42 protein-coding genes, 1 rRNA gene, 1 other RNA gene and 1 pseudogene (1 of these 45 running past the window's edge) are annotated in these 57,671 nt (G+C 71.5%); 20 read left to right on the top strand and 25 right to left on the bottom strand.

All coding sequences use genetic code 11. From position 1 onward, the window contains the following. Both ACIQAC_RS23910 and ACIQAC_RS23905 read right to left on the bottom strand, forming a co-directional pair. Positions 1 to 493: the 5' portion of a hypothetical protein gene (locus ACIQAC_RS23910; RefSeq protein ID WP_402194004.1), read on the bottom strand. Its footprint begins 371 nt before the window's first position; 493 of the gene's 864 nt are visible here — the first part of the coding sequence; it begins with the start codon at positions 491 to 493; its stop codon lies off the left edge, out of view. A gap of 497 nt (positions 494 to 990) precedes the next feature. Then, positions 991 to 1,956 carry a LysR family transcriptional regulator gene (locus ACIQAC_RS23905; RefSeq protein WP_402194003.1) on the bottom strand — a complete coding sequence of 322 codons (966 nt, stop codon included), beginning with the start codon at positions 1,954 to 1,956 and terminating at the stop codon, positions 991 to 993. Positions 1,957 to 2,051: 95 nt separating this feature from the next. On the opposite strand from ACIQAC_RS23905, the gene ACIQAC_RS23900 reads away from it, so the two are divergent. Together ACIQAC_RS23900 and ACIQAC_RS23895 are read left to right on the top strand one after the other, a co-directional pair. Continuing rightward, positions 2,052 to 3,383 carry an MFS transporter gene (locus tag ACIQAC_RS23900; RefSeq protein WP_402194002.1) on the top strand — a complete coding sequence of 444 codons (1,332 nt, stop codon included), beginning with the start codon at positions 2,052 to 2,054 and terminating at the stop codon, positions 3,381 to 3,383. Between the two features lie 86 nt (positions 3,384 to 3,469). Continuing rightward, positions 3,470 to 4,071: pseudogene (locus tag ACIQAC_RS23895) on the top strand (hypothetical protein); the annotation flags it as partial. A gap of 23 nt (positions 4,072 to 4,094) precedes the next feature. On the opposite strand, the gene ssrA reads toward ACIQAC_RS23895, so the two are convergent. The 5 genes from ssrA to ftsE form a co-directional block, all read right to left on the bottom strand. After that, positions 4,095 to 4,463, bottom strand: a transfer-messenger RNA (tmRNA) gene (gene ssrA, locus ACIQAC_RS23890). Positions 4,464 to 4,557: 94 nt separating this feature from the next. Next, positions 4,558 to 5,097, bottom strand: a complete 540-nt coding sequence (smpB, locus tag ACIQAC_RS23885; protein ID WP_402194460.1) for an SsrA-binding protein SmpB — start codon at positions 5,095 to 5,097, stop codon at positions 4,558 to 4,560. Between the two features lie 58 nt (positions 5,098 to 5,155). Further along, positions 5,156 to 6,325: a S41 family peptidase gene (locus ACIQAC_RS23880; RefSeq protein WP_402194001.1), complete on the bottom strand. Its 1,170-nt coding sequence runs from the start codon at positions 6,323 to 6,325 to the stop codon at positions 5,156 to 5,158. Positions 6,326 to 6,392: 67 nt separating this feature from the next. After that, the gene (gene ftsX / locus ACIQAC_RS23875; protein ID WP_402194000.1) at positions 6,393 to 7,310 is read right to left on the bottom strand and encodes a permease-like cell division protein FtsX; all 918 of its coding nucleotides are present in this window, start codon (positions 7,308 to 7,310) and stop codon (positions 6,393 to 6,395) included. A 32-nt stretch (positions 7,311 to 7,342) separates the two neighbouring features. Next, the gene (ftsE, locus tag ACIQAC_RS23870) at positions 7,343 to 8,032 is read right to left on the bottom strand and encodes a cell division ATP-binding protein FtsE (protein WP_402193999.1); all 690 of its coding nucleotides are present in this window, start codon (positions 8,030 to 8,032) and stop codon (positions 7,343 to 7,345) included. 277 nt (positions 8,033 to 8,309) lie between these two features. On the opposite strand from ftsE, the gene ACIQAC_RS23865 reads away from it, so the two are divergent. Further along, positions 8,310 to 8,501, top strand: a complete 192-nt coding sequence (locus tag ACIQAC_RS23865; RefSeq protein ID WP_402193998.1) for a hypothetical protein — start codon at positions 8,310 to 8,312, stop codon at positions 8,499 to 8,501. A gap of 132 nt (positions 8,502 to 8,633) precedes the next feature. On the opposite strand, the gene ACIQAC_RS23860 is transcribed toward ACIQAC_RS23865, so the two are convergent. The 4 genes from ACIQAC_RS23860 to ACIQAC_RS23845 form a co-directional block, all read right to left on the bottom strand. Continuing rightward, positions 8,634 to 9,227: an LPXTG cell wall anchor domain-containing protein gene (locus ACIQAC_RS23860; protein ID WP_402193997.1), complete on the bottom strand. Its 594-nt coding sequence runs from the start codon at positions 9,225 to 9,227 to the stop codon at positions 8,634 to 8,636. 316 nt (positions 9,228 to 9,543) lie between these two features. Next, entirely contained in the window at positions 9,544 to 10,650 is a 1,107-nt protein-coding gene (gene prfB / locus ACIQAC_RS23855; protein WP_402193996.1) for a peptide chain release factor 2, read from the bottom strand. A gap of 252 nt (positions 10,651 to 10,902) precedes the next feature. Beyond that, the gene (locus ACIQAC_RS23850) at positions 10,903 to 12,141 is read right to left on the bottom strand and encodes a serine/threonine-protein kinase (protein WP_402193995.1); all 1,239 of its coding nucleotides are present in this window, start codon (positions 12,139 to 12,141) and stop codon (positions 10,903 to 10,905) included. Between the two features lie 124 nt (positions 12,142 to 12,265). Further along, positions 12,266 to 13,969 carry a protein kinase gene (locus ACIQAC_RS23845; RefSeq protein ID WP_402193994.1) on the bottom strand — a complete coding sequence of 568 codons (1,704 nt, stop codon included), beginning with the start codon at positions 13,967 to 13,969 and terminating at the stop codon, positions 12,266 to 12,268. Between the two features lie 447 nt (positions 13,970 to 14,416). Between ACIQAC_RS23845 and ACIQAC_RS23840 the strand changes: the two genes are divergently transcribed. The 6 genes from ACIQAC_RS23840 (at position 14,417) to ACIQAC_RS23815 (ending at position 26,221) form a co-directional block, all read left to right on the top strand. Further along, complete coding sequence (locus ACIQAC_RS23840) at positions 14,417 to 17,746, top strand: FHA domain-containing protein (protein ID WP_402194459.1); 3,330 nt, start codon at positions 14,417 to 14,419, stop codon at positions 17,744 to 17,746. 530 nt (positions 17,747 to 18,276) lie between these two features. Then, the gene (locus tag ACIQAC_RS23835) at positions 18,277 to 19,683 is read left to right on the top strand and encodes an ABC transporter substrate-binding protein (protein WP_402193993.1); all 1,407 of its coding nucleotides are present in this window, start codon (positions 18,277 to 18,279) and stop codon (positions 19,681 to 19,683) included. Between the two features lie 7 nt (positions 19,684 to 19,690). After that, entirely contained in the window at positions 19,691 to 21,043 is a 1,353-nt protein-coding gene (locus tag ACIQAC_RS23830; RefSeq protein ID WP_402193992.1) for a carbohydrate ABC transporter permease, read from the top strand. Next, positions 21,040 to 21,948, top strand: a complete 909-nt coding sequence (locus ACIQAC_RS23825; RefSeq protein ID WP_402193991.1) for a carbohydrate ABC transporter permease — start codon at positions 21,040 to 21,042, stop codon at positions 21,946 to 21,948. The genes ACIQAC_RS23830 and ACIQAC_RS23825 overlap by 4 nt, the downstream gene beginning before the upstream one ends. 222 nt (positions 21,949 to 22,170) lie before the next feature. Continuing rightward, the gene (locus ACIQAC_RS23820; RefSeq protein ID WP_402193990.1) at positions 22,171 to 24,390 is read left to right on the top strand and encodes a CDP-glycerol glycerophosphotransferase family protein; all 2,220 of its coding nucleotides are present in this window, start codon (positions 22,171 to 22,173) and stop codon (positions 24,388 to 24,390) included. Positions 24,391 to 24,670: 280 nt separating this feature from the next. Beyond that, on the top strand, positions 24,671 to 26,221 hold the full coding sequence (locus tag ACIQAC_RS23815; RefSeq protein WP_402193989.1) for a hypothetical protein: 1,551 nt from the start codon (positions 24,671 to 24,673) through the stop codon (positions 26,219 to 26,221). A gap of 9 nt (positions 26,222 to 26,230) precedes the next feature. On the opposite strand, the gene ACIQAC_RS23810 is transcribed toward ACIQAC_RS23815, so the two are convergent. Then, positions 26,231 to 26,644: an organic hydroperoxide resistance protein gene (locus tag ACIQAC_RS23810; protein ID WP_402194457.1), complete on the bottom strand. Its 414-nt coding sequence runs from the start codon at positions 26,642 to 26,644 to the stop codon at positions 26,231 to 26,233. Positions 26,645 to 26,786: 142 nt separating this feature from the next. Here ACIQAC_RS23810 and ACIQAC_RS23805 point away from each other — a divergent pair, with 142 nt between their 5' ends. Next, a complete protein-coding gene (locus ACIQAC_RS23805; protein WP_402193988.1) occupies positions 26,787 to 27,272 on the top strand; it encodes a MarR family winged helix-turn-helix transcriptional regulator in 486 nt (161 codons plus the stop codon). A 189-nt stretch (positions 27,273 to 27,461) separates the two neighbouring features. Here ACIQAC_RS23805 and ACIQAC_RS23800 read toward each other — a convergent pair whose 3' ends face one another. Further along, positions 27,462 to 28,100 (bottom strand): TetR/AcrR family transcriptional regulator, encoded by a 639-nt coding sequence (locus ACIQAC_RS23800; protein WP_402193987.1) that lies wholly within the window; start codon positions 28,098 to 28,100, stop codon positions 27,462 to 27,464. Between the two features lie 162 nt (positions 28,101 to 28,262). Here ACIQAC_RS23800 and ACIQAC_RS23795 point away from each other — a divergent pair, with 162 nt between their 5' ends. Then, a complete protein-coding gene (locus ACIQAC_RS23795) occupies positions 28,263 to 29,186 on the top strand; it encodes an ABC transporter permease (RefSeq protein ID WP_402193985.1) in 924 nt (307 codons plus the stop codon). After that, the gene (locus tag ACIQAC_RS23790; RefSeq protein WP_402193984.1) at positions 29,179 to 30,081 is read left to right on the top strand and encodes an ABC transporter ATP-binding protein; all 903 of its coding nucleotides are present in this window, start codon (positions 29,179 to 29,181) and stop codon (positions 30,079 to 30,081) included. Before ACIQAC_RS23795 ends, ACIQAC_RS23790 begins: the two co-directional genes overlap by 8 nt. A gap of 103 nt (positions 30,082 to 30,184) precedes the next feature. Here ACIQAC_RS23790 and ACIQAC_RS23785 read toward each other — a convergent pair whose 3' ends face one another. From ACIQAC_RS23785 to ACIQAC_RS23775, 3 genes are all read right to left on the bottom strand, one after another. Continuing rightward, the gene (locus ACIQAC_RS23785) at positions 30,185 to 35,110 is read right to left on the bottom strand and encodes an NAD-glutamate dehydrogenase (RefSeq protein WP_402193983.1); all 4,926 of its coding nucleotides are present in this window, start codon (positions 35,108 to 35,110) and stop codon (positions 30,185 to 30,187) included. Positions 35,111 to 35,702: 592 nt separating this feature from the next. Next, positions 35,703 to 36,371 carry an HAD family hydrolase gene (locus ACIQAC_RS23780; protein ID WP_402193981.1) on the bottom strand — a complete coding sequence of 223 codons (669 nt, stop codon included), beginning with the start codon at positions 36,369 to 36,371 and terminating at the stop codon, positions 35,703 to 35,705. 46 nt (positions 36,372 to 36,417) lie between these two features. Then, positions 36,418 to 36,930: a DUF6912 family protein gene (locus ACIQAC_RS23775; RefSeq protein WP_402193980.1), complete on the bottom strand. Its 513-nt coding sequence runs from the start codon at positions 36,928 to 36,930 to the stop codon at positions 36,418 to 36,420. Between the two features lie 384 nt (positions 36,931 to 37,314). Here ACIQAC_RS23775 and ACIQAC_RS23770 point away from each other — a divergent pair, with 384 nt between their 5' ends. Next, on the top strand, positions 37,315 to 37,899 hold the full coding sequence (locus ACIQAC_RS23770; protein WP_402193978.1) for an Rv3235 family protein: 585 nt from the start codon (positions 37,315 to 37,317) through the stop codon (positions 37,897 to 37,899). Between the two features lie 77 nt (positions 37,900 to 37,976). On the opposite strand, the gene secA is transcribed toward ACIQAC_RS23770, so the two are convergent. Beyond that, entirely contained in the window at positions 37,977 to 40,784 is a 2,808-nt protein-coding gene (gene secA / locus ACIQAC_RS23765; RefSeq protein ID WP_402193976.1) for a preprotein translocase subunit SecA, read from the bottom strand. A 339-nt stretch (positions 40,785 to 41,123) separates the two neighbouring features. Between secA and ACIQAC_RS23760 the strand changes: the two genes are divergently transcribed. Further along, entirely contained in the window at positions 41,124 to 41,762 is a 639-nt protein-coding gene (locus tag ACIQAC_RS23760; protein ID WP_402193975.1) for a GNAT family N-acetyltransferase, read from the top strand. Beyond that, positions 41,759 to 42,931 (top strand): winged helix-turn-helix domain-containing protein, encoded by a 1,173-nt coding sequence (locus ACIQAC_RS23755; RefSeq protein WP_402193974.1) that lies wholly within the window; start codon positions 41,759 to 41,761, stop codon positions 42,929 to 42,931. Before ACIQAC_RS23760 ends, ACIQAC_RS23755 begins: the two co-directional genes overlap by 4 nt. Before the next feature lie 62 nt (positions 42,932 to 42,993). Here the strand turns inward: ACIQAC_RS23755 and ACIQAC_RS23750 are convergent, their stop codons facing one another. From ACIQAC_RS23750 to mtnA, 7 genes are all read right to left on the bottom strand, one after another. Next, positions 42,994 to 43,740 carry a response regulator gene (locus ACIQAC_RS23750; RefSeq protein WP_402193972.1) on the bottom strand — a complete coding sequence of 249 codons (747 nt, stop codon included), beginning with the start codon at positions 43,738 to 43,740 and terminating at the stop codon, positions 42,994 to 42,996. Between the two features lie 216 nt (positions 43,741 to 43,956). After that, positions 43,957 to 44,646 carry a ribosome hibernation-promoting factor, HPF/YfiA family gene (gene hpf / locus ACIQAC_RS23745; protein ID WP_402194455.1) on the bottom strand — a complete coding sequence of 230 codons (690 nt, stop codon included), beginning with the start codon at positions 44,644 to 44,646 and terminating at the stop codon, positions 43,957 to 43,959. Positions 44,647 to 44,961: 315 nt separating this feature from the next. Continuing rightward, positions 44,962 to 45,771, bottom strand: a complete 810-nt coding sequence (locus ACIQAC_RS23740) for a ComF family protein (protein WP_402193971.1) — start codon at positions 45,769 to 45,771, stop codon at positions 44,962 to 44,964. A gap of 147 nt (positions 45,772 to 45,918) precedes the next feature. Beyond that, positions 45,919 to 47,655, bottom strand: coding sequence for an LpqB family beta-propeller domain-containing protein (locus ACIQAC_RS23735; RefSeq protein WP_402194453.1), 1,737 nt, complete (start codon positions 47,653 to 47,655; stop codon positions 45,919 to 45,921). A gap of 175 nt (positions 47,656 to 47,830) precedes the next feature. Beyond that, entirely contained in the window at positions 47,831 to 49,882 is a 2,052-nt protein-coding gene (gene mtrB / locus ACIQAC_RS23730; protein WP_402193969.1) for an MtrAB system histidine kinase MtrB, read from the bottom strand. Between the two features lies 1 nt (position 49,883). Then, complete coding sequence (gene mtrA, locus ACIQAC_RS23725) at positions 49,884 to 50,573, bottom strand: two-component system response regulator MtrA (RefSeq protein ID WP_187281934.1); 690 nt, start codon at positions 50,571 to 50,573, stop codon at positions 49,884 to 49,886. Between the two features lie 4 nt (positions 50,574 to 50,577). Further along, positions 50,578 to 51,720, bottom strand: a complete 1,143-nt coding sequence (gene mtnA, locus ACIQAC_RS23720) for an S-methyl-5-thioribose-1-phosphate isomerase (protein WP_402193968.1) — start codon at positions 51,718 to 51,720, stop codon at positions 50,578 to 50,580. Positions 51,721 to 51,860: 140 nt separating this feature from the next. Here mtnA and ACIQAC_RS23715 point away from each other — a divergent pair, with 140 nt between their 5' ends. The 5 genes from ACIQAC_RS23715 to ACIQAC_RS23695 are packed head-to-tail and all read left to right on the top strand — an operon-like array spanning position 51,861 to position 57,504. After that, positions 51,861 to 53,282 carry a glycerophosphoryl diester phosphodiesterase membrane domain-containing protein gene (locus ACIQAC_RS23715; protein ID WP_402193967.1) on the top strand — a complete coding sequence of 474 codons (1,422 nt, stop codon included), beginning with the start codon at positions 51,861 to 51,863 and terminating at the stop codon, positions 53,280 to 53,282. Between the two features lie 4 nt (positions 53,283 to 53,286). Next, the gene (locus ACIQAC_RS23710) at positions 53,287 to 54,015 is read left to right on the top strand and encodes a DUF4129 domain-containing protein (RefSeq protein WP_402193966.1); all 729 of its coding nucleotides are present in this window, start codon (positions 53,287 to 53,289) and stop codon (positions 54,013 to 54,015) included. After that, a complete protein-coding gene (locus tag ACIQAC_RS23705) occupies positions 54,012 to 55,205 on the top strand; it encodes a DUF4350 domain-containing protein (protein ID WP_402193965.1) in 1,194 nt (397 codons plus the stop codon). Before ACIQAC_RS23710 ends, ACIQAC_RS23705 begins: the two co-directional genes overlap by 4 nt. Further along, on the top strand, positions 55,205 to 56,194 hold the full coding sequence (locus tag ACIQAC_RS23700; RefSeq protein WP_402194451.1) for an AAA family ATPase: 990 nt from the start codon (positions 55,205 to 55,207) through the stop codon (positions 56,192 to 56,194). The genes ACIQAC_RS23705 and ACIQAC_RS23700 overlap by 1 nt, the downstream gene beginning before the upstream one ends. Further along, positions 56,194 to 57,504: a DUF58 domain-containing protein gene (locus ACIQAC_RS23695; RefSeq protein WP_402193964.1), complete on the top strand. Its 1,311-nt coding sequence runs from the start codon at positions 56,194 to 56,196 to the stop codon at positions 57,502 to 57,504. The genes ACIQAC_RS23700 and ACIQAC_RS23695 overlap by 1 nt, the downstream gene beginning before the upstream one ends. 82 nt (positions 57,505 to 57,586) lie before the next feature. Here the strand turns inward: ACIQAC_RS23695 and rrf are convergent. After that, a 5S ribosomal RNA gene (rrf, locus tag ACIQAC_RS23690) occupies positions 57,587 to 57,671 on the bottom strand; the annotation flags it as partial.

Raw genomic sequence — 57,671 nt, 5'->3', positions numbered from 1 at the left:
CGGAGGTGCCCGGCGCGGCGGAGGTGGCGACGTCGTCGGGGGTGGCGAGGCCGGCTCCGGACGACGGAAGGGGGCCGTCGGTCGCCGTTGGTGTGCTGCCCGGTGCGGTGGCGCCGGGGTCGGTGGGCTCGGCCGACCGCTCGGGCACCGGTGAGGTGTCGACCTGTCCGGCCGGCTGTCCCTCCTGCTGCCCGGGTACGGGCAGCCAGGGCGCGTTGGAGTTGCCCGACATCAGGGTGCCGACGATGACGACGGCGTAGACCGCGCAGGCCACCGCCACGGCGATCCCGATCCGCCGGAACCGGCGACTGCGCCGCCCGGTCTCGTCGACGAACACCGGCCCGTCCGAACCCTCGTGCCCACCGCGCGGTACGGCCCGCACCGCCGCGGCGGCGCCGAGCTGGACCGCGTCCAGCTGGACGGTCACCTCGTGCGGATCGTGGGAGTGCTCGGCGTACCCGGTGCCGCCGGGCGGGCCGGGCTGGCGCGGCACCGCGCCGATGAGCGGTCCGCCGCCGCCGATCTCGTCCCGGTCCCGGTCCTGGTCCTGCCAGGGGTCGCGGAGCGAGGTGGTGGGAGAGGCGGAATCGCGGGACGGCTTCTCGGCGACCGGGGGCCGGTCCGAAGCGGATCCAGCGGATCCAGCGGATCCAGCGGTCCCTGAAGTCCCGTAAGTCCCGGAAGAACTCCCCGCCCCCACCCCGCGATTGGCGCGAAATGGATCAAAGGCCTGGACCCTCTTGTCCGCGGACGTTCGCCCCGTGGTAGGTATCTCAGCCGTCGCGGCCGCGGCCTCGGGCCACTCCGGTTGGGCGTCTTCTCGCCAATTGTTCACGTGCGCACTTCCCCCCACGGGACTGTTCAGGAAGCGCTCAGGACGCCGAGCACCAGTCGACCGAACCAGGCCCCCACCCGGTTCGAGCGCCCCCTTACCACACCGTGCTCGGGCCACGAATGTAGCGCACGCGCGGGATTCGTGTTGGCCGTGTGTCATTCGTGGACAGTCATCGCCTCGATGTCGATGGCTGGAATCCACGCATCGACGGGCCGCCGGAGCCATCCCTCCCGACCGCTAATTTCGGCCACAGCCTGTCGGAGCGTAGTCAACGCGGGATGGACCAGTCCCTTTCGCCAGACCAGTGAGACGGGCGACAGAGGTACGGGATCAACGAGCAGCCGGTGCACGGTCCCGGGCATGGCCGGAAACTCCTTTACGGCGAGGATCGGGTTGCCCGTCTTCGCCGTCATCCGCTGGAACTCCTCCTCGCCGATCGCCAGCGGGAAGGGTGAGGCGACCTCGATCCCGCGTCCCGCGAACAGGCGACGGGCGAGGTCGGTCCACTCCGGCGTCCGCGGATTCCCGTCGCCCGCGTAGACCGTCTCGCCCTCCAGGGCGGCGAGGGGCACCTGTTCCAGCGCGGCCAGCCGGTGGTTCTCGGGGAGGATCACGGCCATCGGCTCGTAGCGGACGGGCTGGTGGTCGAGGGCGGACCGCAGCGCCGGTTCGAGTCCGGCGTACCGCCCGAACGACGCGTCCAGCCGCCCGGCGAGCAGCTCCGCCGCCGCGCCGGTCAGCCCGCTCTCGTAGCGGGCCATCAGCTCGTGGTCGGGCGCGAGCTCACGGGCCCGGTGCAGTACGCGGCGGGCGGTGCCGAGTCCGGGTGAGTTGACGTCGACCAGCAGCGGCCGGGCCGGGCCGAACGCCGCGAGCAGTTCGTCGTGCGCCCGCAGCACCCGCCGCGCGTACGGCAGCAGCCGCTCGGCGTCGCCGGTGGGTGTGACGTGCCGGGTGGTCCGTACGAACAACTCGGCGCCGAGTTCCCGCTCCAGCCGCCGTACGTCCCTGCTGAGCGCCTGCTGCGAGACGTACAGCCGGGCCGCGGCGCGGGTGAAGTGGAGCTCCTCGGCCACGGCGACGAAGCCGCGCAGGAGACGGGGGTCCAGGTCGGCGGGCATCCGGCGAAGCTACCGCAGGATTCACAACGGGGGTGCGTGAATGGGCGGGGAGAAGGTGTTGGACCCGGTGATCGGGCGGGGACGACGGTGGGGGCATGCCGCAGCCCCCGTACGACCGCGTCCGCCCTGCCGCGCCGCCACTCCTGACGGTCACCGCCGACACGCTGGTCGCCGCCGACTTCCGCCCGCGCGGACGTCGGCCCGAACGCCCGCCGGGCCCGTACCGGCGTCTGTTCGCCCGTCCCGGCACGCGCGCGTTCAGTGCCGGGAATCTGCTCGCGCGGCTGCCGATGGGGATGTTCAGCGTGAGCGCGGTCGTGATGATCGCCGGGGCGCGTGGGTCGTACGCGCTCGCCGGGGCCGTCACCGCGACCGGGCTCGGCGCGACGGCCGTCGTCGCGCCCTGGATCGCCCGGCTCGTCGACCGCCACGGACAGGCGCGGGTCGCGGTACCGGCCACGCTGTGCGCGGTGCTCGGCAGTCTGTCCCTGGTGTTCTGTGTGCGGTACGGGGCTCCCGCGTGGACGTTGTTCGCGTCGTACGCCGCCACCGCGACGACGCCGAACATCGGCGTTATGGCCCGCGCGCGTTGGGCCCGTCTCCTCAAGGGCGACGCCGAGGCGCTGCACACCGCGAACTCCTTCGAACAGTCCGCGGACGAGCTGAGTTTTATGCTCGGGCCGGTGCTGGCGGCGTTCCTGTGTGGGGCGTTCTTTCCGGAGGCGGGGACGCTGGTGGGGGTGATCCTGCTGGTGAGCGGGGTGCTGCTGTTCGCGGCGCAGCGCTCGACCGAGCCGCCGCCGGGGCGGGTGACGTCGTCGGGGTCGCCGCTGCGCGCGCCGGGTATGCGGCCTCTGCTGGTGGTGTGCCTCGCGATGGGTGCCGTGTTCGGGTCGATGGAGGTCGTCACGGTCGCGTTCGCGGACGCGGTGGGGCATCCCGCGGCGGCGGGGGTGGTGCTGGGGCTCCAGGCGGGCGGGTCGTTCTTGGCGGGGCTGGCCTTTGGCGCGGTGCGGTTGGCGGGGGCGGTGGAGCGGCGGTATCCGTGGTGCGTCGGGGCGATGGCCTTGCTGCTGGTGCTGCCGCTGGTTGCCGCGTCCGCGACGGGGTCGTTGGTGGTGGTGGCGGGGGCGTTGCTGGTGGCGGGGATGGCGATCGCGCCGACGATGATCACGGGGATGACGTTGGTTCAGGCGCGGGCGCCGGAGGGGCGGCTCAATGAGTCGATGACGCTTGCGGTGACCGGTCTGCTGGGGGGTATCGCCTGCGGGGCGGCGGCCGGGGGGTGGGTCTCGGAACACGTGTCTCCGACGGGGGGTTATGTCCTGCCGGTCGGGGCGGCGGGGGTGGCGCTGATGCTGGCGCTGACGCCGGGGGTTCGGGCGCGCCCCGGTGAAGGCTGTTCGCGCAGTTCCCCGCGCCCCTGAAAAACCCGCTACCGCGGGCAGGAGACCGGGTGCGGCCCGGCGGGGGCTGATCGCGCAGTTCCCCGCGCCCCTGAAAACCCGCTACCGCGGTCACGGGCGGCGGTGGCCTGGAGTCCGCCAGGCACCACCGGCTGGCCGCGGTGGCCGCCGCGGAGGAGCTCGGCGACCCCGAACTCACCGCCCGGGTCATCGGCGTCTACGACGTCCCCGCGATCTGGCCCCGCTCCGACGACCCCGTACAGGCCAGGCGGCTGGTCGACGCCGCCGAGCGCACCCTGCGCGCCCTGCCCGCCGACGGACACGCCGTGGCCCGCTGCCGGCTGCTGGCCACCATCGCCGTGGAGTCCCGCGGCACCCTGCCGACCGTGGATCCGGCGGCGGACTGGGGACCGTACGAGACCTGGGTCCGTCCTCTGCTGCTGGTCCACGAGGGGCGTCACCAGGAGGCCCGGGACGCGCTGCGCGGCCTGGCTCCCCGCCGCGCGATCTGCTCTTCGAGGCGCTGTGGTGTCTGGTCGCCCGCGCGGCGACGGCCGTGCACGAGCCCGCCGTCATGGCACGCGCCCGTGTCCAACTGGCCCCGGCCGCGACGGAACTCGCGGGTGCCGGCAGTGGTCTGCTCACGCTCGGGCCGGTCGCGGACCATCTGCGGGCGCTGGAGACAGAGCAAGGGCCCGGTGGTCTGTGACCACCGGGCCCTCAACATGGAGATTGTGGAGATGGCGGGAATCGAACCCGCGTCCAACGGTGCGGAATCAGGGCTTCTCCGTGTGCAGTTCGCTGTGATTTTCTCGGCCCCGGCGATCACGCGAACAAGTCGCCGACGGGCCCAGTCACTGTTAGATTTCCCTCTTCACCCCGTGACCGGGATCAAGGTTTAGTTCCCTAGCTGATGCCAGGATCCGGGTCGGGAACACCCCCGGGCTGACACTTCGCAAGTCGCTACTTAGGCAGCGAGGGCGAAGGAATCGCGCTTGGTATTGGCGATTATTTTTTGCGACATATGGTTTACGAGATCATTGCCGCTTCCTCGACACGCTTCCCCTGCTTCGACAGCCGCTGTCGAAACCGATCATCCCCATGTTGTTTTTTCAATGAGCACACCGGAGGTTCGTCCGGTGTTGGTTCCATCGTACGCGACCAACGTGTGGCGGTGCCACTGTATTCCCGCCCGTCAGGCGCCCCGCTCCCGGCGCTTCGCCGCCGAGATCGCCCGGTCCGACTCCCGGCGGTCCTGCTTCTCCCGCAGGGTCTGGCGCTTGTCGTACTCCTTCTTGCCGCGCGCGAGCGCGATCTCGGCCTTCGCCCGGCCGTCCCTGAAGTACAGCACCAGGGGCACGATCGTGTGACCCGTCTCCTGGGACTTGGCCGCCAGCTTCTCGATCTCCTCGCGGTGCAGGAGCAGCTTGCGCTTGCGGCGCGCGGAGTGGTTGGTCCAACTGCCCTGGTGGTACTCCGGGATGTGGGCGTTGTACAGCCACGCCTCCCCCTGGTCGATCTGGACGAAGCCGTCGGTCAGGGACGTCCGGCCCTCGCGCAGCGACTTGACCTCGGTGCCGAAGAGCACCAGACCGGCCTCATAGGTGTCGATGATGGCGTAGTCGTGCCGGGCCTTCTTGTTCTGGGCGACGATCTTGCGCTTGCCGCCCTTCTCGCCGTCCCTGGACTTCGCGGCGGCGCCCTGCTTGGGCTGGGACTCCTTGGGTACGTACATTCCCTTGCTCATAGTGCATCCATTTTCGCACTGCGGACCGGGTGCGTGGAAAGCCGATTTACGACTGGCCGAGACCGGTGAGAACCGTCTCCGCGCGGTCCAGGGCGTGCTCGTCCGCCTCCAGGTCGGGCGTGATGCCCCGGCCGTCGACACCGCGGCCGGCCGGCGTGCGGTAGTGCCCGACGGTGAGCTCGGCCACGGAGCCGTCGGGCAGCTCGGTCGGCATCTGCACGGACCCCTTGCCGAAGGTGCGCGAGCCCACGACGACCGCGCGGCCGCGGTCCTGGAGGGCCCCGGTGACCAGCTCGGCGGCGCTCATCGTGCCGCCGTCGACGAGCGCGACCAGGGGCCTGGTGGTGTCGCCGCCGCTCTCCGCGTGCAGGGCCTGCTGCTCGCCGTCGACGTCGTAGGTGGCGACCAGGCCGCCGTCCAGGAAGGCGGAGGCGGCGGTGACGGCCTCGGTGACCAGCCCGCCGGAGTTGCCGCGCAGGTCGAGCACGATCCCGGAGTCCGCCGGTACCGCCTCCACGGCCTCGCGCACGGCCTTGCCGGAGCCCTTGGTGAACGCGGCGATCCTGATGACGGTGACCCCGTCGGCCAGCTCGCCGACGGTCACGGAGTCGGTGGTGAGGCGGGCGCGGCGCAGTTCCGTGTCCCACGCGCGCGTGCCGCGTTCCAGACCGAGGCGGACCGTGCTGCCGGCGTCCGCGTCCGTGGCGTCGCCGCGCAGTAAGGAGACCACTTCGGTGACCGGCCGGCCCTCGACCTTCGCGCCGTCGACCCGCACCAGCCGGTCGCCCGCGCGGATCCCGGCCGACGCGGCGGGCGAGCCGGTACGGACCTCGGTCACCTCGATACGGCCGTCGCGTTCGCGCCGCGCGGAGAGGCCCACGCCGGTGTACTCGCCGTCCAGGGACTCCTCGAACTCCTCGAACTCGCCCTCGGTGTAGACGGCGTCCCAGCGGTTGCCACTGCGGCTGACCGCCCGTTCGGCGGCCTCCACCGGGGACTTGCCCTCGGCCATGGCCTTGGCGGCGGCCTCGGCGATCTCGCTGTGCCGGCCGGCCGGGGCGGCGGCGCGGGTGGAGCCGGGCGACGGCTCGCGCTGCTCGCCGCCGGGGAGTGTGCCGGTCGCGGCACCGGCCACGAGCACACTCGCGAAGACCAATGTCAGGGCGGCCCCGCGGCGCATGCGGCGGGGCTGACAGAACAGGTCACGACCTGACATGGCGGTGAGTCTAGGACAACGCGAAGGGCCGTACGGCCGGTTGACCGTACGGCCCTCAGGGCGTGTGTCACACCTTCAGGTACTTGCGCAACGCGAAGAAAGCGGCCAGGGCGGGCATCAGCAGACTGGTCGCGAGGATCAGCGGCAGCTTGGTGAGGACGGCGTCCCAGCCGATGAAGTTGATCAGATCAAGCTTCTCGGACAGGGCCAGCCCATGGTCGATGATGAAGTACCGCGCGGCGAGCAGGAAGCCGCAGGCGACCAGTCCGCCGATGAGTCCGGCCACGGCGGCCTCCATGATGAACGGCGCCTGGATGTAGAACCCGGAGGCGCCGACCAGTCTCATGATGCCGGTCTCGCGCCGGCGGCTGAACGCGGAGACGCGGACCGTGTTGACGATCAGCATCAGCGCCACCACCAGCATCAGCGCCATGATGGCCAGCGCGGCCACGTTCATACCGTTGAGCAGCCCGAAGAGGTTGTCGAGGATGCCCTTCTGGTCCTGCACGGACTGCACACCGTCCCGGCCGTTGAAGGCGGTCGCGATGACCTGGTACTTCTCCGGGTCGGTCAGCTTGATCCGGTACGACTCCTGCATCTGGTCCGGCGTCAGGGAGCTGGCGAGCGGCGAGTCGCCGAACTGCTCCTTGTAGTGCTTGTAGGCCTGGTCCTGCGACTCGTACGTCACCTTGTCGACGACCGCCATGCCGTCGAGGTCGGAGAGGACCTGCTTCTTCTGGTCCTCGGTGACCGCGCCCTTGGCGCAGTTGGGGTCCGACTCGGCGTCGCTCTTGTTGCAGAGGAAGATCGAGACGTTGACCTTGTCGTACCAGTAGCCCTTCATGGTGGTCACCTGGTCGCTCATCAGCAGCGAACCGCCGAACAGGGCCAGGGACAGGGCGACGGAGACGACGACGGCGAAGGTCATCGTCAGATTGCGGCGGAGACCGACACCGATCTCCGACAGAACGAACTGGGCGCGCATGGCGTCTGGTCAAGCCTTTCCGTCGTGGATCGTCAGTGCTGGTAGCCGTAGACGCCGCGAGCCTGGTCGCGGACGAGGAGGCCCTTCTCCAGCTCGATGACGCGCTTGCGCATCTGGTCCACGATGTTCTGGTCGTGTGTGGCCATCACGACGGTCGTACCCGTCCGGTTGATCCGGTCGAGCAGTTTCATGATGCCGACGGAGGTCTGCGGGTCGAGGTTGCCGGTGGGCTCGTCCGCGATCAGCAACTTGGGCCGGTTGACGAAGGCCCGCGCGATGGCCACGCGCTGCTGCTCACCACCGGACAGCTCGCCCGGCATCCGCTCCTCCTTGCCGCCGAGGCCGACGAGTTCCAGCACCTGCGGCACGGACTTGCGGATCTCACCGCGGGACTTGCCGATGACCTCCTGCGCGAAGGCCACGTTCTCGGCGACCGTCTTGTTGGGCAGCAGCCGGAAGTCCTGGAACACCGTGCCCAGCTGGCGCCGCATCTGCGGCACCTTCCAGTTGGACAGGCGGGCGAGGTCCTTGCCGAGGACGTGCACCTGGCCCTGGCTGCACCGCTCCTCGCGGAGCACCAACCTCAGGAAGGTGGACTTTCCGGAGCCGGAGGACCCCACGAGGAACACGAACTCGCCCTTCTCCACTTCCAGGGAGACATCCCTGAGTGCGGGGCGGGTCTGCTTGGGGTAGACCTTGGAGACACTGTCGAATCGGATCACGGATGCACCACGGGTAGCCGGGGGTAGATGTGCGTGACCATACGCGACCCGGGTGCACGCCCGCAGTCACCGGTGGCGGTTGCGCGAGAGTTGTGCCTTTTTGTACTGAGGTGACTTTCGCACCGGCGCGGGGAGGGCGTGTGCGGGGGCGCGGGAACGCGTCCCACTCCTGGCGACAGGGCGCACCCGTCGGAGGAACCTGGCACAGTGGAGGGGGAACGTTCCCCGACCGACAACCGTTGATGCCAGTGGACGACCCGGTTAGGAGGGTGAGCGCATGACGTACGACCGCCTGGTGTGCGCGAACTGTGCCGCGCCCGTGAGCGAGGGCCGCTGCCCCGTCTGCCGGGCCAACCGACAGCGGCTCCAGCAGGAGAACCCCTTCGCGGGCCTGAACCCGATGGCACTGATCGCGCTGGTGGCCGTGCTGATCGCCGCCGTGGCGCTGCTGGCGCACCAGACCGCGTAGCGCACGCGCACGTACGGTCGCGCGGCCCGACAGCGGCGCACAAGGGCATACGAAAGGGCCCGGAGCCTGAGCTCCGGGCCCTTTCACCGTTCCGGGCGCGCACACGGCGCGCTCAGGCGGCTACGGCGGCGGTCAGGCCGCCGCACCGCCACGGCCGCCCGCGAGGCGCGGCAGGATACGGAAGCCGATACCGCCGGCGATCATCGTCGCCGCGCCGATGACCAGGAAGGTGGTCTCGCTGGCACCGGTCTCGGCGAGCTCGTCGCCGCCACCCTGCGGGGTGGTGGAGCCGGCCGGGGTCTCGGTGCCGGTGTCGGTCAGCGACGAGGAGCCCTCGCCCTGGGCCGACTCGCCGGAGCCGCCGTCGGGGTCGGCGTTGTTGCCACCGGTGGCGCTGCCGTTGTCACCCGGGTCCTCGGTGGGGTCGGACGGCTCGCTGGGCTCCTGAGTGGGCTCCTCGGTCGGCTCCGTGGGCTCCTCGGTGGGCTCCGTGGGGAGGTCCGTGGGCTCCCCGGTGGGGGTCGGCTCCCCCGTGGGCACCTGGGTCGGCGGCTCCTCCGTCGGCGTGGGGGTCGGAGTCGGCGACTCGTCACCGCACAGAATGCCGAGGAGGCAGTCGTCGGTCTCGGCTGCGGAAGCGGCACCGGCGGCGGTCAGCGAAGCGCCTACGGCGATCACGGCACCCGCCGCCACCCGCGCGACACGAATCCGCGTCTTCTTGGTCATAAAGCTGCTACCCCCAGTAGCTGATCGTCGGTGAGGCGGCGCTCGGGACCGTGATCGACGGAGGTGGAAGTGGAACCCTCCGGATCACATGCGCCCCAGAGAAAACGCATGCCACGCTGCACCCTTCCCAAGTTTCAAAGCAACGTCAAGGCCGTTGCGTACGCGATGTCCGGGTACGGGGCGAATGCCGGGCGGAGTGGTGTGTGAGTGTGATGTAAAACCCAGACATCGAGGGCAAACGAAAGGCAACTGCGCCCCTGAGGGCCACAGTTGCCTTGTCGACAAAGCGGCGTATGGGTCCGCCGCCTGCCCGCGTTTACTTCTCCTGCTGCTTGCGCCAGCGAATTCCGGCTTCCAGGAACCCGTCGATCTCACCGTTGAACACGGCCTCGGGGTTGCCCACTTCGAACTCCGTACGCAGGTCCTTGACCATCTGGTACGGGTGCAGGACGTACGAACGCATCTGGTTGCCCCAGGAGTTGCCGCCGTCGCCCTTGAGGGCGTCCATCTTGGCCTGCTCCTCCTGGCGGCGCCGGTCCAGCAGCTTGGCCTGGAGGACGTTCATCGCGGACGCCTTGTTCTGGATCTGCGAGCGCTCGTTCTGGCAGGAGACGACGATGCCGGTGGGGAGGTGGGTCAGCCGGACCGCGGAGTCGGTGGTGTTGACGCCCTGTCCGCCGGGCCCGGAGGACCGGTAGACGTCGATCCGCAGCTCGGACTCGTCGATCTCGATGTGATCGGTCTGCTCGACGACGGGCAGGATCTCGACGCCCGCGAAGGAGGTCTGGCGGCGCCCCTGGTTGTCGTAGGGCGAGATGCGCACCAGCCGGTGCGTGCCCTGCTCGACGGAGAGCGTGCCGTAGGCGTACGGCGACTGGACGGCGAAGGTGGTCGACTTGATGCCGGCCTCTTCCGCGTACGACGTCTCGTAGATCTCGGTCTTGTAGCCGTGCTGCTCGGCCCAGCGCAGGTACATGCGCTGGAGCTTCTCCGCGAAGTCGGCGGCGTCGACGCCACCGGCCTCCGCGCGGATGTTGACGAGCGCCTCCCGGGAGTCGTACTCACCGCTGAGAAGCGTCCGCACCTCCATCTCGTCCAGCGCCTTCTTCACCGAGATGAGCTCGGACTCGGCCTCCGCCCGGGTGTCCGGGTCGTCCTCCTCGTCGGCCATCTCGAACAGCACGGAGAGATCGTCGATCCGTCCGCGCAGCGCTTCGGCCTTCCTGACCTCGGCCTGGAGGTGGGAGAGCTTGCTGGTGATCTTCTGCGCCTCGTCCGGGTTGTCCCACAGGGACGGCGCGGCCGCCTGCTCCTCAAGCACGGCGATATCTGCCCTCAGCTTGTCGAGGTCCAGAACGGCCTCGATCGACTCCATGGTCGAGGAGAGGGACTTGAGCTCTTCGGATACATCGACGACTGCCACACCGTCCAGCGTAACGGCTCCGCCGTCCGACCCCACCACCAAGGTGCCGGCCCCTTGAACGCCCCCACCTCGGGGGCTCCGCCCCGAACCCCCATCGGCCTGAACGGCCTCGTCCTCAAACGCCGGCACCATCCAGCCCCTCCGGCGTTTGAGGAGCGGGGGCCAGGGGCGGAGCCCCCTGAGCGGGGGGCTGAGGGGCGGCAGCCCCTCGGGATGGGAACGGGCAAGGGCGGCGGGGGCGAGAAACCCGGCCTACGGACTCGCCGGCGTCGACTGCTCGGTGTCCGGGCTCCCACCCGAACCGTCGTCGGTGGCCACCCACGTACCCACCCCCGCGGCCGCGAGCAACGCCACCACCGCCACCCCGAGGGTGATCCGCCGCCGCCGAGTCGCGGCCCGATGCCGCGCGGACCCCGGCCGGGGCGCCCCCGGCGTACGCGGCGCCCGAGCCGTCCCCCGAGCCCCGCCCGCCAACTCGTCCGGCGCCGGCACCCGCATCGACGTATGTGTGTCCCGGTTCGAGTCCGGCTTGGCCCCCGGCACCAGGGACACCGCCCCGCGCCGCTCCCGCGGAGCGACCGGCCTGTCCTCCCCGTCCCCGGCCTCCGCCGCGCCCTCGTCCCCGTCCGCCTCGGAGTCCGGCTCGTCGACGTCCAGCGGCCCCATCCCCACCAGCGACGGCAGCTGCTCGCGCAACCGCGCCGCCAGCTCCGAGGCCCGCAGCCGCGAGGCCGGCGCCTTCGCGAGGCACTGCACCAGCAGCTGCCACAGCTCCTCGGGGATACCGGGCAGCGGCACGACCGTCTCCGTGACATGCCGCCGCAGCACGGCGCCCGGATGCCCCCCGCCGAACGGCGTGAACCCGGCCAGCAGCTCGTACAGCACGGTCGCCAGCGCGTAGATGTCCACGGCCGCGCGCGGCGGCAGACCCTCGACGATCTCGGGCGCCAGATAGTCCGGCGTACCGATGATCTTCGTCGCGCGGGTCCGTCGCGGGGTGTCGATGAGCTTGGCGACGCCGAAGTCGGTGAGCAGCGCGCGGTGCGAGCCGCCGGGACCGAGCGGGCCCTGCATGTCGAGCAGGACGTTCTCGGGCTTGACGTCGCGGTGGACGACCCCGGCCGCGTGGGCCGCCGCGAGCCCCTCCGCCACGTCCGCGGTGATGGCGACCGCCGCCTCGGGCGAGAGCCGCCGTTCGCGTTCCAGGCGGGTGCGCAGATCCGTGCCGCGGACCAGGTCCATGACGAGCGCGAGGTCGTTGCCGTCGACGACGAGGTCGCGTACGGAGACGACGTGCGGATGTTCCAGGCCGAGCAGGGCCGTGCGCTCCTGGACGAACCGTCCGACGAGTTCCTGGTCGGAGGCGAGATCCTCGCGCAGCAGCTTGATGGCGACGGGCCCCTCGGGTCCCTCGCCCAGCCACACCGTGCCGGCGCTGCCCCGTCCGAGGATCTGGTTCGCGGTGTACCGGCTGCCGATCTTGCGTGCCAAGACTGCTCCTACAGACGCGTGTTGTCGCTAAAACTACGCGTCCAAAGAGCCGACCTTCACCGCGGAGGCGGAAATCACCCACCAGATGTCGACAAAGAGACGGATCAGCGTGTCCGAGGGGGTGTCACTGCCCGCCGGAGTCCGTGCCTCCCAGATCCCCGATCCATCCCGTCACCGTGCTGAACCAGTCGCTGAGCTGGTCCCAGTACCCCTTGCCCGTGCCGATCCAGTCCTGGAGCGGGCTCAGTTCCCAGACCAGCCAGCCGGCCACGAACAGGATGACGAGCGTGACCAGGCAGCCCTTGAGGCAGCCGAGGCCGGGGATCCGCGTCGGGTTGGCGCTGCGCCGGCGCGGCTCACGCGGCTCGCGGGGTTCACGCTGTGAGCGCGTCTGCTGCGGGGCCGGCGGCGGCGCGTACCGCTGGGGCTGCTGCTGGGGCTGCTGCTGCGGCGGCGCGGCGTACTGCTGAGGCTGGTGCTGCGGCTGATGCTGCTGCTGCGGATAGCCGTAACCGGGCGGCGGGGCCTGCTGCTGACGGGGCTGCTGCTGGCGCTGCGGCGGCTGCTGCGGGCGGGACACCTGGCGCTGGGGACGGCGGCGCAGCGGGTCCTGGTTGGGGTCGAGGTACTGGACCTGCGTCTGCTCGTTGCGGTCCCGCGCGGCGCGCAGCTGGTTCTGCCAGGGGTGCTCGCCGTCCGGCGGGGTGCCGGGCTGGTTCGGCGGCACGGGCGGCAGTACGGCGGTCGGGTCGGCCGCACCCCGGTTCGGCAGTACGGCGGTGGGGTCGGCGGCGCCGGCCGGGCCGGCGGTGTGCGGCAGGACGCTGGTCGCGGCGTTGGGGTCGTAGGCGCCCGCGCCGTGCGGCAGGACCTGCGTCGGGTCGGCGGCGCCGGGGGTGCCGGGCACGGTCGCGGGGTCCGGGTCGGGCGCGAGGAAGGCGGCGACGCCCTCTGCGGCGGCGATCTGCGCGGAGTTCGCGTGCACGCCGATGCCGTCGGCGACCACACGCAGCGCGCGGGCGAGGTTCTCGGCGCTGGGCCGCTCCTCGGGCTTCTTGCGCAGGCAGCGCTCGATGACCGTCCACAGCGGTTCGGGGACCGTCGAGGGGCGGCGGGGCTCGGCGCTGAGGTGCTGGTGCAGCACTTCGAGGGCGGAACCGCCGGAGAACGGCGGACGGCCGGTGACCAGCTCGTACAGCAGGATGCCCGCGCCGTAGATGTCGACGGCGGAGGTCTGGGGCTGGCCCTCGGCGGACTCCGGCGCGACGTACGCGGGCGTGCCGACGAACTCGTGGGTGCGGGTCAGGCCGGGCGAGTCCGCGAGGCGCGCGATGCCGAAGTCGGTCAGCATCGGGTGCATCCGGCCGCCGTCCTGCTTGAGCAGGACGTTCGCCGGCTTGAGGTCGCGGTGGACGACGCCGTCGGCGTGGCTGGCGGCGAGCGCGTCGGCGATCTGGGCGGTCAGCAGCGAGGCGGCGACGGGCGTGAGGGGGCCGTTCTCCCGCAGGTAGCGGTGCAGGTCCGGGCCGTCGACGAGGTCCATGACCAGAGCCAGCAGTTCGCCCTCGACGACCAGGTCGCGCACCCGTACCACGTTCGGGTGGGTGAGCCTGAGCAGGACGGAGCGCTCCCGCAGGAACCGCATCACGATGTCGGGGTCGCTCGCCAGCTCCTCCTTGAGGACCTTGATCGCGACGGTCTCACCGGGCTGGCCGGCCACGGCGGCCTCGGCGCCCGCGGTCTCCCGCTGGCGGGCTCGCCAGACGGTGCCCGTGGCGCCGCGTCCGAGCGGCTCCTCAAGCAAGTACTTGCTGCCTACCGGCCGCACGTCATGCGCTCCCTGCTGATTGCTTGCCTGGTCCGATCACCGCCGCGGGCGTGCTACGGGGTGTTCCGACCCACTGTAGTGCCGCCCCGCGCGGTGCCGGGCTGTCGTCTTTCGGTGCTCGGCGCCGGTTCTGTCACAAGCGACTTACGTACCCCTTCCCGTACATGTTCGATGGAAAGACGCTCGGGTCGGGCCGGTTGGTTGCCGGGGGTGGGCGTGACCGATCTCAAGTGGTCTGCGGTCGGGCACTGGTCAGGCACTTTTGCGGGCAGAGCCGACCAATCAAGATCACTCGACGGTGGGCGGCGGGCGTGTTGTCAGTGGCAGATGCGAGGATGCCCTTCAGTACTGGCCGACGTGCTCGTGCGGTGGGGGAAGTCGCGGTGGGGACCGCGGCCCGGTTCCTTTCCGTCCCGGGCGCCCGTGCAGAAGGGACCGCTGGCGGCGATGCAGATCCGGCTGACCGTCGTAGACCCGCTCGGCCCGCCTGTCGAGGCCCGTGGCCGCACCGCGCGCCGCGACGTGCTGGTCACGGCTCCGGCCGGGACTGCCCTGGCGGCGGTGGCGTCGACCCTGGCCTCGGCGGTCGCCGGGGAGGCGGGTGCCGAGCGCGGGCCCGTGATCCTGTTCGCCGGGGCGGAGCGGCTGGACACCCAGCGCTGCACGCTCGGCGAGCCACCCCTGATCGACGGCGCCGTGCTGTCCGTGGGCGCCCCGGCGGACCCCGAGCCGCATCCCGAGGTCGACGACGCACCGGCCCGGCTCGACGTGATCGCGGGGCCGGACGCGGGCGGGGTCCATCTGCTGCACGGCGGCCAGGTGACGGTGGGCCGCTCGGCCGACGCGGACGTCCCGCTGGACGACCCGGACGTGTCCCGGCTGCACTGCTCGGTGACGCTCGCCGGGGACGGCCGGGTGGCGGTCGCCGACCTGGACTCGACGAACGGCACGGTGCTGGACGGCACCCGCGTGGGCACCCGCCCGGTGCGATTCACGCCGGGCGCGTTACTGCGTATAGGTGAGTCGGCCCTGCGGATCGCCCCGCCGGGCGGTCTGAGCACACGGATGCGCACGGAGCCGGACGGCGAGGGGCACGTACGCGTGTCGCCGACGACGGCCGAGGACCCGACCGGCGCCGAGGACCCCTCGGGCCCGCCGCCCGGCGACACACCGGTCACGCACGCGACGGCGGGCTGGGACTCCCCCGGCGCCCAGGAGCACGCGCCGGTCGAACCCCCGATCGTGCCCGGTCAGGCCGGCGCCCCCCGCATCGAGAGCCGGCCCGGCGGGCGCCCGGTCGTCGGCGAGGGCGACACCCACGCCGCGGGCCTGGACGTGGACCCGCGCGAGACGGCCACCGGCGGCCGCAAGGGCACCCCGGTGCGCGGCACCGACGTACCGCAGGGCGTGCGCAGACGCGGCGGCCTCTCGGCGTGGGCCCGCCGCCTGGCCGGCAGCCGCCCGGAGCCGGACCAGGACGGATCCGGGGCCTACGACGAGGAGGTGCCGGACGCGCGCGAGGCGCCCCCGGCCGCCGCCGCCCGGATGCCGGAGACCTGGCCCGACCCGGCCGCGCTGCTGCTGACCGCGCTGGGCCCCGGCCCACGGCTGTGGGAGCGCTCGCCCGGCCACCCGGAGGCGCTCACGGTCCGGCTGGGCACGGCCGACCGCACCACACCCGACGGCTCGGGGCTGCTGGCGGCGGTGCCGGTCACCGCCGATCTACGCGAGGGCGGGGCCCTGGGTCTGGCCGGGCCGCGGCCGCGGCTCGCGGGGCTCGCCCGCGCGGTGCTGGCCCAGCTCGCCGCACTGCACTCGCCCGACAGCCTGGACATCGTCCTGATCAGCACGGACCGCGCGCGCCCGGTGCGGGAGCGCACCGCCGAGTGGTCCTGGCTCGGCTGGCTGCCCCACGTCCGCCCGGGCCACGGCCAGGACTGCCGCCTCCTTCTCGCCTACGACCGTGAGCAGGCGGCGGCGCGCACGGACGAGCTGCTGCGCCGGCTGGAGGACCACCTCGCGGACGCGGCGTCGGCCGGCGCCGACGTGCCCGCGTCGGTCGCGGAGACCGGCCGGGGCGCGACACACCGCCCGTCGTGGGCCCGCGCGGACGCGGCCCACCCCGGGCCGTACACCGTGGTGGTGGTCGACGGCGACCCCGGCGGCCCCGGGCTGCACGAGGCCGTGGCGCGGCTCGCCCTGGAGGGCCCCCGGGCCGGGATCCATGTCGTGTGTCTGGCCGAGACGGCCGCCGCCTCGCCCGCGTCGCCGGTGACGGAGACGTTCGAGGCGGCCTACGCGGCGGTGCCGGTGTTCCGGGAGTGCGGGACGGTCGCCCTGCTCAGCGGGGACGTGGCCACGGCGCTGCGGCTGCTGCGCGTCGCGGCCGACGGCGCCGGACGCGCGCCCGTCGGACATGGCACGGTGGGTGCCGTGGACGCGGTCTCCCCCGCGTGGGCCGAGCGGTTCGCGCGGGCGCTGGCACCATTGCGCCCCGAGGGCTCCGGTGGCGGGCACGCGCGCGTGTCGGCACCACTGCCCCAAGTGGCGCGACTGCTGGACGAGTTGGGGCTGGCGCGGGCCACGCCCGCCTCGCTGATGGCCCGCTGGGCCGACGCGGCGGACGACGCGCAGGCGGTCGGCGGACGGGCCTGTGCGGTGCTCGGCGCCGGTCCGCGCGGCCCTGTCGGTGTGGACCTGGTGGCCGAGGGGCCGCATCTGCTGATCGAAGGACCGGCGGGCAGCGGTCGTACGGAGCTGCTGCGGGCGGTCGTCGCCTCGCTCGCCGCGGCCGAGCGACCCGACCGGCTCGGGCTGGTCCTGATAGACGGACGGGACGGCGTCGGGACGGGCGGGGGGCACGGCGACGGGCTGCGCGTCTGCACGGACCTGCCGCACGTCACGACCCATCTCACCGCCAACGACCCGGTCCGGATGCGGGAGTTCGCCCAGTCCCTCGCCGCCGAGCTGAAACGGCGCGCGGAGCTGGTGGGGCGGACGGACTTCGCGGGGTGGCACGCGGGGCAGACCGGGGCGGCGGGTGCCCCGGAGATGTCGGGGCGGATCGGCGCGCAGCGGACGGGTAGTGCGGCGGAGACCGGCACCGGTGGCGGTGGCGGTTGCCGTGCCGGAGGCGGTGCCGGAGGCGGAGGCGGTGGCGGTGGCGGTGGCGACTCGGTGTCGGGTGACCTGGACGCCGCCCCGACCACCTCGACGCTGCGGCTGCGGCCCGCTGCCGCGCGGCGGCCGACGGACGCGGCGCCGCCGTTGCCACGGCTGGTCGTGGTGGTCGACGACCTCGACGCGCTGGTCTCGCCCGCGCTGGGCTCGCCCGGCCGGCCGGCGGCGGGGTCGGTGATGCGGGCGCTGGAGGCGGTGGCGCGGGAGGGCGACCGGCTCGGGGTCCATCTGGTGGCCGCCGCGCACCCGGGTGGGCGTACGGCGGAGACGGAGCCGGTGCGGAGGGCCGCACTGCGGGTCGCGCTGGACGCGGTGGTGGAGGGGCCGGAGGAGCCTTCGCCCGGGCGGGGGCGGCTGGTGGTCGGAGAGGGGCGGGTCACGGCGTTTCAGGGTGGGCGGGTGACGGGGCGGATTCCGCGGACGGCGACGTTACGGCCCACCGTGGTGCCGGTGGAGTGGGAACGGGTGGGTGATCCGCCGGCCCGCCGGCCCGTCCGCGAACTCGGCAACGGCCCCACCGACCTGGCCCTCCTCGCCAGCGCCCTGGAACGAGCGGCCCGCGAGGTCGCGGCCTCCGAGGTCCCGTCCCTCCTGTAGCACCGGCGCACGGGTGCCGGCGGGGGCGTCGCGCAGCCCGGCGCGACGGGCTGCCGCCGCGCTACGCGGGTACGGGCGGCCCGCGGCCGCGGCACGTAGCCGGGCACCGCACGGCGGCACGCTTCCAACGAGCACAAGCCGCAAGGCTCTCAGGGGCGCGGGGAACTGCGCGACAAGCCCCCACCAACCCGCACCCGAACAACCACCCCTCCAGGGGCGCGAGGAACCGCGCGACAAGCCCCCACCAACCCGCACCCGAACAACCACCCCTCCAGGGGCGCGAGGAACCGCGCGACAAGCCCCCACCAGCCCGCACCCGAACAACCACCCCTTCAGGGGCGCGGGGAACTGCGCGAACACCCCCACCGGCCCGCGCCCGAACCGCGTAACCGACCCCCGCCAGTCACGACGCGGTCACGATCACCCCCTTGACACTGTGCGCGCTCTTGCCGACCCCCCGCACCCGGCGTAGACCAGACCGCACGGAGCAGCGCTCGAACGTTCATCGAGGTACGAAGAACGGGGCCGTGATGCACAGCAGGACGTACAGCAGCACGTACACCAGGACGCGCAGCAAAAAGACGACAAGGACCGCCCGCCTCTCCGCAGCCGCCCTCGCGGCAACCCTCGCGTTCTCCCTGAGCGCCTGCGGCGGCGACAGCGACGACAACACCGGCGACGAAGGCACCGACGGCGCCACCGAGACCGCCTCAACGGTCACCCTGCCCAAGCTGGACGGCGAGAACCTGGAGGTGGCCGCTGTCTGGACCGGCCCCGAGCAGGCCAACTTCAAGAAAGTGCTGGAGGAGTTCGAGAAGCGCACCGGAGCCACGGTGACCTTCGTCCCCGCACAGGACCCGATCATCAACTTCCTCGGCTCCAAGATCGCCGGCGGCGCCCCGCCGGACATCGCGATGCTGCCGCAGGTCGGCGCCATCAAGCAGGCCGTGGAGCGCGGCTGGGCCAAGCCCGTCGGCGCCGAGGCGCAGGCGCAGATCGACAAGAACTACGCGAAGGGCTGGCAGGACCTCGGCAAGGTCGACGGCAAGCAGTACGGCGTCTACTACAAGGCCGCCAACAAGTCCCTGATCTGGTACAACAACCAGGTCTTCGAGAACGCCGGCGCGACCGAGCCGAAGACCTGGGACGAGCTGCTGACCGCGGCTCAGACGATCTACGACTCCGGTGTCACACCGTTCTCCGTGGGCGGCGCCGACGGCTGGACGCTGACCGACTGGTTCGAGAACGTCTATCTCTCGCAGGCGGGCCCGGAGAAGTACGACCAGCTCGCGCAGCACGAGATCAAGTGGACGGACCCGTCCGTGAAGGACGCGCTCACCACCCTCGCGCAGATCTGGGGCAAGAAGGACTACATCGCGGGCGGCGCGGACGGCGCGCTCCAGACGGAGTTCCCGGCCTCGGTGACCCAGACCTTCACCGGCGGCGACCAGCCGAAGGCGGGCATGGTCTTCGAGGGCGACTTCGTGCAGGTGAACATCGCCGAGACCGACGCGAAGGTCGGCACGGACGCCAAGGTGTTCCCGTTCCCGGCGGTCGGCGACACCGCGCCCGTCGTCTCCGGCGGCGACGCGGCGGTCATCCTGGAGGACTCGAAGGCCTCGCAGGCGCTGGCCACCTTCCTGGCCTCCCCGGACGCGGCGGCCGTACAGGCGCAGCTGGGCGGCTATCTCTCGCCGAACAAGAACGTCGACCCGTCGGCGTATCCGAACGAGGTGCAGCAGAAGATGGCGGAGGCGCTGGTCGCGGCCGGTGACGACTTCCGCTTCGACATGTCCGACCAGGCCCCGCAGGCCTTCGGCGGTACGCCCGGCAAGGGCGAGTGGAAGACACTCCAGGACTTCCTGAAGAACCCGACGGACGTCGCGGGCGCTCAGGCGGCTCTGGAGTCCGAAGCGGCCAAGGCGTACGGGAACTGATCCGGCGATGAAGTCGGCAGCGGCGGCAGGGGGCACCACGTCCCCTGCCGCTCCCCATGGTCGTAAGAGTGTGACGGGCACCCGCAAGTCGGTGGCGGCGCTGTTCCTGCTGCCCGCGGTGCTGCTGCTCGGCGCGCTCGTGGTCTACCCGATCGGGTACTCGGTCTTCCGCAGTTTCTACGACCAGTCCGGCGACGGATTCGCCGGATTCGACAACTACCAGGCCCTGTTCAGCGACGACGGCATCCGCACGGCGCTGAAGAACAACATCATCTGGGTGGTGTTCGCGCCGACGATCGCGACCGCGCTCGGACTGGTCTTCGCGGTGCTGACCGAACGGGTGCGCTGGGGCACGGCGTTCAAGCTGGTCGTCTTCATGCCGATGGTGATCTCGATGCTCGCGGCGGGCATCATCTTCCGGCTGGTGTACGACCAGGACCCCGGCAAGGGCGTGGCGAACGCGGTGTGGGTGGGGGTGCACGACACCTTCGCCGAGTCGTCCGCGTTCCCGAAGGCGCATCCGGGCCGGGAGTCACCGCTCGCCGCGGACCCGGAGTCGAAGGGGTCGTTCATCACCAGGGAGCCGGTCAGCGCCGGTACCCCGGTGAGCCTGCCCCTCGTCGGTGTCGCCCCCGACCAGATGCCGGACGACGCCGCCACCGCCGTCGCGGCGAAGGCCGAGCCGGACAGGGTCACCGGCACCGCCTGGCAGGACTTCACCCGCGGCAAGGGCGTGGGCACGCTGGGCGCCCCGGACGCCGGCGAGTTCGGCTATCCCGGCATGCGGATCGAGGCCGTCAAGGACGGCGAGGTCGTCGCCTCCACCAAGGCGGCCGACGACGGCACCTTCACCCTGCCGGCGGCCGCCGACGGGGCCCAACTCCGCCTGCCCGCCGACAACTTCAAGGAGGCGTACAACGGGCTGGACTGGCTGGGCCCATCCCTGGTCACCCCGGCCATCATCGGCTCGTACATCTGGATGTGGGCGGGTTTCGCGATGGTGCTGATCGCGGCGGGGCTCGCGAGTGTGCCACGGGAGCTGATGGAGGCGGCACGGGTCGACGGGGCCAACGAGTGGCAGGTGTTCCGGCGGGTCACGGTGCCGCTGCTCGCGCCGGTGCTCGCGGTGGTCACCGTCACCCTGATGATCAATGTGCTGAAGGTGTTCGACCTGGTCTTCATCATCGCGCCGGGCTCCTCGCAGGACGACGCGAACGTGCTTGCGCTGGAGCTGTACCGCAAGGGCTTCTCCGAGGACCAGCCGGGTGTCGCGAGCGCCATCGCGGTGTTCCTGCTGCTGCTGGTGATCCCGGTGATGTGGTTCAACATCCGGCGACTGCGGCGGGAGGCACGGCGATGACCGCTCAAGCGGAGGACGCGACGAAGGTGCCGCCCCCCACGTCGGCCGTACCGAAGCCCTCGCTCGGCGCGCGGATCGTCGCGCGGCTCAGCGGCGGTGTGGTCCGGGTGTTCCTGATCGTGGTCGGGGTGTTCTGGCTGGTGCCGACGCTCGGTCTGCTGCTGTCGTCGCTGCGCTCACCGGAGGACATGGCGGCGAACGGCTGGTGGAACGTCTTCACCGAGCCGTCGCAGCTCACCTTCCAGGCGTACGAGACGCTGCTGGAGAACGACGACATCACCGGCTCGCTGCTCAACACCATCTACATCACGGTCCCGGCGACCCTGCTGGTCGTGGTGATCGGCTCGCTTGCGGGCTACGCGTTCGCGTGGATGGAGTTCCCGGGCCGCGACTGGTGGTTCCTCGGGGTGGTCGGGCTGCTGGTGGTGCCGGTGCAGGTGGCGCTGATCCCGATCGCCGAACTGTTCGGCAAAATCGGCCTGTTCGGCAACATCCTGGGCGTGATCCTGTTCCACGTCGGGTTCGGTCTGCCGTTCGCGGTGTTCCTGCTGCGGAACTTCTTCGCGGAGATCCCGCGGGAGCTGCTGGAGGCGGCCCGTCTCGACGGCGCCGGTGAACTGCGGCTGTTCGCGACCGTCGTGATGCCGCTCGGCGGGCCCGCCATCGCGAGCCTGGGCATCTTCCAGTTCCTGTGGGTGTGGAACGACATGCTGGTCGCGCTGGTGTTCACGGACGCCGGCAGCCAGCCGATCACGGTCGCGCTACAGACGCAGGTCCGGCAGTTCGGCAACAACATCGACGTGCTGGCGCCGGGCGCCTTCATCTCGATGGTGATCCCGCTGATCGTGTTCTTCGCGTTCCAGCGGCAGTTCGTGTCCGGGGTGATGGCGGGCGCGGTGAAGTAGCCGAGGAGACACGGCACCTGGCATCCGCCGGGTCAAGTGAGCCGTTGTCCAACGGCGTTGGGGCGGGCCGGCAGCGGCCCGCCCCCTCTCTTTCCCCCGTATGCCGTACACGCCGTAACCGGCCGGTTCCGCGGACCGTTGCCGGGCAGAACGCCCGCGCCGACTCGACCGTTGCCGGGCCGGACCGCCCCGCGCCGACCCAGCCGACCCATGGATGTCCCCTTGCCCAGGTTCAGTGTCATCGTCCCCGCGTACCAGGTTCAGGCGTACCTGCACGAGTGCCTCCGGTCGGTGCTCTCGCAGTCGTACGCCGATCTCGAACTGATCGTGGTCGACGACAGATCGCCGGACGCGTGCGGGGAGATCGCCGACGAGTTCGCGGCCGCCGACCCGCGCGTCCTCCCCGTCCGGCTGCCCGAGCACACCGGCCCCGGCGGTGCCCGCGCCGCCGGTCTGGAGCGGGCGACCGGCGACTACCTGCTCTTCCTCGACGGCGACGACACCCTCGCCCCGGACGCGCTGCGCACGATCGCCGACCGTCTGAAGGAGACCGGCGAACCGGACGTCCTGGCCTTCGGCCACGCCCGCGTCGACTGGACCGGCGAGCCGGTACGCGCGCGGGACGGGGGCCGGCTCGGTGAGCGCGGCCCGGTGCCCTTCGCCCTCACCGACCGCCCGGAACTGCTCGAACTGCCGCTGGACGCAGGGGACAAGGCGTACCGCCGCGAGGCCGTCGAACACGCGGCCCTCGCCGCACCCACGGACCTGGCCTGGGCGTACGAGGCCCTCCTCACCGCCGAGACCCTGGCGACCCTGGACCGTGTCTGCGTCCACCGCAGGGAGCACCGCCACGCGCGTAAGCACGCGCCGCAGGGGCTTTTCGATCAGTACGACAGGGTCTTCGCGTTTCTCGCCGCGCACCCCGGACTGGCCGCATGGCAGCCGGTGTTGTACCGGCGCATGCTCGACCGGCTCGGCGCGGAGGCGGCCCGGCTGCCGCGCCGCGCGCACGCCGAGTTCCTGCGCCGGGCCCGCGACTGCTGCCGCCGCCATCGCGGTCCCGGCGCCCTGTCGCCGCGCCGCGCCCTGGTCCGCTTCGGCGTGCACCGCACCCTGCGCGCACTGCGCACGACCGTGGCCGCGTGCCGTCGTACGGCAAGACTCGCGGGCCGTATGGCAAGCGCCCTGCGCACCACCACCCTTCGGCTGCACTACGGCGTCCAGCGGCGGCTGCCGCTGCGGGACCGGGCGGTGTTCACCGCGGTGAACGGCCACGGCTGCAACCCGGCCGCCCTGGAGGCCGCCTTCCGCACCCACGCCCCGCACCTCCGCACCGCGTGGATCGCCCGCCCCGAGCACCAGCACACCGTCCCGCCGGGCCCGCGCCGCCTCGTACCGGACTCGGCCGGATACTGGACCGCGCTGGCCCGCTCCAAGTACCTCGTCGTCAACGGCGATCTGGACCCCCGCCTGGTCAAACGCCCCGGCCAGACCGTCGTACAGACCCACCGCGGCACCCCGCTGCGCCACACCGGCCTGGACCTGCTGGAGCGCCCGGCGGCGGCCCGCGGCATCGACTTCGGCCGGCAACTGCGCGCCGTCGACCAGTGGGACTACGTCGTCTCCGGCAACCGTCACTCCACCCTCACCTGGGAGCGCGTCCACCCGGGCAGCTACACCACGCTGGAGTACGGCCGCCCGCGCAACGACGTCTTCCAGCAGGCGACCTCGGCGGACGTGGCCCGGCTGCGCGAGTCGCTCGGCGTACCGCGCGGCGCGATCGCGATCCTGTACGCGCCGACCCACCGCGACTACCGCCGCACCCAGCGCCCCGCCCTGGACCTGGAGCGGCTGGTGCGCCGGCTCGGCCCGCGCTTCGTGGTGCTGGCCCGCGCCCACCACCGCCACGGCGGCCCGCTCGCGAGGACCGTCCCGGGCCGGATCATCGACGTCACCGACCATCCCAACGTCCAGTCGCTCTGCCTGGCCTCGGACGCCCTGGTCACCGACTACGGGTCACTGATGTTCGACTACGCGGGCCTGGACCGGCCGATCGTGATCCACGCCGACGACCGGGCGGCGTACGAGGCGGCCCGCGGCACCTACTTCGACCTGCGGGCCTTCCCGCCGGGCGCGGTCTCGCGCAACGAGGACGAGCTGATCGACATCTTCGGCACCGGCCACTGGCGCGGCTCCCGCTCGGCCCAGTTGCGCGCGGCGTTCCGCGAACGCTTCTGCCCGTACGACGACGGACGCGCCGCCGAGCGGGTCGTACGCCATGTGGTGCTCGGTCAGACGGACAATGCGTCGGGGCTGCCGCCGGTCGTCCCGGTGGAGGGCCGGCATCCGGTCCCGTCGGCGGCGGAGTCCTCGGACCGGACGCCGCACGCCTCGGTGCCGCGCCCCGCCGCACCGCTGACCCCCGCCGACAGCCGTCACTGACCCCTCGCTCTCGGGAGCCCGCATGATCCGCAGCACCTCGCGGCCCACGCCGACCCGGCCGTCCACCTGGCGCCCGACGGGCCGACCGGGCTGACCGGGCCGACTGGGCCGGGCGGGCGGGGCGGGACCCGGGGCGAACGGGCTCACTCGATGTGGTGATCCGACGTCAGTCCGTTGACCCGGCCGGGAACATACGGCGAATGCGTCGGCCTCCCCCGTCTCCCCCGTGTCCCCCGTCTCCCCCGTCTCTCCCGCTTCCCCCACTCCTCCCGTCCGCCCGGTGAACGCTCCGGTCCTCGCCGGGCGTTCCGTCCGCGGCGCGACCGCCCTGCGCGGCGGCCGGATGTGGCGCCCCACCCCGTACCAGGCCTGTGGCCTGCTGTTCTGGCTGGTGATGTCGCTCGCGTACTGGCGGGTGCCGCTGTGCTGCGACGCCGGGCTGGACGCGGCGGTCGTCGAACGCCTCGCCACCGACCTGGCGCACCCGCGCCATCCGACGGCCGACCTGCCGGGCGCGGGCAGCCCGTACTACTCGCCGTACGCCCTCGCGCAGGCGCTCTTCGCGCGGCTGACCGGGCTGGGTGGCTGGGAGGTGGTCCGGCTCGCCGGTCCGCTGAACCTGCTGGTCCTGCTGGCGGGCGTCGGCCGCTTCGCCCGCATGCTGAGCCCCCGCCCGTGGGCGCCGGTGCTCGCGCTGGGCGCGACGACCCTGCTGTGGGGGACCCGGCCGGTCCGTGGAGACGGCTCGCTCGGGCTGCTTCCGCTGACGACCGGCATGGGCGGGCCGTGGCTGTTCGCGGTGGGGCTCACGCTGTGGGTGTGGGGAGTCACCGGGGAGCGGGTCCGCCCGGGAGCGGGGCGGGTGCGGTTCGTGGGACCGAGCGGACTGCCGGGTCCCGCCGGGTACGTGGCGCTGGGCGCGGTGTACGGGGTGATCCTGCTCGTCGATCCGTTCGTCGCGGTGGGCGCGTTCGCCGGGGCGGCGGCACTGGTCGCCGGCTGCCGACCGGCCGTACTCCTCCGCTGGGGCCTGGCCGCCGTGACGGCGGCCGTCGTGGCGTGGAGCTGGCCGTACTACGAGGTGTTCGCGGCCTTCGGTACGGAACGGCGGCCCGCGCCCGGACCGACACTCGGTCAGTACTGGCTGGCGCTGCTGACGGGGTTGCCGGCGTTGTGGCTGCGGGCGCGGCGCAGCGCCTGGCGGGATCCGCTGGTGGTGATGGCGGTGCCGGGGTGCGCGCTGCTGGCGTACGGCGGTTGGGGCGGCGGCTCGTACGGCGATGTGGTCGGGCTCGCGCTGGTGCCGCTGTGGTTCGCGCTCGCCGTGGAGCTGGCGGCGCCGCGGCCCTGGCCGTCCTGGCGGCGGGCGCTGGGTGCGGTGGCCGTGGCCGGGGCGTGCGCGGGGTTCCTCACCGTGCAGGCCGGGGCGGTGGTGCCGCGCTCACTGGATCCGGTCGGTTTTCCGCAGGCGCCGCGCGGACCGTCGTACGCGTGGGCGGCGCAGCACATCGGGCGGGGGGACGTGGTGCTCGCCGAGGGCGGGGACACCGTGCACGGTCTGGCCGGACACGGGATCGACGTGGTGGCGCCCGCCGTACCGGACCCGGCGCTGGAGGAGGCCGAGCGGCTGCGGCGGGTCGCGGACGTCCGCGCGTACCTCTCCCCCGGCTCGACCCGCGCGGACCGCGCCGCCGTCGTCCACCGGTACCGGGTGCGCTGGCTGGTGCTGACGGGCCGGCGCACGGTACCGGAGGAGGCGGTGGTCGTGGCGTGGAGCGGGCGGACGGGGGAGGTACTGGCGCGGGTCACCGGCCGAGCCGGCGGGGCGTGAGTGGTGGGACTACTCGACGACGAGCTCGACGGGGATGTTGCCGCGGGTGGCGTTGGAGTAGGGGCAGACCTGGTGGGCGGCCTCGACGAGCTTCTGGCCGGTGGCCTGGTCCACGTGGTCGGGGAGCTCGACGCGGAGGGTGACCTTGAGGGCGAAGCCCTCGCCCTGCTTGCCGATGCCGACCTCGGCGGTGACGGCAGCGTCGCTGACGTCGACCTTGGACTGGCGGCCGACGACGCCGAGGGCGCTGCCGAAGCAGGCGGCGTAACCGGCGGCGAAGAGCTGCTCGGGGTTGGTGCCCTCGCCGTTGCCACCCAGCTCCACCGGCGGGGCCAGCTTCACGTCGACCTTGCCGTCGGAGGAGACTGCGCGGCCGTCGCGGCCGTGCGTGGCGGTGGCGACTGCGGTGTAGATCGCGTCCATGGGGTCCATCCCTCTCGAAGTCATGCTCGGAGTCGTACTCGAAGTCCTGTCGCGGTGGCCTGTCCGGCCGCCGACAGAGACAATTAGAGCACGCAATTCAATTGTGCGCAACTAAATGGCGAGCAGGGGTTACCCTGGACCCATGACCCCGACTCCCACGCCGCCGCAGCCGGCCGCCGGCGCCCCCGAGGAGAACTGGCTCCTGCTGAACGGCCAGATCTGCTTCTCGCTGCACTCGGCCGCGCGCGCCTTCAACAGCCTCTACCGCGTGATCCTCAAGGACCTCGGCATCACCTACCCGCAGTACCTGGTGATGCTGGTGCTCTGGGAGCGCGACGAACTTCCCGTGAAGCAGCTCGGCGAGCAGCTCCGCCTGGACTCCGGCACGCTCTCGCCGCTGCTCAAGCGGCTGGAGGCCGCGGGTCTGGTACGCCGGGAGCGCAGCGCCCGTGACGAGCGGTCCGTGGAGGTACGGCTGACGGAACAGGGCCGCGCCCTGCGCGAACAGGCCCTCCAGGTGCCGCCCCGCATCGCCACCGCGACAGGCTTCGACATCGCCGAAATCAACGACCTACGCACCCGCCTGGACACCCTGACAGCCCAACTGGACGCGGCGGTGGACAACTAACACGCGCTGGGGGCACAACAAAACACGGCCCCAGGAAACGCTCTCAGGGGCCCGGGGAACTGCGCGACAAACCACACGACACCCGCACCCGACAACCGGGGCACGCCCCCAAAGGGGCGCGGGGAACTGCGCGACAAGCCACAACGCACCCGCCCTCGCACTCGCACTCGCACCCAACAACGCCCCGCGTCACAACGCCTTGAGCGCCGCCGCCGTAGCCCGCGACAACGCCCCCAGATACCCCTTCGGCAGCTTCGGCCCACGAACCACCACCACCCGCCAGTACAACGGCCCGGAGATCAGGTCGAGCGCCAACTCGTCATCAACCCCCGCCCGCACCTCCCCCCTCCGCTCGGCCGCCGCGACGATCACACTCGCCACCCCCTCCTGCCCGTCCCGCAGAGCCTTCTGCATGGCCTCCGCGATCTCGGGATTCCGCGCGGCCTCGGCCTGAAGGTCAGGAATGATCTGCGAGGCGATGGGATGCCGCAGGGCACGTGACGTGACCTCGTAGAGCAGCCGCAGATCCCCCTCCAGGGACCCCGTGTCCGGCGCCGGCAACCCCTGCACGGCGATCGCCGACACCACGTCGAGCACCAGATGCAGCTTCGACCGCCACCGCCGGTACACCGCCGTCTTGCCGACCCCCGCCCGCCGCGCGATGCCCTCGATGGACATCCGCGCGTACCCCACGGCGGCGAGCTCCTCGAACACGGCGGCCCTGATCGCCTCGGTCACGTCCTCACGCAGTACGGCCGCCCCCGCCGGGGCCCGGCGGCGCGGTCGCGTCTGTGGTCCGTCGGTGTTGGTCGTCATGCCGTCCAGCATAGGGGCGTTACGACGATACGGTTGCGTTCCGACGACGATTGGGCCTACGCTCGCGTTACGACGATACGGTCCCGTCCCGACGTAAGAGTACGTAAAGAGACGCGTAAGGAAACGTCGCGGGCCGGACGCCGCGCCCCCACCCTCCGAGCGAAAGCAGCGGATGTGAGCCAGGTCCTCGACACACCGCCCTTGACCAAGGCCGCGCCCCCCGCCGAAGAAGACCTCTCGGCACTCGCCGCGCGCCACGGCCTCACCGTCAGCGGCGCCCGCCCGACGCTGCCCGAGTACGTCCGCGGGCTGTGGGCGCGCCGCCACTTCATCGGCGCCTTCTCCACCGCCAAGCTCACCGCCCAGTACAGCCAGGCGAAGCTCGGACAGGTCTGGCAGGTCATGACACCGCTGCTGAACGCGGCCGTGTACTACTTCATCTTCGGCGTGCTGCTCCAGACCAAGCGGGGTGTCCCGGACTACATCCCGTTCCTGGTCACCGGCGTCTTCATCTGGACCTTCACACAGAGCTCGATCCTCGCGGGCACCCGCGCGATCTCCGGCAACCTCGGCCTGGTCCGCGCCCTGCACTTCCCGCGTGCCGCGCTGCCGATCTCGTTCTGCCTCCAGCAGCTCCAGCAGCTGCTGTTCTCCATGGCCGCGCTGGTCGTCATCCTGCTCGCGTTCGGCGTGCCGCCGGCCGTCTCCTGGCTGCTGGCGATCCCGGCGCTGGTCCTTCAGTTCACCTTCAACGCGGGCGTCTCCATGATCATGGCGCGGGTGGGCGCCAAGACCCCGGACATCGCCCAGCTGATGCCGTTCGTGCTGCGCACCTGGATGTACATGTCCGGCGTGATGTGGAGCCTCGACCACCTGCTCAGCTCGCACAACAGTCTGCCGTCCTGGGTGGGCACCGCCCTTCAGGCGAACCCCGCCGCCATCTACATCGACCTGATGCGCTTCGCCCTCATCGACAGCTTCCACGCGAGCCAGCTGCCCCCGCACGTCTGGGCACTGGCGACGGGCTGGGCGCTGCTCGCCGGAGTCGGCGGCTTCATCTACTTCTGGAAGGCTGAGGAGACGTACGGCCGTGGCTGATCACCCGAACGAGACCATCCCCACCGTCGTCGCCGACCGCGTCGACATCGTCTACCGCGTCAACGGCACCGGTTCCGGCCGGGGTTCCGCCACCGCCGCGCTCAACCGCATCCTGCGCCGCAAGCAGACCGAGAAGGCGGCCGGGGTCCGGACCGTGCACGCCGTGCGTGACGTCTCCTTCGTCGCGTACAAGGGCGAGGCCATCGGCCTGATCGGCACCAACGGTTCCGGCAAGTCGACCCTGCTCAAGGCGGTCGCCGGTCTGCTCCCCGTGGAGAACGGCAGGATCTACACGGGCGGCCAGCCCTCCCTGCTCGGCGTCAACGCGGCCCTGATGAACGACCTCACCGGCGAGCGCAACGTCCACCTCGGCGGCCTCGCCATGGGCATGTCCCGCGAACAGGTCCGCGAACGCTACGACGAGATCGTCGAGTTCTCCGGCATCAACGAGAAGGGCGACTTCATCACCCTCCCGATGCGGACGTACTCCTCCGGCATGGCGGCCCGGCTGCGGTTCTCCATCGCCGCCGCCAAGGACCACGACGTCCTGCTCATCGACGAGGCCCTCGCCACGGGTGACCGCTCCTTCCAGAAGCGCTCCGAGGCCCGCATCCGCGAACTGCGCAAGCACGCGGGCACGGTGTTCCTCGTCAGCCACAACAACAAGTCCATCCGCGACACCTGCGACCGAGTGCTGTGGCTGGAGCGCGGCGAACTGCGCATGGACGGGCCGACGGACGACGTACTGAAGGAGTACGAGGCGTTCACCGGCGACAAGACCACCACCAAGCCGAAGCCGAAGCCCAAGGCGGCCACCACCACAGCCGCCCAGCCTCCAGTGCCGCAGCCCGCGGACGCCGAGCCCGCGGACGCCAAGGTGCCGCAGCCCTCCTGAACGCCGCCTCCTCCCCGGCGGCAGACAAAGGCGCCCCGAGCCACACGGCCCGGGGCGCCTCCGTCTTCGTACTGCCCGGCGGTACTGCCCGCCGGTACTACCGCTAGCCGTGCGACCGCAGGAGCGTCCGCATCGTGCGCATCGCCACCGAAAGGTTGGCCAGATCGAACGTCTCGGAGCTCTGGATCTCCTCAAGTGTCGTGCGCGCCCGGCCCAGCAGCGCCATGTTCTTCTGCTCCCACAGCTTGAACCGCTGCTCGGGTGTCGAGGAGCCGTTGCCCACCGCGAGGACGTCCGCGGTCACCGCGGCGTGCGCCGCGTACAGGTCCTCGCGGATCGCGGCACGGGCCATGGACTGCCAGCGGTCCGCGCGCGGCAGCTCGCTGATCCGGTCCATGAGCTGGGTGATCCGCAGCCGGTCGGCGAGGTCGTAGTACACCTCGGCGACGTGCAGCGGCTCCTTGCCCATCCGGTCGGCCACCGACACGATGTCCATCGTCGGGAACGCGGACGAGAACCCGGCCACCCGCGTGGCAGGACCCTCCGGCACGCCGGCGGCGGTCAGCTCGTCGAAGATCCGCTGGTACCAGTCCAGGTCCGCGCCGCGCACCAGCGTCGGCAACTGCGCCCAGACCTGCTCCACCCGGTCGGCGAAGAACTCGACGGTCTCGGCGAGCTCCAGCGGCTGCGGCCGGTTGTTGAGCAGCCAGCGCGTGCCGCGCTCGACGAGCCGGCGCGAGTGCAGCCGGATCCGGGTCTGCACACCCGCGTCGACCGTGTTGTCGAGGCTCTCCACCGCGTCCCACACCGGCGCCGAGCGGAAGATCGCGCGCGCCGCGGTCTGCGCCCGCACGATCTCCTCCAGCGAGGCGCCGGTCTCCTCGCGCAGCCGGTGCAGATACGTCGTACCGCCCGTGTTGACCGTGTCGTTGACCAGCACGGTCGTGGTGATCTCGCGGCGCAGCGGGTGGTTGTCGATGTGCTCGGCGAACTTCTCGCGCAGCGCGGCCGGGAAGTACGCGTAGAGCAGCCCGCGCAGATACGGGTCGTCGGGCAGCGAGGTGTGCAGCAGGTCCTCGGCGACTGTGATCTTCGTGTACGCCAGCAGCACGGCCGTCTCCGGGCCGGTCAGGCCGTCGCCGGAGCCGAGGCGTTCACGGATCTGGCGGTCGGTCGGCAGGAACTCCAGCGCCCGGTCGAGGCGCTTCTCACGGACCAGGTGGCGCATGTAGCGCTGCTGGGCGTTGAGCATGTCCTTGGACTGCGCGAGGGCGTTGCCGATGGCCGTGTTCTGCGCGTAGTTGTTGCGCAGCACCAGGTGGCCGACCTCGTCGGTCATCTCGGCGAGCAGCTTGTTGCGCTGCTTGACCGTCATGTCGCCCTCAGCGACGACGGCGTTGAGCAGGATCTTGATGTTCACCTCGTGGTCGGAGGTGTCCACACCCGCGCTGTTGTCGATCGCGTCGGTGTTGATCTTGCCGCCGGCCCGTGCGAACTCGATCCGGCCCAACTGGGTCAGGCCCAGGTTGCCGCCCTCACCGACCACCTTGACCCGCAGGTCGGCGCCGTCGACGCGGATCGCGTCGTTGGCCTTGTCGCCGACGTCGGCGTGCGACTCGGTGGCCGCCTTGACGTACGTACCGATGCCGCCGTTCCACAGCAGGTCGACCGGCGACTTGAAGATGGCCCGCATGAGGTCCGCGGGGGTCATCTTGGCGACCTTCTCCTCGATGCCGAGGGCCTCGCGGATGTGGGCGTTGACCGGAATGGCCTTGGCCGAACGCGGGAAGACGCCGCCGCCGGCCGAGAGCAGCTCGGTGTTGTAGTCGGCCCAGCTGGAGCGCGGCAGCTCGAACAGCCGGCGGCGCTCCGCGTACGAGGTCGCCGCGTCCGGGTTGGGGTCGATGAAGATGTGCCGGTGGTCGAAGGCCGCGACCAGCCGGATGTGCTCGCTGAGCAGCATGCCGTTGCCGAACACGTCACCGGACATGTCGCCGATGCCGACGACCGTGAAGTCCTCGCTCTGCGTGTCCACACCCAGCTCGCGGAAGTGCCGCTTGACGGACTCCCAGGCGCCGCGCGCGGTGATGCCCATGCCCTTGTGGTCGTAGCCCGCGCTGCCGCCGGAGGCGAAGGCGTCGCCGAGCCAGAAGTTGTAGCTGTTCGCGACGTCGTTGGCGATGTCGGAGAAGGTCGCCGTGCCCTTGTCGGCGGCGACCACGAGGTAGGTGTCGTCCTCGTCGTGCCGGACGACGTCGGCGGGCGGGACGACCTCGCCGGCCACCATGTTGTCGGTGATGTCGAGCAGCGCCGAGATGAAGGTCTTGTAGCTCGCGACACCCTCCGCCAGCCATGCGTCGCGGTCCGCACTCGGGTCGGGCAGCTGCTTGGCGACGAAGCCGCCCTTGGCGCCGACCGGCACGATCACCGTGTTCTTCACCATCTGCGCCTTGACCAGGCCGAGGATCTCCGTACGGAAGTCCTCGCGCCGGTCCGACCAGCGCAGACCACCGCGCGCGACCTTGCCGAAGCGCAGGTGCACACCCTCCACGCGCGGCGAGTACACCCAGATCTCGAACGCCGGGCGGGGCGCGGGGAGGTCCGGGATGGCCTGCGGGTCGAACTTCATGGAGACGTAGTCGTGCGCCTTGCCGCCGACCGCCTCCTGGAAGAAGTTGGTGCGCAGGGTCGCCTTGATGACGGTGAGGAAGGACCGCAGGATCCGGTCCTCGTCGAGGCTGGCGACCTGGTCGAGGGCCGCGTCGACCTCTTCGAGCAGGGCGTCCACGATCTCGTGCCCGGCGCGCTGCCGGTCCGGCGACATCCGCGCCTCGAACAGCGAGACGAGCAGCCGTGTGGTGTGGACGTTGTTGCGGAGGGTGTCCTCCATGTAGTCCTGGCTGAACGTGGAGCCCGCCTGGCGCAGGTACTTGGCGTACGCCCGCAGCACCATCGCCTGGCGCCAGTTGAGCCCGGCGCTCAGCACCAGCGCGTTGAAGCCGTCGTTCTCCGCCTTGCCGGTCCAGGTCGCGGCGAACGCCTCCTGGACCCGCTCGCGGGCGTCGTCGCCGAGGAAGTCGCCGTTCTTGAACTTCGGCATACGCAGGCCGAAGTCGTAGATCCAGGCGATGCTGCGGTCGGAGCAGCGCAGCTCGTAGGGCCGCTCGTCGACGACCTCGACGCCGAGCCGGTTGAGCACCGGCAGCACCGCGGACAGGGAGATCGCGTCGCCCTTGCGGTAGATCTTGAAGCGGCGCTCCTCGGGGGCGGCGCCCACCGGCTCGTAGAGGCTGAGCGCGAAGTTGTTCTCCTCGGTCAGCCGCTCCACGTTCACCAGGTCGGCGACGGCCGCGCGCGGGGTGTGGTCGGCCTTGAAGCCCTCGGGGAACGAGTTGCCGTACTTGCGCAGCATCTCGGCCGCGCGCTCCTCGCCGCACTCGGCGTTGAGCGCCTCCGCGAAGCCGTCCGCCCAGGAGCGCGCGGCCTCCACCAGGCGGGCCTCGATGCGCTCCTTGTCGGCGTCGGACAGCTCGGGCAGCTCGGTGCCCTGCGGGACGCGGACCACGAAGTGCAGCCGGGACAGGATCGACTCGGTGTTCCACGCGGTGAAGTCGACGCTGATGCCGTCGAGTTCCTCCTTGAGGATGTCGATGATCCGCAGCCGGACGCCGGTGGTGTAGCGGTCGCGCGGGAGGTAGACCAGCGCCGAGTAGTAGCGCCCGTACTCGTCCTGGCGCAGGTACAGCCGCAGCCGGCGCCGCTCCTGGAGGTACAGCACCGAGGTGACGATGGACTGGAGCTCGTCGATGGGCGTCTGGAACAGCTCGTCGCGCGGGTACGTCTCCATGATCTGGAGCAGGTCGCGGCCGTCGTGGCTGTTGGGCGAGAACCCGGCCCGGCGCAGCACCTCCTGCACCTTGCGCCGGATGACCGGCACCCGCCGCACCGACTCGGTGTACGCGGCGGACGAGAACAGCCCGAGGAAGCGCCGCTCCCCCACCACGTTGCCGTCCGCGTCGAACTTCTTGACGCCGATGTAGTCGAGATACGACGGCCGGTGCACGGTGGCGCGGCTGTTGGCCTTGGTCAGCACCAGCAGCTTGTGCTCGCGCGCCTTCGCGCGTGCGTCGGCCGGCAGCCGCTCGAAGGACGGGCTGACCGGATGGGCCTCGTCCGTGGCGTGCTGCGGGTCGGCGCGCAGGATGCCGAGGCCGGTGCCGGGGACGGCGGCGAGGGAGTCGTCGTCGCGCAGCTCGTACTCGCGGAAGCCGAGGAACGTGAAGTGGTCGGCGGCCAGCCAGCGCAGCAGCTCGCGGGCCTCCTCGATGTCCTGCTCGTTCAGATCGCCGGGCGCGGGTTCCTTGGGCAGCTCGTCGGCGAGCCGGTCGGCCGCGTCGCGCATCTTGCCCCAGTCCTCGACGGCCTCGCGGACGTCGGACAGGACCCGGAGCAGATCGGCGGTGATCTGCTTGAGATCGGCGCGGTCGGTCTCGCGGTCCGTCTCCACATGGATCCAGGACTCGATGTGCGCGTCGTGCGGAAGGTCGTCGCCGGGCGAGGCGGGCAGCACCTCGATGAGCCGGCCCGTGACATCGCGGCGGACCACGATCTGCGGGTGGATCACCACATGGATGCCGCGTCCCTGCCGGGTCAGCTCGTTGGTGACGGAGTCGACCAGGAAGGGCATGTCGTCGGTCACCACCTCGACGACGGAGTGGCTGCACGTCCAGCCGTTCTCCTCGACCGTCGGGGTGTGCACCCGTACGTTGGCCGTGCCCTGTGGTCGGGTTTCGGCCAGCCGGTAGTGGGAGTAGGCGGCTCCGAAGACGTCGACCGGGTCTCGGTCGCCCAGGTCCTCCGGGGCGGTGTGCAGGTAGTAACGCCGGAGGAACGCGAGCACGGCGTCCCGGTCGGGAATGCCGTCGTCCGTCGCCCCAGTCGGTAGGTGCCCCCCGACCGGGCTGTTCTCAGCTACCCGGGCGGCCCGATCGAGCAGCTCGGCCTTTGCTTCGTCCAGCTTGGTCTGCATTGTCCTCTGGCTCCTGTCGCGCGCCATTGCGCGACGTAGAAGGAAGTACGGTCTCTGCCCTTGTGGCGTCACGCCCAGACGCGGGGTATCCGGTCTGCTCCGACGCTATGCCGCGAGGTGAGATGGGCGGGGGGATATCAGCCATTCCCGACGCGCCCGAGGGATGTGACGCTGCTCTCGGCGGCGCCACGATCACAGATGTGCGAGGCGCTTCCACGCGCCCGCGAGGACCAGCGACCGCCGCCCGGACACGGATGTCTGCCGTGCGCACCGGGCGCGGGGCAGGGGTACGAGTACCCCCGCGAACTATCGCGCTGATCACGGCACCAAGGCTATCGCCCCGAACGGGCCCCTCGTCATGAGCCGTATGTGTACAAAACCCGGCCCAGAAGTTTGACGTTCTGCACAGAAAGAGCGACATAGCCGCGGGCAGTCGTGCCGCAGGGCGGTTGCCCACCCTCCCACCGCAGCTGCGGGCAGTCGTGCCGCAGGGCGGCACGGGTGGGCGCAGCGGCACCCCGTATGCGCCGGGCTGCGCAACCCCCCGCCCCGAGCCCCAACCCGGGGCATCGGCACAGGCACCCGGCAAACCCTACGCAGCCATCCCCTCCGCCAGAGCCACAGCCTCCCCCAGCGAATCCACCACCGGCACCCCCACCGCCTCAAGACTGGCCCGCCCGTGCGACCCCCCGGTGTACAACACGGCCCGCGCCCCCACATACCGCGCAGCCACCGCATCATCCGCAGCGTCCCCGATCACCACGGTCCGCTCAGCCTCCACCCCACTCAGCGCAGCAAGATGCCGCACCATGTGCTCGGCCTTGCTCCCCCCGGACGGCCCGGTCCGCCCGTCGACCCGTATGAAGTGGCTCTCGATCCCGAACCCCCGCACCAGCGGCAGCAGTTCGTCATGCCCGTACATGCTCAGGATCGACTGGCTGCGCCCCGCCGACGACCGCCACCCGGCGAGCAGCTCGGCCGCACCCTCGGTGAGCCCGCACCCCACCCGGTGCTCGGTGTAGTACCGGTGGAAGGTCTCGTCCATGACCTCCCACTCGGCGTCCGTCGGCAGCCGCCCCAGCAGCCGCTCGTAGAACTTCGGCACCGGCACGCAGTACAGCGCCCGGTACTGCTCCATCGTGATCGGTGCCATGCCCAGCTCGGCGAACGCCGCGTTCGTCGCCCCGATGATCGCCTCGTTGTCGTGGAAAAGCGTGCCGTTCCAGTCCCAGACGATGTGCGTCCCTGTCTGCATCCCCATGTCAGAAAACGTACCCGGCCCCACTGACAATCAAGAGACCGCCCGCTCAGACGGGGTTCACCAGGTTCGGAATCTCCTGCGTCGCGAACCACAGCAGCTCATGGTCCTCGGCCCCGTCCACCACGAACTGCGCGTCGTCGTCCCCGCCGGCCGCCGCCTCCACCGCCCCCGCCGCCGCGGTCACGTCCGCCTCCGCGTCGTCGGCGTCGACATGCACGGCCGCCGCCCTGGCCAGCGCCACGGCACCGGCGATCCGCACCTCGCCCAGCGCGTCCGGGTCCAGTCCCCGGTCGGGGTCGTCGGTCGCCGTACCGTCCGGCACGTCCACGGCGACCACGACCCGGCGCCGGGCGGCGTCCGGATCGGCGGCGAGCAGCCGCAGGGAGGCCAGCGCGGCCCGGCTGAGGGCGGCGTACTCCAGCTCCTCGATGTCGTCGGAGACGTACCACTCGCGCAGTCCGGGTGTGACGGCGTAGGCGGTGAGCGGCCCGGCACCGACTTCGCCCGCCTTGTACGCCTCGGCGAGACCGGGGAGGGTCAGGGGGACGTAGACGCGCATGGCTGGCCGCTTTCTCGTGGTCGGACTTCTCGTGGTCGGACTTCGTGTGGTCGGACTTGGTGTGGTCGAAGGCTCACAGCGCCCCTCGCCGGACCTTCCCGCAGGACCTCGCGGAACGCCGTGGGACGGCCCCAGGATACGTCTGGGGTCCCCTTTCGAGTCCCCACCCACCCCCTCCAGGGCGTCCACCCCACGCCGAAAACTCACCCGGGGCACCCCCGTGATCATGGGCTTGAGGGGTCGTTTTCCACCCTGATAGGTGAAGATTCCGGCGCCGCCGCGCGAGCTCGCGTCCGCTTGCCGCCCGGGACCCCGTCCCCGTACAAGATCCCCAACAGCAAGTTACTGCCCGGTATCAGCCGGGCCGGTCGAACGGGGACCACCATGAACAAGGTCATGACCAGGGCACAGCGCCACCCGGGCACCCGCCCGCCGGGCCGCCGCGACCCCCGCCGCCCCGGCAGTACCTCGCCCCGCCTCCCGGGCGACGGCACCACCCGCAGGACGGCCACCGACACCCGCCCGGCGCCCCCGACGGGCACCCCGCAGGCCGCACCAGGGGCGACCACGGCCCACCCCCGCGTCCCCGAGCAGTCCCCCCGCAGGCCCGTGGGTGTGCCCGCCGTCGCCCTGCCCACCGACAGCTTCGCCGAACGGCTGCTGGCCGTGCTGAGCGGCCTGCGTCCCGTGCACTTCATGCTCGGTCACACCGCGGGCCGCGCGTACGACGAGCTGACCTGGCTCGCCGAGCGCAGCCCGCTGCGGACGACCCGCGGCGTCCGCCCGGTCGTCCGCGACATCGGCTGGTGCGAGCCCCGTCCCGGCGCCATCGAGGCCTTCGCCCGGATCAGCGCCGGCGACCGGCTGCGCGCGATGGCGTTCCGCCTGGAACTCGGCCGTGACCGCCGCTGGCGCTGCACCGCCGTCGAACTGGGCGGCCCCCGTATGCCCCAGGACACCACCGACTGAGCCCGCCCACGGCGAAGGGCCGGTCACCCCGAGGATGACCGGCCCTTCCCTTCCCTACGACGCCTCAGGCGCCGCCGTCACTTCTTGCGGCGGCGGCCACGGGTCTGCTTGCGGCGCTCCGCGCGGGTGAGACCGTCGGCCTCCGAGCGCACCGGCTCGTCCTCGCTGCTGAAGTCGCCCTCGATGGTGCCGCCTTCGCCGTCCACGGTGGGCGCGGAGAAGTGCAGGTTCCGCCGCTGCGGGGCGTCCAGGCCCTTGGCGCGGATCTCGGGACGCCCGCCCGCCTGCGCCGGCACGGCGTCCGACTTCTCCAGGCTCGGCGCGTCGTCCTCGACGGGGACCTCCTCGACCTGCTGCTCGACCTGGACCTCCAGGTTGAACAGGTAGCCGACGGACTCCTCCTTGATGCCCTCCATCATGGCGGTGAACATGTCGAAGCCCTCGCGCTGGTACTCGACCAGCGGGTCCTTCTGGGCCATCGCGCGCAGGCCGATGCCCTCCTGGAGGTAGTCCATCTCGTAGAGGTGCTCGCGCCACTTGCGGTCCAGGACGCTGAGCACGACCCGGCGCTCCAGCTCACGCATGATCTCCGCGCCGAGCTGCTCCTCACGCGACTCGTACTGCTGCGTGATGTCGTCCTTGATGGTGTCGGCGATGAACTCGGCGGTCAGGCCCGCGCGGTCACCGGCCTCCTCCTCCAGCTCGTCGACGGTGATCTTCACCGGGTAGAGCTGCTTGAAGGCGCCCCACAGCCGGTCCAGGTCCCAGTCCTCGGCGAAGCCCTCGGCGGTCTCGGCGCCGATGTAGGCGTCGATGGTGTCGTCCATGAAGTGCTTGACCTGGTCCTGGAGGTCCTCGCCCTCCAGGACGCGGCGGCGCTCGCCGTAGATGACCTCGCGCTGCCGGTTGAGGACCTCGTCGTACTTCAGGACGTTCTTACGCGTCTCGAAGTTCTGCTGCTCGACCTGCGACTGGGCGGACGCGATCGCGCGCGTGACCATCTTGTTCTCGATCGGCACGTCGTCCGGCACGTTCGCCATGGACATCACGCGCTCGACCATCTGCGCCTTGAACAGCCGCATCAGGTCGTCGCCGAGGGACAGGTAGAAGCGGGACTCGCCGGGGTCGCCCTGACGGCCGGAACGACCGCGCAGCTGGTTGTCGATGCGGCGCGACTCGTGCCGCTCGGTGCCCAGCACGTAGAGCCCGCCGAGCTCCTTGACCTCTTCGAACTCGGCCCGCACGGCCTTCTCGGCCCGCTCCAGCGCGGCCGGAAGGGCGGCGGCCCACTCCTCGATGTGCTCCTCGGGGTCCAGGCCGCGCTGACGCAGCTCGGCCTCGGCGAGGTCGTCGGGGTTGCCGCCGAGCTTGATGTCCGTACCACGGCCGGCCATGTTGGTGGCCACGGTGACGGCGCCCTTGCGGCCGGCCTGCGCGACGATCTGCGCCTCCCGGTCGTGCTGCTTGGCGTTGAGCACCTCGTGCTGGATGCCGCGCTTGCTGAGCTGCTGCGAGAGGTACTCGGACTTCTCGACCGAGGTGGTGCCGACCAGGATCGGCTGGCCCTTCTCGTGCTTCTCGGCGATGTCGTCGACGACCGAGTCGAACTTCGCGACCTCGGTGCGGTAGATCAGGTCCGACTGGTCCGCGCGGACCATCGGGCGGTTGGTCGGGATGGGGACCACACCGAGCTTGTAGATCTGGTGGAACTCGGCGGCCTCGGTCATCGCCGTACCGGTCATGCCGGAGAGCTTGTCGTAGAGGCGGAAGAAGTTCTGGAGGGTGATCGTGGCGAGCGTCTGGTTCTCGTCCTTGATCGGCACCCCTTCCTTCGCCTCGATCGCCTGGTGCATGCCCTCGTTGTAGCGGCGGCCTGCGAGGATACGGCCGGTGTGCTCGTCGACGATCATGACCTCGCCGTCGATGACGACGTAGTCCTTGTCCTTCTTGAAGAGTTCCTTCGCCTTGATGGCGTTGTTCAGGTAGCCCACGAGCGGGGTGTTCACCGACTCGTAGAGGTTGTCGATGCCCAGCCAGTCCTCGACCTTGCTGACGCCGGACTCGTGGATGGCTACCGTGCGCTTCTTCTCGTCGACGTCGTAGTCACCGGTCTCCTCAAGGCCCTTGAGGGGCTGGCCGGCCTCGCCGCGCTTCAGACGGGTGACCAGCTTGGCGAAGTCGCCGTACCACTTGGTGGCCTGGTCGGCCGGGCCGGAGATGATCAGCGGTGTACGGGCCTCGTCGATGAGGATGGAGTCGACCTCGTCGACCACGGCGAAGTTGTGGCCGCGCTGGACGAGTTCGTCCTTCGACCAGGCCATGTTGTCGCGCAGGTAGTCGAACCCGAACTCGTTGTTCGTGCCGTACGTGATGTCGCAGTTGTACTGCTCGCGACGCTGGGCCGGCGTCATGTTGGCGAGGATGCAGCCGACGCTCAGACCCAGGAACTTGTGGATCCGGCCCATCATCTCGGAGTCGCGCTCGGCCAGGTAGTCGTTGACCGTGATCAGGTGCACGCCCTTGTCGGACAGGGCGTTGAGATACGTGGGCAGGGTGCCGACGAGGGTCTTGCCCTCACCGGTCTTCATCTCGGCGACATAGCCGAGGTGCAGGGCGGCACCGCCCATGATCTGCACGTCGTAGTGACGCTGGCCGAGGACGCGCTTGGACGCCTCACGCACAGTGGCGAAGGCTTCGGGCAGCAAGTCGTCCAGGCTCTCACCGTCTGCGTAACGCTGCTTGTACTCATCGGTGAGGGCCCGCAGCTCGGCGTCGGAGAGGTCAGCGAAGTCCTCTTCGATGGAGTTGACCTGGTCCGCGATGCGGCGCAGCTTGCGCAGGATCTTGCCTTCGCCTGCACGCATGATCTTCGAGAGGACGGACACGGGGGTTGGTCTCCTTGCCGATCGGGCCTGGGACTGTCGGTACCACTGGACGTGACTGAGCAACGGCTATCGTATGCGAGGACCCGGGCGTGCCGGGAGGCCTGCACGGACGACGGCCGTCACCGCCTTCACATCCGCAGCGGGAGCTGCCGCGGATCCCGTGACGAACACCGGTCGGCACCGCGCGGGATCCGTCACCGATCCGCCCTTTCACCTGTGACAACGGCCGGGATTCCCGGATGGTGCCGGATCCCGGCGGGGAATTGCGCGAATCGTGATCACCCGATCACACACGGCAAACCGATGGCGCCCGTTCCGCCTCGCGCGCAGAATCGGCCAATGGAACCCGTCACGCTGTACACCGACCGGCTCCGGCTGCGCGCGGTCGGCCCGCAGGACACGGACGCGGTGTACGCCGCGTGCCAGGACGCCGACATCCAGCGCTGGACCACGATCCCGTCGCCATACCTGCCCGAGCACGCCGAGAGCTTCACCGAGCAGATGTCGCCCGAAGGCTGGACCACGGGCGCGATGTTCACGTTCGGCGTCTTCCTCCCCGAGGGCGACCTGGCCGGCATGCTCGGCATCACGATGCGCTCCCTGGGCGTCGGCGAGATCGGTTTCTGGGCCGTCAAGGCGTACCGCGGCCACGGCTACATCACGGAGGCCACCGTCGCCGCCTCCCGCTGGGCCTTCGTGCACGCGCGCATGGACCGCGTCGAGTGGCGCGCGGAGGTCGGCAACCTCGCCTCCCGCGCGGTCGCGGAGAAGGCCGGCTTCACCGTCGAGGGCGTACTGCGCGCCGCGATGAACAACCACGGCGTGCTGCGGGACGTCTGGGTCGGCTCCCTGCTCCCGTCGGACCTCGGTCTGCCGTCGACCGCGCCCTACCTGCCCGCGCCGACGGCCGGAGCTGCGCCTTCGAACCCCCAGGTCAGCCCCATTGTCAGTGCCACCCCCTATCGTGCGGAGACATGACGACCCCGCGCCCCACCGCAGAGCTCACCGCAGCCGAGGCCCGTCGCCTCGTCCTGCGTGCCCAGGGCTTCCTGGGCAGTCCCGACCGCAGAGCCGGAGTCCGCGGCGTCCTGCGGCATCTCGGCGCGGTCCAGCTCGACACGATCTCCGTCCTCGCCCGCTCCCACGAACTCGTGCCGTACGCGCGCCTGGGCGCCGTCGGCCGCAAGACGGTGGAGGCGGCGTACTGGAGCGACACCCACGCGTTCGAGTACTGGTCGCACGCGGCGTGCATCCTCCCCATCGAGGAGTGGCCCCACTTCGCGTTCCGCCGCCGCGCCTACCGCGCCCGCCCGCACTGGAACCACGACCTGCCGGACGGCGCCTACGACCAGGTGATCAAGCAGCTCCGCGCGGAGGGCCCGCTCACGGCCACGGAGTTGGGCGGCGCCAAGCGGACCAGCGAGTGGTGGGACTGGTCGGGCGCGAAGGTCGCCGTGGAGCGCGCGCTGATGTACGGCGAGGTGGTGTGCGTCGAGCGCCGCGGCTGGAAGCGTCTGTACGACCTGGCGGAGCGCGCCGTCCCCAAGGCGCTGCTGCACGACGACCTGGACGACGCCGAGTGCCTGCGCCGGCTGGTCCGGCTGGCCGGCGAGTCGCTGGGTGTCGGCACCCGCGCGGACATCGCCGACTACCACCGCCTCAAGGGCGAGCAGGTCGACGCGGTGATCGCCGACTCCGGTCTGGTGCCGGTCACGGTCGAGGGGTGGGGCAAGCCGGCCTGGGCGGATCCGGCGGCGCTGGAGACCCCGCCGCGCGGACGGCACCGCACCACCCTGCTGTCCCCGTTCGACTCCCTGGTCTGGGAACGCGCGCGCACGGAGCGGATCTTCGGCTTCACCCACCGCTTGGAGGCCTACGTCCCCAAGCCGAAGCGGATCCACGGCTACTTCGCGATGCCGGTGCTGGCCGGCGGCCAACTCGTCGGCCGGGTGGACCCGGCGCGCGAGGGCCGCACCCTGGTCGCCCGGCAGATCACGCTGGACGGCCCCAAGGCGGTCCCCGCGGTGGCTCAGGCGCTCGTCGAGGCGGCGAGCTGGGTGGACTGCACGGACGTACGCGTGGAGCGGGTGGACGCGCCGGAACTGCGCGAGGCCCTCACGAGCGAACTCGCGGCGCTTCTCGGATAAGGCCCGTCCCCGGGCGGGGTGCGGTCGGGCAGGCCGCGACCGGGCGTCCCGGGATTCCGGCCTCACCGAATCTCGAGGATCTTCTCCCGCATCGCGTAGACGACCGCTTCCATCCTGGAGTGCAGCTGGAGCTTCTCCAGGATGTTGCGGACGTGGTTCTTCACGGTGTTCTCGGAGATGAACAACTCCTTGGCGATATCCCGGTTGTTCATCCCCGTCGCGACCAGTTTGAGGACTTCGAGTTCCCGGTCGGTCAGCCGCGGCGCGGGAACCAGTCGCCGCTCGTCCGTGCGCTGGATCATCGACTTGAACTCGGTGAGCAGTTTGGACGCCATGGACGGGCTGATCTGCGACTGTCCGTCGGCCACCGCGCGAATCGCCGTGGCGACCTCGTCCGTCGAGATCTCCTTCAGCAGATAACCGGTCGCGCCCGCCTTGATCGCGTCGTAGAGATCCGCTTCCTCGTCGCTGATCGTCAGCATGATGATCTTCGCGCTGGGCGCCACCTCCTTGATGGAGGTGCACGCCTCGATCCCGCCGCGCTTGGGCATCCGTACGTCCATCAGCACGATGTCGGGCAGCAGGTCGGCCGCCTTGTCGACCGCCTCGGCGCCGTCCCCGGCCTCGCCTACGACCTGGATGTCCTCCTCGGCCGCGAGCACGATCTCCAGGCCGCGCCGGAAGAGGGCGTGGTCGTCCACGACCAGGACACGGATCGGCTCCTTGCGTGATGCGCCCGCGTCAGGGCTCACGGCGGCGACACCGTCGTCTGCGTCGCCGTCCTGCATCGGTCCGAAGCTGTCCGCCATCGTTCCTCCCCCTGAAGGCTGTGGCCTGTGGTTCTGTGCCATCGCCAACCCAAGGCAACGGCCCACCGGTTGAGCCGTTGCCGCCATGATTCCATGCCTGGCCGACACCGCGGTGACAGAGCGGGAAGCGAACTGGTCGCACACCGGTGCCCCTGGGGGCGCACACGCGCTCCAGGGGCACCGCTTCACTGTCGCCCGGGTGGGCGCCCGGGTGGGTCAGCCACCAAGCGAGCCGCCCGCGTCGGGCGACGGCGCCTGGGTCACCATCGTGTCCGTACTCAGGTGAATGACGCCGTAGTCGTAGGCGTGCCGCCGGTAGACGACACTGGGCTCCTTGGTCTCGGAGTCGACGAACAGATAGAAGTCGTGCCCGACCAGTTCCATCTCGTAGAGGGCCTGGTCAAGGGTCATGGGAGCGGCGACGTGGGTCTTCTCACGGACGACGAGGGGGCCTTCGCCCTGCACCTCGAGCGAGCCGATCTTCTTGGTGGGCACAACCGGCTCGTCGGCCTCGAAGGTGTGGCCGTTGCCGTTGAGCGTCGCCGCGTCCGGGACGTGGTCCGGGACCTCTGCCGCCGTGAGCCGGCGGACACCTCGGCGCGTGTGACGCTTGTCGTGCTCCTTGCGCAGCCGGGCGTCCAGCTTCTCCGCCGCGAGGTCGAGAGCGGCGTAGGGGTCGCTGGCCGCGGCCTCCGCCCGGATCACCGGACCGCGGGAGCGGAGCGTGATCTCCACTCGGTCGCAGCGGTCGGCCTGTCGGGGGTTGGGCTCCTTGGACACCTCGACGTCGAGGCTGATCACCTTGCCGTCGAGCTTCTGGATCTTCTCCAGCTTCAGCTTCTCGGCCACGTGCTTGCGGAACCGCTCGGGCACCTCGGTCTTGCGGCCCTTGACGACGATGTCCACGCAGAACTCCGTTCCCGGATTGCTCCGCATCGACGGCGGAGCATCTCCCTTGTGCACCTGGTCCCGGTAACTTCCGGAACCTCGGACTCGGTGACTTCCACCTCCTCCTCCCCCGGAGCAAGATCTCCACCCCGGCCGGCCCGGGTGATTGCAGAAAACCCGCAGCACGGCATTCGGATATGCGGGGGATGGCCTGCGCCTTTCTCCCACAACCGAACATATCTCGCCCGGACGGATGTCGTCACCCTCTACTGGCGCGTACCTCCGTTCCAGTGAATTAACCCCTTCACTACCTGCAACGATGCAACTTTGCAGTCAGTTCCAGTTTATTTCGAAAGAATCTGGCGAGGCCGCGACCACGGCCGCGCAGACCACTTCGTGCGGCTGTTTCACTACCGGCGTTCCCTGCCCAATCCGGTTCCGCTCCACACTTATCGCCTCCCGTACGGTCCGGGCCGCCTCCGTGAGCGACGCCCCGGTTGTCATCAGGTCGTCCACCAGCACGATCCGGCCACCGCGCAGCAGCCCGTCCGCGCCCTGTGCCACACCGAGCGCCCCGGTGAGGTTCGCCAGCCGCCGCGACGAGTTCAGCCCCGTCTGGTCGGCCACCGGCCGCCGTTGCCGCAGCACGGCGAGCACCCGGGCCGGCGTCCCGGCCCGCCGCAGCTCACTCGCTGCCGCGAGCGCGATCCGGCGTGCGGGATCGTGCCCCCGCGCCCGGACGGCCCCGCGCGCCGACGGCACGGGAACAAGCAGCACGGGCTGCGACCCCGTACCACCGGCTCCGCCACCGACACTGCCGCCGGCACCAACACCGGTATTGCCGCCGGCACCGTCAAGTCCCGCCCGTACCGCCCCCGCGAGGGCCGTGCCGAGCGGCGCGGCGAGCGCCAGCGCGCCCCGTTCCTTGTGCGCGAGCAGCGTGGCCCGCACCTCGTCCTCGTACCTGCCCGCGGCGTACACCGCCGGCAGTCCACGTGGCTCCGGCACCGGTCGCACCCGGCGCGGTGCGGCCCCGCTCAGGGCGGCACGGCACTGCGCGCACAGCACCGTACGAGGCGTCCCACAGCCTCCGCACTCGGCCGGCAGCACCAGGTCCGTGAGGTCCTGCCACCACCCCCGCATGTCCACCACTGTGCCAACACCGGGGCACACGGGCCACCCCTGTGGAAAACCCCTGTGGACAACTCAACTCCTGCCCGCACCGGGGCAGATCACACACCCGGGGGACCAGATCACCGGGCCCGGAGGACCAGATCCCCGGCCCCGCCCTCACCCCGGATAGACCGGCGAGGTCCCTTCCTTGACGACCTTCTGCCACTGCCCGCCCGTGGCCATCCGCACGATCCCGTCCTCCGAGTACGCCACCAGCGGCAGCCGTTCGTCCTCGGAGGCGGCGATCTCCTTCACGCCGGTGAGCGCGTCCGGGGCCGGTACCTCGGGGACGGAGCCGTCGACCTGGACGTAGGACATCTGCTGGACGCCCTCCTGCTCGCGCCCGACCACCACGAGGCGGCTGTCGCCGGCCCAGGACATGGTCGTGATCTGCGACAGCTTCGGGGTCGCCGAGCGCATCTCCCTGACCGTCACCACCGGCTGCTCGCCGGCCTTGTCGTCGCGCTCGATCCGTCCGACCAACAGGGACTGCCGGTTGCCCTTCTCGACGACGAGCGCGATCCGCACACCGTCGGCTGCCACCTTCAGGGAGTCGATACGGCCGTCGAGGCCGGGTGTCCCGACCTCGATCGGCTCGCCCTCGCCGTTCTGGAACAGCAGCAGCCGCGGGTGACCGGGGTCGCGGTCGGCCACCCACAGGTCGCCGTGCGTGTCCCAGCTGGGTGTGGTGAGCCGGTCGTCCTCGGTCTTGCCCTGGCTGACGACGACGGGCTCGCCCAGCGGGTCGTCGGAGACCATGGAGCCGATGTAGAGCCCCTTGCCGTCGATGCCGACCCCGGCCGCCGTGCTCTCGTCGCGCGACACGGCCACCGACCGCAGCGCGCGGCCGCCCGTGCCGAGCGGACCGGGCACGGGGTCGGCCGAGGTCTCCTTGCTGCCGCCCGCGATCCGCACGAGCCGGTGCTCGCCGTCGAGGAAGTACAGGTAGTCGGGCCGCTCGGCGGAGCCCCGCGCGGCGACCGTTTCGGCGCTCTCCTCGTTGAGGACGCACAACTGGCGGTTGCTCGCCTGGAGTTCGACCCGGTCCACGGCCGGTGTGAGCGTGCGCAGCGTGAACAGCAGCTGGGCGGCCATCTCGTTGCACTTGGTGAGGCCGACCTGGGCCGCCTTGGCGTTGAGCGGCACGGTGAGCTTGTTCTGGTCGTCGGTGGTGAGCGAGGTGACGCCCTTCGCCAGCTCCGTACCGCTGGGGAAGCTCGACCTGACCACCGGGTCGAGCCAGGTCGTGGGTCCCGCGAGCAGGGAGTTCACCATCTGCGTCATGGGGTCCACCCGCCGGCGCACGTACACGGGGTCGGCGACGGCGGCGGGCTGTGTGCCGCTCTCGGCGGCGGCGTTGGACGCGAAGTAGTACTTGTTGACGGAGGTGTAGTTGCGCTGGAAGTCCGACTGGCCCATGACGACGCCCGGCGGCAGTCCGTCGATGCGCCACTGGCCGGTCTTCTGGTCCTTGGTGAGATGCACCTGGCGCGCGTAGTCACCCACCGCGGGCGCGTACGACTGCTGCGAGTCGACCAGGGCGATACGGTCGCCGGTCAGCGTGAACGAGTAGTCGGTGCCGTCCTCGCGCCCGCCCGCCGGGTCGGCGGTGGTGGCCGGTCCGTCGGCGAGCACGGTGGTGGACGCCTCCGGGTCCCACTCGCTCGCGGCCGCCTTCGTCAGATACAGCTTCGCGGTCTCGTAGTGCGGATCGTCGCTGGTCAGGGCCTCCAGGAAGCCCTGCACGATGTCCGGGGGCGCCGCGTCCTCGCGGGGCGGCACGGCGAACACCCGTACCTGGGTGTCCTGTCGTGGTGTGGACTCGACGCCGCGCAGATCGCCGTTGTCGGGCATCGAGGCGCAGCCGGCCAGCAGGACGACGCCGCCGGCGGCGTAGACCACCGCGCGCCGCGACCCACGCCGGGCGCCCCGCTTACGGTCGGCCACCCGCTCGCGGTCGACCCCCAGCTCACGGTCGACCCCCTGCTCGCGGTCGGCCCCTCGCCCGCGGTCGGCGCCCCCTTCGCGGTCAGCGCCCACGAGATGCCTCCCCTTGTCTGTCCGGCTCCTCCGCCCGGGCTTCCGGGCGGTGCGGTGCCGTGCCGCGCGGCCCGTCCGGGGCGGCGGTGTCGTCCTGTGGTCGTACGGCGCCGCCGGTCGGCCTGGGCACCACACGCGCGCCGTTGCCGGGCAGTGCCGTCGGGTCGGCGGTGGGGGCGGTGACCGGCCGGGTCAGCGGGGTCTCGCCGTTGGGCTGCACGGGCACGGTGGCGGATTTCTCGCCCCCGCGCGGTACACCGGCCTCATGAAGACCGCGGTTGCGCCGCGAGTCCTTGGGCTCCAGCGGTATCGGGGAGCCGCGCAGCGGCTCGTCCGCGGTCCTGGGCAGCGTCAGCCGGAACTGCGAACCGCCGCCGGGCTCGCCCCAGGCCTGGAGCCAGCCGCCGTGCAGCCGCGCGTCCTCCAGGGCGATGGACAGGCCGAGGCCCGTTCCCCCGGTGGTACGCGCGCGTGCCGGGTCGGCGCGCCAGAAGCGGTTGAAGACGCGGGTCGCCTCGCCGGGCTTGAGGCCCACACCGTAGTCGCGTACGGCGACGGCGACGGCGCCGCCCGCGGTGGCGAGCTTGACGACGACGTCCCGTCCCTCGCCGTGCTCGACGGCGTTGACGACCAGGTTGCGCAGCACCCGCTCGACACGCCGCGCGTCGGCCTCGGCGACGACGGGCTGGAGGTCGCCGACGACACGTATGCGGGTGCCCTTGCGCTCGGCGAGCGGCTCGGCCCCGCTGACGACCCGCCGGACGACCTCGCGCAGGTCTATCGGCTCGGCCTCCAGCGCGGCGGCGCCGGCGTCGAAGCGGCTGATCTCCAGCAGGTCCGAGAGCAGCGACTCGAACCGGTCGAGCTGGTCGGCGAGGAGTTCCGCCGACCGCCCGGTGATCGGGTCGAAGTCGACACGCGCCTCGTGGATGACGTCGGCGGCCATCCGCACGGTCGTCAGCGGTGTGCGCAGCTCGTGCGAGACGTCGGAGACGAACCGCCGCTGCATCCGCGACAACTCCTCCAGCTGCTGGATCTTCAGCTGGAGGTTCTGCGCCATCTTGTTGAAGGCCTCGCCCAGGCGCGCGATGTCGTCCTCGCCGGTGACCTTCATACGTTCCTGGAGGCGGCCCGCGGAGAGCCGCTCGGCGATCCCGGCCGCCATCCGTACCGGCGTCACGACCTGGCGCACCACGAGCCAGGCGATGGCCCCCAGGAGGACGACCACAAAGAGCCCGGCGGTCGCCAGCGTGCCCTTGACCAGGCTCAGCGACTTCTCCTCCTGCGTGAGCGGGAAGAGGTAGTACAGCTGGTACGGGTCGCCGTTGGGGTCGGTGACCTCCTTGCCGATGACCAGGGCCGGCTGGGCCGCCTTGTCGGTGCCGCTGTAGATGATGCGGGTGTAGCTCTGCGCGGCGGCGGTGCTGGTGTTGATCCGCGTCCGCAGGTCCTCGGGGACGCTCTTGTTGGGGTCGACGCCACCGGAGGCGCGCGGCCCGCGCCCGTTGCCGCTGTCGTCGCCCGCGGGCAGCGTCACGACGTCGAAGGCGCCCTGGCCGCCGCTGGACAGCGACGACACCAGGTCGCTCATCCACTGGATGACGTTCTGCGCGGGCCGGCCGTCGACGGTGGCGGTGTCGTCGCCGGTCCCGCCGAACGCCTCGTCGGCCTGCTGCCGGGCCGCGGCGAAGCCGCCGGTGGCCTGGCTCTGCGAGGCCTTCACCTTGGCGTCCAGCAGGCCGTTGCGCACCTGCCCGATGACGACGAAGCCGAGCAGCAGCACAACGCCCAGGGACATCAGCAGGGTCGTGACGACGACCTTGAGCTGGATGTTGCGCCGCCACAGCCGCATGACGGGCAGCAGCGGCCGACGCACCCAGCGCATGAACAGCCGCAGCACGGGGCTGCCCTGGACGCCGCCCTGAAGCAGGCCGCCCTCCAGAAAGCGTCCCCAGCGGGAGCCGGCCGCCTTCCGGCCGACAGGCCGCTCCGCGCGGGCCCCGGTCCTGCCGGGCGCCGAAGCGGCACTGTCCCCGGACATGTCAGCTCGGCCCCGCCTTGTAACCGACACCACGGACGGTCACCACGATCTCCGGCCGCTCCGGGTCCTTCTCAACCTTGGAGCGCAGCCGCTGGACGTGCACGTTGACCAGCCGGGTGTCGGCCGCGTGCCGGTAGCCCCAGACCTGCTCCAGGAGCACCTCACGCGTGAACACCTGCCACGGCTTGCGGGCCAGCGCGACCAGCAGGTCGAACTCCAGCGGCGTCAGCGCGATCGACTGCCCCTCGCGCTTCACCGAGTGCCCGGCCACGTCGATGACCAGATCGCCGATGGCGAGCTGCTCCGGCGCCGGCTCCTCGGACCTCCTGAGCCGGGCCCGGATCCTGGCGACCAGCTCCTTCGGCTTGAACGGCTTCACGATGTAGTCGTCGGCCCCGGACTCCAGGCCCACCACGACATCGACGGTGTCGCTCTTGGCCGTGAGCATCACGATCGGCACCCCGGACTCCGCCCTGATCAGGCGGCACACCTCGATACCGTCGCGGCCCGGCAGCATCAGGTCCAACAGGACCAGATCGGGCTTGGCCTCACGGAAAGCGGCCAGCGCCTTGTCGCCGTCGGCTACGAAAGACGGCTCAAAACCTTCACCACGCAGCACGATGCCGAGCATCTCGGCCAGTGCGGTGTCGTCGTCGACGACAAGGACTCGTCCCTTCATAAACGACATCATCCCATTAGCTAATCGTTACCTGGCGTGACCTGGCACACAGCTCGGCAAGAGCCTCAGCCGTCACGGGTGAAACAGCGCCTTCCTCTGTGACGATCGCCGTCACCAGCTCGGGGGGTGTCACGTCGAACGCCGGGTTGTACGCCTGGGTCCCCAGGGGTGCCACCGGAATCCCGCCTCCCGCTCCTGTCACCGGCACCTGCGGTGCTGTGACCTCGGTCACCTCGTATCCGGGGCGCTGTTCGACCTCGATGGACGCCCCGTCCGGGGTGTCCGCGTCGACCGTCGTCACCGGCGCCACCACGATGAACGGCACATGGTGATAGCGGGCGAGCACCGCGAGCGGATAGCTTCCCACCTTGTTCGCCACCGATCCGTCGGCCGCGATGCGGTCGGCACCGATCAGCACCGCGTCCACCTCCCCGGCCGAGAACAGCGAACCCGCCGCGTTGTCGGTGAGCAAGGTGTACGCCATCCCGCTGCGCGCCGCCTCATAAGCCGTCAGGCGAGCACCTTGCAGCAACGGACGCGTTTCGTCCACCCAGAGCCTGCGCAGCCGCCCCACGCGGTGCGCCGCGAGTGCCACCGCGAAGGCCGTGCCCTCACCGCCCGACACCAGTGCTCCGGTGTTGCAGTGCGTCAGGATGCGGTGCCCGCCGCCGGGCAGCAGCTCGTCGAGCAGCGCCAGTCCGTGCTCCGCCATCCGCGCGCTGGCCTCGGCGTCCTCGCGGTGCAGCTGCCGGGCCGCGGCCAGCGCCGCCGTCGCGGCCTGCCGGGTGTCGCCGGTGCGCGCGAGGGCCGCCTGGTGGGCCGCGCGGGCCCGCTGCACACCGAGGGACAGGTTCACCGCGGTGGGCCGGGCGCCCGCGAGCGCGTTCGCCGCCTCCTCCACGTCGAACCCGCGTGCGGCGGCGAGCGCGACCCCGTACGCCCCGGCGATGCCGAGCAGCGGCGCCCCGCGCACGGCGAGCGAACGGATCGCCTCCACCAGCGCGGGCGCGTCCGTGCAGACCAGCTCGACCTCCTCGGCCGGCAGCCTCGTCTGGTCCAGAAGAACCAGCACGGGCCCCTCCGGTGGCTCGTCCCAGCGCAGCGCCGGGGTGTCGGTGGGCCGGTTGTCCTCGCCGGATTGCGCGTACTGATCAGCCATGCGGTCAGTCTGCCCCGAGTACGGCGGACAATTGAAGGCAGGAAGCCCATACCGCGGCCGGTCACCCGGCATCGGCCCCATGGCACGATGTGGGCCAACCTGCTGACGCGACCGCGCACGGGCACTGTGAAGGAGCGACGATGAACGACACTCCGGGCTGGGCCTCGCCCGGATCCGCCCCGTCCGACGGGCGGGAACCCGGCGCGTCCGGTCCCGCCGAGCCGTCCGACCGGCCCGGCCCCACCGAGCCGTCCGACCAGCCGGGCACGGACCCGCAGAGCCCCGGTCCGAAGTGGTCCAAGGAACAGCCGCCGCCGGCCCAGTGGTCCGCGCCCACCGGCACCCAGAACCCGGGCCGGACCCCACCGCCCCCGCCGCCCGGCCCGGGGTGGGGAACCCCGCCCCCCGGCGCTCCCGGAGGCGGCTGGGGCGGACCTGGCGGACCTGGCGGCCCAGGAGCCCCCGGAGGCGGTCAGGGCGGCTGGGGAGGCCCCGGCGGTCCCGCCGGACCGGGCGGACCCGGCGGCGGCCCACGTGGCCCGTACGGCGGCTGGGGCAGCCCCTGGGGCGGACCCCCGCCGGCCGCCAAGCCCGGTGTGATCCCGCTGCGCCCCCTCGGCGTCGGCGAGATCCTCGACGGCGCGGTCTCCACCATGCGCACCTACTGGCGCACGGTCCTCGGCATCTCCCTGACCGTCGCGGTCCTCACGGAGATCGTCGTCGTCCTGCTCCAGGGCTTCGTCCTGGACGACCTCGCCGACACCTCGGTCCTCGACGACCCGAACGCGTCCGTCGGCGAACTCGGCCGCGCCATGGGCGAGGCCATGCTGGGCAACCTCGTCATCTTCGTGATCTCGCTCATCGGCACGGTCGCCGCGACCGCCCTGCTGACGACGGTCACCAGCCGCGCGGTACTCGGCAAGCCCGTCACGACCGCGGAGGCCTGGCGCGACGCCCGGCCTCAGATCCTGAAGCTCTTCGGCCTGATCTTCCTGCTGCTGCTCATCACGTTCGGCATCATCGCGGTGGGCACCGTGCCCAGCATCCTGGTGGCCGTCGCGGGCGGTGGCGGCGCCGGCGTCGCCCTGTCCGTCCTGGTGATCCTCGCGGCCGCCGTGGTCGCGGTGTGGGTCATGGTCCGCTTCTCGCTCGCCTCGCCCGCGCTGATGCTGGAGAAGCAGGGCATCACCAAGGCGATGAGCCGGTCCGTGAAGCTGGTCAACGGCTCCTGGTGGCGGGTCTTCGGCATCCAGCTGCTCGCCGTGATCATCGCCAACATCATCGCGATGATCATCGTGGTGCCGTTCGCCCTCATCGGCACCGTGGCCGGCGGCGACGGCCTCAGCGGCCTCGTCGACGCCAACTCCGACCTCGGCTGGACGTTCCTCGTGATCAGCGGCATCGGGTCGGTGATCGGCTCCATGATCACGTTCCCGATCACGGCCGGCGTGACCGTGCTGCTCTACATCGACCAGCGCATCCGCCGCGAGGCACTCGACCTCGACCTGGCCCGCGCCGCCGGCGTCCAGGGCTACGGCGCCGGCGCCACCCCCGGGAGCTGATGCGGTGAGCCCGGCGGGGGGAATTGCCACTGCGCTGTCGGCACTCGCGGCACTGCCGCGCGGCGCCGAGGAACCGCCGCTCACCGTCCCGCGCGACCCCGCGCGGGAGGCGGCCGAGCGGGAACTGGCCAAGCGGCTGTACCACGAGGACGACCCCGGACTCTTCCAACGCGCCTTCGACAAGTTCTGGGAGTGGGTCGAGAAGTTCTTCAACAGCACCTCGTCGGCGACCCCCGGCGGCGTGCTCGGCCTCGTCGTCATCGTGCTGGTCGTCGTGGCGGTGCTGGCCGCCCTGTGGTGGCGCCTCGGCACCCCCCGCCGCCAACCCGTCTCCTCCACCGCCCTGTTCGACGACCTCCCCCGCAGCGCCGCCGACCACCGCTCCGCCGCCGAGGCCCACGCCGCCCGCGGCCACTGGAACCAGGCCGTCCAGGAACGCATGCGCGCCATCGTCCGCTCCCTGGAGGAACGCGCCCTCCTGGACATCCGCCCCGGCCGCACCGCCGACGAGGCCGCCGCCGAAGCCGGCCGCGCCCTGCCCGGCCACGCCGACCGACTGCGCGCCGCGGCCCGGGACTTCGACGACGTGACATACGGCGGCCGTACGGCGACCGAGACGTCGTACGGACGCATCGCCGAACTCGACCGCGACCTCCGGCGCAGCAAACCCCGACTCGCGAGCACCGGTGCCGACAGCGCGGACCACAACACCCGCCAGGGAGCCGCCGGATGACGACCGAGGCCACGCTCCCGTCCACCTCGGCCTCGCCCACCCCGCGTCAGGTGTGGACCCGCGCGCGAGGCATCGCACTCGCCGCCGTCGTCCTCGTCGCGGCCGCCGTCGCGATCACCCTGTTCCAGTCCGACGCCCGCCGGGGCCACCTCGACCCGCGCTCCGCCGACGAACAGGGCAGCCGCGCCGTCGCCGAACTCCTCGCCGACCGCGGGGTGTCCACCCGCGTGGTCACCACCCTCGACGAGGCCCGCGCCGCCGCCGGCTCCGACACCACAATCCTGGTCGCCGAACCCGACCTGCTGACCCCCCGTCAGCAGTCCCGCCTCTACGAGGGCACCGCCTCCACCGGCGGCCGCACGATCCTCGTCGCCGCAGGCAGCTCCTCCGTCGACCGGCTCGCCCCCGGCGTCTACGTCGACCCCGCGACCACCTTCGACTCCACACTCGACCCCGAGTGCGCCCTGCCCGCCGCCCGGCGCGCGGGCGCCGCCGACACCGGCGGCCTGCGCTACTCCACCACCCACGCCGACGCCGACGAGTGCTACCCCAGCCAGCGGCTCGCCACCCTCGTACGCATCCCGCACCCCGAGGGAAACGGCGACACCGTCATCCTCGGCGCGCCCGACATCCTCCTCAACGACCGCCTCGACAAGCAGGGCAACGCCTCGCTCGCCCTCCAACTCCTCGGCTCCCGCCCCCATCTGGTCTGGTACCTCCCCTCGCTCTCCGACACCAGCGCCACGGACGACGACGAACGCGGCTTCCTCGAACTGATCCCCTCCGGCTGGATCGCGGGCACCGCGCAACTCCTCGTCGCCGCCGTCCTGGCCGCCCTGTGGCGGGCACGCCGGCTCGGCCCCCTCGTGCCGGAAAACCTCCCCGTCGCGATCCGCGCCTCCGAAACCGTCGAAGGCCGCGCCCGCCTCTACCGCAAGGCGAACGCCCGCGACCGCGCCGCGACCGCTCTTCGCTCCACCACCCGCACGCGCCTCGCCCCCCTCGTAGGCCTCGCCGCCACCCGGGCACACACGCCCGAAGCCCTGCTCCCCGCGCTCTCCGCCCATCTGCGGGGCGAAGGCCGGGACCTGCACGCTCTCCTGTTCGGACCGCCGCCCGGCGACGACGCGGCACTCATCGCCCTCGCCGACCAACTCGACGCCCTCGAAAGAGAGGTACGCCGTCCATGATGGACCCGACCACTGACAACGCCGGGCCGAGCGGGGACGCGGGCAGCGCCCGAGCCTCCCTGGAAGCCCTGCGCGCCGAGATCGCGAAGGCCGTGGTCGGCCAGGATCCCGCCGTGACCGGCCTCGTCGTCGCCCTCCTGTGCCGCGGCCACGTCCTGCTCGAAGGCGTCCCCGGCGTCGCCAAGACACTGCTCGTCCGCGCCCTCGCCGCCGCCCTCGAACTCGACACCAAGCGCGTCCAGTTCACCCCCGACCTCATGCCGAGCGACGTCACCGGCTCCCTGGTCTACGACGCCCGCACCGCCGAGTTCTCCTTCCAGCCCGGCCCGGTCTTCACCAACCTGCTCCTCGCCGACGAGATCAACCGCACACCCCCGAAGACCCAGTCGTCCCTCCTGGAGGCCATGGAGGAGCGCCAGGTCACGGTCGACGGCACCCCACGCGCGCTGCCCGACCCGTTCCTCGTCGCGGCCACCCAGAACCCGGTCGAGTACGAGGGCACCTACCCCCTCCCCGAAGCCCAACTGGACCGTTTCCTTCTCAAACTGACCATCCCTCTCCCGTCCCGCCAGGACGAGATCGGCGTCCTGACCCGACACGCCGACGGCTTCAACCCGCGCGACCTGCACGCCGCCGGCATCCGCCCCGTAGCAGGCCCCGCCGACCTGGAAGCCGCCCGCGCGGCAGTCGCCAAGACGACGGTCTCCCCCGAGATCACCGCCTATGTGGTGGACATCTGCCGCGCCACCCGCGAATCGCCGTCCCTCACCCTGGGCGTCTCCCCGCGCGGTGCCACGGCACTCCTGGCCACCGCACGCGCGTGGGCCTGGCTCACCGGCCGCGACTACGTCACCCCCGACGACGTCAAAGCCCTCGCCCTGCCCACACTCCGGCACCGCGTACAGCTCCGCCCGGAGGCCGAAATGGAGGGCGTGACGGCCGACTCCGTCATCAACGCGATCCTCACCCACGTCCCCGTCCCCCGCTGATGGCGCTCACCGGACGCGCCGCGCTCGTCGCGGCACTGGGCGCCGTCCCCATCGGCCTCTGGGACCCAAGCCTCACGGGCCTGCTCACCGTCAACGTCCCCCTGGCCGTCGCCTGCGCCTGCGACTTCGCCCTGGCGGCCCCCGTACGCCGCCTGGGCCTGTCCCGCTCCGGAGACACCTCCGCACGCCTCGGCGAGCCCGCGGACGTCACCCTGACGGTCACCAACCCGTCCCGGCGCCCCCTGAAGGCCCACATCCGCGACGCCTGGCCCCCCAGCAGCTGGCAGCCGGGCACCGAAGTGGAGTCCTCACGCCACCACCTGACGGTCCCGCCCGGCGAACGCCGCCGCGTCACGACCCGTCTGCGCCCCACCCGACGCGGTGACCGCCACGCCGACCGCGTAACGATCCGCTCCTACGGCCCCCTCGGCCTCTTCTCCCGCCAGGGCACCCACAAGGTCCCGTGGACGGTCCGCGTCCTGCCCCCGTTCACCAGCCGCAAGCACCTGCCCTCGAAGCTGGCCCGCCTCCGCGAACTCGACGGCCGCACCAGCGTCCTCACCCGCGGCGAGGGCACCGAGTTCGACAGCCTGCGCGAGTACGTCCCCGGCGACGACACCCGCTCCATCGACTGGCGCGCAACCGCCCGCCAGACCACCGTCGCCGTACGCACCTGGCGCCCCGAGCGCGACCGCCACATCCTGCTGGTCCTGGACACCGGCCGCACCTCCGCCGGTCGCGTCGGCGACGCACCACGCCTGGACTCCGCCATGGACGCGGCACTGCTCCTGGCCGCACTGGCCTCCCGCGCGGGCGACCGCGTCGACCTGCTCGCCTACGACCGCCGGGTCCGCACCCTCGTCCAGGGCCGCACCGCCGGCGACCTCCTGCCGTCCCTCGTCAACGCCATGGCGACCCTCGAACCCGAGCTGATCGAGACGGACGCCCGAGGCCTTACGGCAACAGCGCTCCGTACGGCCCCCCGCCGCTCCCTGATCGTGCTCCTCACCACCCTGGACGCGGCCCCGGTCGAGGAGGGCCTGCTCCCCGTCCTCCCACAACTCACCCAGCGCCACACCGTCCTGGTGGCATCGGTAGCCGACCCCCACGTCGCCGGCATGGCGAAGGCCCGAGGCGACGTCAACGCGATCTACGAAGCGGCAGCCGCAGCCCAGGCCCAGACAGAACGCCGACGCACTTCAGAACAACTGCGCCGCCACGGAGTTACGGTCGTGGACGCGACGCCGGACGAACTGGCACCGGCGCTGGCGGACGCGTATCTGGCATTGAAGACAGCGGGTCGTCTCTGAGAAAGGCGGGGCGGAAGCCCCTTATTGACCTCCTAAACGCAGAAAACCCCGCATCCGAAGATGCGGGGTTTTCTCAATAATTGTTCGGCGGCGTCCTACTCTCCCACAGGGTCCCCCCTGCAGTACCATCGGCGCTGTAAGGCTTAGCTTCCGGGTTCGGAATGTAA

It is taken from the genome of Streptomyces sp. NPDC088387, assembly GCF_044753385.1.
Taxonomy (GTDB): domain Bacteria; phylum Actinomycetota; class Actinomycetes; order Streptomycetales; family Streptomycetaceae; genus Streptomyces.
Note: the sequence above shows the minus strand (reverse complement) of the source record. Positions and strands in the feature narration are given on the sequence as shown.

What these genes read in the sequence shown, in the direction of transcription:
- mtrA (WP_187281934.1), bottom strand. Translation starts at nt 50,573, where the DNA reads ATGATGTCGTTTATGAAGGGACGAGTCCTTGTCGTCGACGACGACACC.
- ACIQAC_RS23775 (WP_402193980.1), bottom strand. Translation starts at nt 36,930, where the DNA reads ATGCGCGTCTACGTCCCCCTGACCCTCCCCGGTCTCGCCGAGGCGTAC.
- ACIQAC_RS23705 (WP_402193965.1), top strand. Translation starts at nt 54,012, where the DNA reads ATGACGACCGAGGCCACGCTCCCGTCCACCTCGGCCTCGCCCACCCCG.
- ACIQAC_RS23835 (WP_402193993.1), top strand. Translation starts at nt 18,277, where the DNA reads ATGCACAGCAGGACGTACAGCAGCACGTACACCAGGACGCGCAGCAAA.
- mtrB (WP_402193969.1), bottom strand. Translation starts at nt 49,882, where the DNA reads ATGTCCGGGGACAGTGCCGCTTCGGCGCCCGGCAGGACCGGGGCCCGC.
- ACIQAC_RS23880 (WP_402194001.1), bottom strand. Translation starts at nt 6,325, where the DNA reads ATGTCAGGTCGTGACCTGTTCTGTCAGCCCCGCCGCATGCGCCGCGGG.
- mtnA (WP_402193968.1), bottom strand. Translation starts at nt 51,720, where the DNA reads ATGGCTGATCAGTACGCGCAATCCGGCGAGGACAACCGGCCCACCGAC.
- ACIQAC_RS23860 (WP_402193997.1), bottom strand. Translation starts at nt 9,227, where the DNA reads ATGACCAAGAAGACGCGGATTCGTGTCGCGCGGGTGGCGGCGGGTGCC.
- smpB (WP_402194460.1), bottom strand. Translation starts at nt 5,097, where the DNA reads ATGTACGTACCCAAGGAGTCCCAGCCCAAGCAGGGCGCCGCCGCGAAG.
- ACIQAC_RS23840 (WP_402194459.1), top strand. Translation starts at nt 14,417, where the DNA reads ATGCAGATCCGGCTGACCGTCGTAGACCCGCTCGGCCCGCCTGTCGAG.
- ACIQAC_RS23785 (WP_402193983.1), bottom strand. Translation starts at nt 35,110, where the DNA reads ATGCAGACCAAGCTGGACGAAGCAAAGGCCGAGCTGCTCGATCGGGCC.
- ACIQAC_RS23830 (WP_402193992.1), top strand. Translation starts at nt 19,691, where the DNA reads ATGAAGTCGGCAGCGGCGGCAGGGGGCACCACGTCCCCTGCCGCTCCC.
- ACIQAC_RS23780 (WP_402193981.1), bottom strand. Translation starts at nt 36,371, where the DNA reads ATGGGGATGCAGACAGGGACGCACATCGTCTGGGACTGGAACGGCACG.
- ACIQAC_RS23805 (WP_402193988.1), top strand. Translation starts at nt 26,787, where the DNA reads ATGACCCCGACTCCCACGCCGCCGCAGCCGGCCGCCGGCGCCCCCGAG.
- ACIQAC_RS23900 (WP_402194002.1), top strand. Translation starts at nt 2,052, where the DNA reads ATGCCGCAGCCCCCGTACGACCGCGTCCGCCCTGCCGCGCCGCCACTC.
- ACIQAC_RS23760 (WP_402193975.1), top strand. Translation starts at nt 41,124, where the DNA reads ATGGAACCCGTCACGCTGTACACCGACCGGCTCCGGCTGCGCGCGGTC.
- ACIQAC_RS23715 (WP_402193967.1), top strand. Translation starts at nt 51,861, where the DNA reads ATGAACGACACTCCGGGCTGGGCCTCGCCCGGATCCGCCCCGTCCGAC.
- ACIQAC_RS23755 (WP_402193974.1), top strand. Translation starts at nt 41,759, where the DNA reads ATGACGACCCCGCGCCCCACCGCAGAGCTCACCGCAGCCGAGGCCCGT.
- ACIQAC_RS23810 (WP_402194457.1), bottom strand. Translation starts at nt 26,644, where the DNA reads ATGGACGCGATCTACACCGCAGTCGCCACCGCCACGCACGGCCGCGAC.
- ACIQAC_RS23825 (WP_402193991.1), top strand. Translation starts at nt 21,040, where the DNA reads ATGACCGCTCAAGCGGAGGACGCGACGAAGGTGCCGCCCCCCACGTCG.
- ACIQAC_RS23695 (WP_402193964.1), top strand. Translation starts at nt 56,194, where the DNA reads ATGGCGCTCACCGGACGCGCCGCGCTCGTCGCGGCACTGGGCGCCGTC.
- ACIQAC_RS23800 (WP_402193987.1), bottom strand. Translation starts at nt 28,100, where the DNA reads ATGCTGGACGGCATGACGACCAACACCGACGGACCACAGACGCGACCG.
- ACIQAC_RS23865 (WP_402193998.1), top strand. Translation starts at nt 8,310, where the DNA reads ATGACGTACGACCGCCTGGTGTGCGCGAACTGTGCCGCGCCCGTGAGC.
- ftsX (WP_402194000.1), bottom strand. Translation starts at nt 7,310, where the DNA reads ATGCGCGCCCAGTTCGTTCTGTCGGAGATCGGTGTCGGTCTCCGCCGC.
- ACIQAC_RS23735 (WP_402194453.1), bottom strand. Translation starts at nt 47,655, where the DNA reads ATGCCCGACAACGGCGATCTGCGCGGCGTCGAGTCCACACCACGACAG.
- ACIQAC_RS23750 (WP_402193972.1), bottom strand. Translation starts at nt 43,740, where the DNA reads ATGGCGGACAGCTTCGGACCGATGCAGGACGGCGACGCAGACGACGGT.
- ACIQAC_RS23905 (WP_402194003.1), bottom strand. Translation starts at nt 1,956, where the DNA reads ATGCCCGCCGACCTGGACCCCCGTCTCCTGCGCGGCTTCGTCGCCGTG.
- ACIQAC_RS23700 (WP_402194451.1), top strand. Translation starts at nt 55,205, where the DNA reads ATGGACCCGACCACTGACAACGCCGGGCCGAGCGGGGACGCGGGCAGC.
- ACIQAC_RS23770 (WP_402193978.1), top strand. Translation starts at nt 37,315, where the DNA reads ATGAACAAGGTCATGACCAGGGCACAGCGCCACCCGGGCACCCGCCCG.
- ACIQAC_RS23740 (WP_402193971.1), bottom strand. Translation starts at nt 45,771, where the DNA reads ATGCGGGGGTGGTGGCAGGACCTCACGGACCTGGTGCTGCCGGCCGAG.